Genomic DNA, 57,671 nt, shown 5'->3' with positions numbered 1-57,671 from the left:
GGCCTTCGCCGGCGTCGCCGAGCACGTCGACCGGGTTGTTGCGGCTCCACGCGGCGGGGAGGAAGCCGCTCAGCTCGCCAAGGATCTCCGGCGAGAGCGGCGCCAGCTCGCCGCCGTTCGCGACGAGCGCGTCCGCCGCCAGCACGCCCGGGCCGCCGGCGTTGGTGACGATGCACAGCCGGTTGCCGCGGGGCCGGGGCTGCTTGGCCAGCGTCTCGGCCATGGAGAACAGGTCCGCGATGTCGTTCACGCGCAGCACGCCCACGCGCCGGAACGCCGCGTCGAGCACCTCGTCCGAGCCGGTGAGCGAGCCGGTGTGCGAGGCGGCCGCCTTCGCCGCCGCCTCGCTGCGGCCTGGCTTGATCACGATGATCGGCTTGGTGAGCGCCACCTCGCGGGCGGCCGACAGGAACGCTCGCGCGTCGCGCGGGTCGCCGATCGACTCCATGTAGATGAGGATGCTGCTCGTCTTGGGGTCGTTGCCGAGGTGGTCGATCAGGTCGCCCCAGCCGACGTCGAGCATCGAGCCGACGCTGACGAACGCGCTGAAGCCGACCTGCTCCTTGAGGCTCCAGTCGAGCACCGCCGTGCAGAGCGCGCCGGACTGGCTGATGAACGCGACCTTGCCCGGCCGCGCCTGCCCCTTCGCGAACGTCGCGTTGAGCCCGCCGATCGGGTTCATGACGCCCAGGCAGTTCGGGCCGATGATGCGCATCTTCCCGCGGGCGCGCTCCATGATCTGCCGCTCGAGCTGGGCGCCCGGGGGGCCCATCTCCTTGAATCCCGCCGAGATGATGATCGCGCCGGGGACGCCGGCGTCCACGCACTCGCCGATGAGGCCCGGCACGCTCGCGGCGGGCGTGACGAGGACCGCGAGATCCACCTTCGCCGGCACGGCCGCGATGCTCGGATAGGCCTTGATGCCGAGGACGCTCTGCCGCTTCGGGTTCACCGGAAAGACGGTGCCGCCGAACGGGTTGCTGATCAGGTTCCAGAGGAGCGTGCGGCCGACGGCGCCGCTGTTCTCGGTCGCGCCGATGACCGCCACGTTCCGCGGCCTGAAGATGGGGTCGAGGCTCTGAGGCTCCTGACGAAGGACGTCGTGGGCACGGTCGGTCATGGGTACGGAGTCAGCCATGAAGCTCCTCGAGGGGGATGGGGCGGACGCACCGGGGGCCATTGCGCGGGAACGACGATGGCCTTCGTGCCACGCGAACGGGCCGGGAGCATGGGGCGTCTCTGGAATCAGAGCACAAGCACGTTTCGTGCCCTGAGCGCAGATTGCCAGGCCGCGCAGCGCCTTGATACCCTGCGCCGGCGCCATGATCCGCTCTCGACTTTTTCTCTTCGGGCTCCTCGGTCTGTGTTCGATCGCCTGCGAGGGCGCCGGGACGGCGGACGACACAAGCACCGAGGCGTCCAGCGGCGCCTCGACCGCCGGCGCATCGACGGCCGGCGCTTCGACGGCCGGCGCTTCGACCAGCGGCGGATCGACCGGCGGCGGGTCGACCAGCAGCGCGGCGTCGGGCGGCGGCGGGTCGACCAGCAGCGCCGCATCGGGCGGCGCGGGAGCGGGCGGCGCCGGTGCGGCCGGCGGCGGTGAGGGCACGGGCGCGAGCCAAGGCGACGGCGGCGCGGATCCGGTCGACCTCCCTGCCGGCGTGAGCGCGCTGTTCCCCGCGCCGGGCGCCCGGGGGTTATGCCCGGATCCGCCGCTCCGCATCACGTTCCCCGGCGCGCCGACGCTGGGCAGCGCGGGCGCCGTTCGCGTGTTCAACGCCGCCCGGCCTGGCGCGGCGGTCGCGACGGTCGACATGGCCTCGATGACCGTGAGCGCCACGATCGGCGGCCGGACGTTCAACGTACCTCGCCCGGTGTACGTGGACGGCAACGATGCTGTCGTGTCCTTGCCGTCGCGCGCGCTCGACTACGGCCAGTCCTATTACGTCACGGTCGACCGCGGCGCCATCGTCCCCCCGGGGGGCGGCTCGTTCGCGATCGCGGACGCGACGGCGTGGCGCTTCGACACGGCGGGCGCAGGCCCATCGAGCGTCTCGTCGCTCGATGTGGCGCTCGACGGCTCCGGCGACTTCTGCTCCGTGCAAGGCGCGCTCGACGCGGTCCCGGCGAACAACAGGGACAGCGTGCTCATCACCGTTCAGCGCGGGACCCACCACGGGGTCGTCTACTTCGAGGGCAAACACAAGATCACGCTGCGCGGGGCCGATCGCAAAGGCACGGTCCTCTCGGGTACGAACAACAACAACCTGAACCCGAGCACCAGGGGGCGCGCGCTCGTCGGCGCCGACAAGGTGAGCGACCTGGTCATCGAGAACCTCACCATCCACAACCTCACGCCGCAGGGCGGCTCCCAGGCGGAGGCGCTGCGGCTCCAGGACTGCGACAGGTGCGTCGTGCGCGACGCCGACATCCTGAGCCTCCAGGACACGCTGCTCTGGTCCGGGCGCCTCTACGCGGACAACTGCACGATCGCGGGGAACGTGGACTTCGTGTGGGGCACGGGCGCGGCGTATTTCAACCGGTGCGAGATCAAGACGGTCGGTCGATCCGGCTACATCGTGCAGGCGCGCAACGGCGACTCTGGCTACGGCTATGTCTTCGTCGACTCGCGCATCACCAGCGACGCCGGCATCACGGGGAACACGCTGGCGAGGATCGACGTGAGCCAGTATCCGGCGAGCCACGTCGCGTACGTCAACTGCACGCTCGGCAGCCACATCTCGCGGGCGGGGTGGACGATCACGGGCGGGTCTCCTCCGCGCTCCCTCCGCTTCTGGGAGTACCAGAGCCGGGACGCGGATGGACGCCTCATCGACACCAGCGGGCGTGCCGCCGGATCGGCGCAGATCTCCGCCGAGCAAGCGGCGATGATGCGCGATCCGGCGATCGTGCTCGGCGGCTGGGCCCCTCCACGCTGAGGCGGCCGCGAGGCGCCTCGAACCCTGAGCTCTGCACGGGATGACCCGTGACGCTGGAAGGACCGAAACGATGAAGATGACCTTTCGCTGGTACGGCGAGAACGACCCTGTGAAGCTCGAGTACATCCGTCAGATCCCGGGCATCTACGGCATCGTCTCGGCTATTTACGATGTGCCGGTGGGCGAGGTGTGGCCGGTCGAGCGGCTGCAGGCGCTCAGGGCGCGCATCGAGGGCGCCGGGCTCCGGTTCGAGGTGGTGGAGAGCGTGCCGGTGCACGAGGACATCAAGCTCGGCAAGCCGGCCCGCGAGCGGCTGATCGACAATTTCTGCCAGAACATCCGCAACTGCGCGGCCGCCGGCGTGAAGGTGATCTGCTACAACTTCATGCCGGTCTTCGACTGGACCCGCACCGAGATGGCAAGGGAGCTACCCGACGGCTCGCTGACCCTGGCCTTCGACGCCGCGGCGGTGGCCGAGATCGACCCGGAACAAGGCATCTCGCTGCCCGGCTGGGACTCGAGCTACAAGCCGGAGCAGCTCCGCGCCGTCCTCGACGAGTACAGGAACGTCGGCGAAGACGCGCTGTGGGAGCACCTCACGCACTTCCTCCGGCGCATCATCCCGGTCGCCGAGGAGGTCGGCGTCCGCATGGCCATGCACCCGGACGACCCGCCCCGGCCGATCTTCGGCCTGCCGCGCATCGTCAAGAACCGCGACGACCTGATGCGCCTCGTGAAGACAGTCGACTCTCCGGCCAACGGCATCACGCTGTGCTCCGGCTCGCTGGGCGCCGATCTGTGCAACAACATCGTGTCGCTGGTGCGCGAGTTCGGCGGCATGGGCCGCATTCCCTTCGGGCACCTGCGCAACGTGGCGGTCCAGGAGGACGGCACCTTCTTCGAATCCGCCCACCTGTCCTGTGAAGGGTCGCTGGACATGGCCGCCATCGTGAAGGCGTACCATGACGTCGGCTTCGACGGCTACGTGCGCCCGGATCACGGCCGCATGATCTGGGGTGAGACGGGCAAGCCGGGATATGGCCTGTACGACCGCGCGCTGGGCCTCGTGTACCTCAATGGGCTGTGGGAGGCCACGTGCAAGCTTTCGCCCGGACCCGCTGCCAAGGCGCCGACTCCTGGATGAGCGGGCGAGCGGGTAGGGGAGCAGGACGCCTGCTATATCAGCGGAACGCGCCTGACAGATCCCCTCATTCTATTGGCATTTTTAACTGGGAAGATTCACGGGAAGATCGTGGGATTTTACTCCCCGTCTCCCCGCCTCCCTGTGAATCTTCCCGAAAAATTCGAGGGGATGCTTCAGGAACGCGCCCTCACGCGGGCACCGGCGCTCCGTATCCGCCGCCCCCCGGCGTCTCGATCACGAACACATCGCCGCTCCCCATCTGGACCGATCCGATGTGCCCGAGCACCTCGACCGAGCCGTCCGCGCGCACGACCAGGTTGCGCCCGGGCGCGCCCGCCTGCCCGCCCGCCAGGCCGAACGCGGTCGTCGAGCGCCCGTTCGACAGGATCGACGCCGTCATCGGCTCCAGGAAGCGCACGGCGCGCGTGCCGCCGTTCCCGCCCGGAAAGCGCCCGGCCCCGCCGGAGCCCTCGCGGATCTCGTAGCGATCCAGCCGCACCGGGAAGCGGTGCTCCAGCACCTCCGGATCCGTCAGGCGCGAGTTCGTCATGTGCGTCTGCACGACGCTCGTGCCTGCGAAGCCGCGCTCGGCGCGCGTGCCACCCGCGCCGCCCGCGCCGCTCCCCCCGAGCTCGATGCCCGCCCCCGAGCCGCCCGAGATCGTCTCGTAGTACTGGAGCCGCTCGTTGCCGAACGTGAAGTTGTTCATCGTCGGCTGGCTGCTCGCGAGCACGCCGAGCGCCCCGTACAGCGCGTTCGTGACGCAGGTCGACACCTCGACGTTGCCCGCCACCACCGCGGCCGGCGGGCGCGGGCTCAGCATCGAGCCCTCGGGGATGACGACCTCGATCGGCTTCAGGCAGCCCGCGTTGAGCGGGATGTCGTCGTCCACGAGCGTGCGGAAGACGTAGAGCACCGCGGCCATCGTCACAGCGCGGGGCGCGTTGAAGTTGTTCTCCATCTGCCCGGACGTGCCGGTGAAGTCCACGACCGCGGCGCGGCGCTCGCGGTCGATCCGGATGGCCACCTCGATCGTCGCGCCGTTGTCGAGCGGCAGCGAGAAGCGCCCGTCGTGGAGGAGCGCCGGGTCGAGCCGCGCGATCGCGAGGCGCACGCTCTCCTCGGCGTTGTCCTGCACGTGCTTCATGTAGGCCTGCACCGTCGGGAGGCCGAACTGCGCCACCATCGCGGCGAGCTCCTGCGCGCCCTTCTCGTTCGCCGCGATCTGCGCGCGCAGGTCGGCCAGGTTCTGCTGCACGTTGCGCGCCGGGTACGGCCCCAGGCCGAGCAACGCAAGGATCTCCGCCTCGCGGAGCCGCCCGGCCTCGACCAGCTTCACGTTGTCGAGGAGGACGCCCTCCTCCTCGATCGTCCTGGAGAACGGCGGCATCGAGCCCGGCGTGATGCCGCCGATGTCCGCGTGATGGCCGCGCGACGCTACGTAGAACAGCACGCGAGCGCCCGCCTCGTCCCACACCGGCGTGACCACCGTCACGTCCGGCAGGTGGGTGCCGCCGCGGTACGGATCGTTGAGCGCGTAGACGTCCCCCGGCTTCATCCCCGGGTTCCGCGCGATCACGGTCTTGATCGACTCACCCATCGAGCCGAGGTGCACCGGCATGTGCGGCGCGTTCGCGATCAGGCTGCCCTCCGCGTCGAACAGCGCGCACGAGAAGTCGAGCCGCTCCTTGATGTTGACCGAGTGGGCGGTGTTCTGGAGCCGCAGGCCCATCTGCTCGGCGATGTTCATGAACAGGTTGTTGAACACCTCGAGCATCACCGGGTCGACCTCGGTGCCCACCGCGCGCCGCTCCGGGCGCGGCGCCACCCGGGTGAGCACCATGTGGCCGAGCGCGGTGATCTCGGCACGCCAGCCCGGCTCGACCACGGTCGTCGCGTTGGCCTCGGCCACGATGGCCGGCCCGTCGATCACCGCGCCGCGCCCGAGCCGCTCGCGCCGGTACAGCGCCGCGTCGTGGAACGCCCCCTCGGCGTACATCCGCGCCCGGGCGTCCGCCTCGGGGCGGTGCGGGCGCGCCTCCGCGGGCCGCTCCTCGGCGGCCTCGCCCGGCCCGATCGCCTCCACGGAGACGCTCTCCAGGACGAGCGCCTTGTCCGGCATCAGGAAGGCGAACCGCCTGCGGTAGGCCGCGTCGAAGGCGGCGCGGATCGCCTCCGCGCTGCCGTCGGGCACGACGAGGGCGGTGTCGGTGCCCTCGTAGCGCACGTGGACGCGCCGGACGAGCCGCACCCGCTCCGGCGAGAACCCTTGCGCCGCGAGCTCGGCCTCCGCGTCGCTGCCGATGCGCGCGAGCGCCTCGCGCGCCGCGGAGAGCCCTGCCTCGTCGAGCCGCCGCTCCACGGCCGCCTCGCGGATCGCGCTCTGGTCCGAGAGGCCCATGCCGTAGGCCGACAGGACCCCCGCGAGCGGGTGGACGAAGACGCGGCGCATGCCGAGCGCGTCGGCCACGGCGCACGCGTGCTGGCCGCCGGCGCCGCCGAAGCATTGCAGGGTGTACTGGGTGACGTCGTGCCCGCGCGCCACCGAGATCTTCTTCACCGCGTTGGCCATGTTCGCGACGGCGATCTGCAGGAAGCCCTCGGCCAGCTGCTCGGGCGTGATCGGGCGCGACGTGTCGCGCTGCACGTCGGCCGCCATGGCCCGGAAGCGCTGCTCGACGACCTCGCGGTCGAGGGGCGCGTCGGCGCCCGGGCCGAACACGTGCGGGAAGAACTCCGGCTGGATCTTCCCGAGCATCACGTTCGCGTCGGTGACGGCCAGCCGCCCGCCGCGGCGGTAGCACGCCGGTCCCGGGTTCGCGCCGGCCGACTCCGGCCCCACGCGCAGCCGCGCGCCGTCGAAGCCGAGGAGCGAGCCGCCCCCCGCGGCCACGGTGTGGATGCTCATCATCGGCGCGCGCATCCGGACGCCGGCCACCTGCGTCTCGAAGGCGCGCTCGAGCTCGCCGGCGTAGTGCGACACGTCGGTCGAGGTGCCGCCCATGTCGAAGCCGATCACCTTCTCGTGCCCGCCCGCGAGCGCGGTGCGCACCATGCCGACGATGCCGCCTGCCGGGCCGCTCAGGATCGCGTCCTTGCCCTGGAAGCGGCCGGCCAGCGTCAGCCCGCCGCTCGACTGCATGAAGTAGAGCGGCACGCCGGGCATCTGGCTGGCCACCTGCTCGACGTAGCGGCGCAGGATGGGCGACAGGTACGCGTCGACCACCGTGGTGTCGCCGCGCGAGACGAGCTTCATCAGCGGGCTCACCTCGTGTGACGCGGAGACCTGGGTGAACCCGACCTCGCGCGCGATCTCGGCCGCCCGCCGCTCGTGCGCGGTGAACCTGTAGCCGTGCATGAAGACGATCGCGCAGGCGCGGATCCCGGCCTCGAACGCCTCCGAGAGCGGGCCGCGCAGCGCCTCGCCGTCGAGCGGCTCGGCCACCTCGCCGCGCGCGCCGACGCGCTCGCGCGCTTCGACCACGCGCTCGTAGAGCAGATCGTGCAGCGCGATATGGCGATCGAACAGGCGAGGGCGGTTCTGGTACCCGATGCGCAGCGCGTCGCGGAAGCCGCGCGTGGTGACCAGCACGGTGCGGTCCCCCTTGCGCTCGAGCAGCGCGTTCGTGGCGACCGTGGTGCCCATCTTCACGCACTCGACCTCGGCGGCAGAGATGACCTGACCGGGCGCGAGGCCGAGCAGGCGGCGGATCCCCTCGACCGCCGCGTCGGCGTACTGCTCGGGGTTCTCCGACAGGAGCTTGGCGGTGGTGAGCGAGCCGTCGGGCCGCCGGGCCACGACGTCCGTGAACGTGCCTCCGCGATCGATCCAGAACTGCCACTTGTGCGAGGTCGAGGTCATGGAACCCACTCCTTGCCGGCCGCCTCCTCCGCCGCGCTCCGGGTGGTGGCCCGATGGAACATGAAGGCGGGAAGGCTGGAAGAAAAGCTCAATGATTTTACAGTCTTCTCGCCTTCATGGGATTCACTCCGGTGCAAATCAGGCCACCACCCATGGCCCCGTGCGCCCGTCCGGAACCGGCGTTCAGCGCTGTACAACCGTTCGTGCGGCGTGATAAGCGCTCGACCAGCCCTCGAACGAGACAATCTGCTCGAATGTCCAGCAAGCAACCTCCTCCGCACGTCACCGCCGCCCACGCGGCGGGGCTCGCCGCGCTGCTCGGCGCGACGGACGCTGCCGCGGAGAACGAGCGCGCGGGGAGGGCGGAGCGGCACTTCGAGCGGGCACGGCGAGGGCGCTCGGCGCAGCCCGGGCCGCGCGCCAAGCCTGCCGCTGGCCCGCTCCCGTCGCCGCCGGGCGGGAGGTCGAACGCGGGCGGCGCGCGGGAGTACGTGAACGCCGCGCCGACGCGCTCGCCGGTGCTGAACGCGTTCCTGAGCGAGCTCGGCACGGAAGGCCAAGCGCTCGTGCCGGCGAACGTCCACGTCTTCGACGAGCACACCCTCGCGCCGAGGCTCGTCGAGCTCGCGCGCCAGCGGGTGGTCTCCATGCTGCTCGCCGTGGGCAGGACCGAGGTGGCCCTGACCCTGGTGCAGATGCCGTCGATCACCAACGAGCGCGCGGCGCGGCTCTTCATGCGGCAGGCGGTCCACGTCGGCGGCGATCTCGGGGCGATCACGGGCGACTACGCGCGGCACTACCGGCGCTCGGGGGCCCCGGAGCGCGACGACCAGCGCGCGGGCTGCATCATGGCCGCGTTCGCGGGACGCCTGAGCGCCATGGCGGAGAAGCTCCTCGGCCCGCACGTGCGCGGCGAGCTGCGCACCGCCCTGGAGGCGCTGACGTCGCAGGGCAGCCCTCCCGCGCGGCGGGCGCGCGCGAGCGATCTCCGCGCGCCGCAGGCCGCCGGGCGAGGCGCCCCCGCGGCGGCGGCGCGCGACGCCGCGAGCTCGGCGGCACGGCCGAGGCGCAAGTAGGCGGCGCGCGGCGCCGCGAGCGCGGCGATCCGGTCGAGGTGCGAGGACGCGGCGCGCGGTCCGGGTCGGATCCTGTTGCGGTGGGCTCGTTCGTTTGCTTCGTTGGGCGCGAGGCGCCCCGGCTGCTCGACCCTGAGCCTCTCGGGTGCGCGTTCCCAGCGAGAGGCCGAGGCTCATGAATTCGCTCGCAGAAGGCAGCGTCGTCGCCGGAAGATACCGCCTCGAGCGCATGCTCGCGCGGGGCGGGATGGGGTCGATCTGGGTGGCCCGGCACCTCCAGCTCGACGCCACGGTCGCGGTCAAGCTCATGGCGCCCGAGTACGCTGCCTCGTCCACCGCGCGGGCGCGCTTCGAGCGCGAGGCGAGGGCCGCGGCGCAGCTCAAGCTACCGAACGTCGTGCACGTGCACGATTACGGGCTCGAGGGCGATACGCCTTTCCTCGTGATGGAGCTCCTCGACGGCGAGGATCTCGAGACGCGGCTCGCGCGGGAGGGGCGCCTCTCCACGGCGGCCACGCTCGGCATCGTCACGCAGGTGTGCAAGGCCCTGCGCCGCGCTCACGAGATGGGGATCGTCCACCGCGACCTCAAGCCCGCGAACCTCTTTCTCTCGCGGCAGGACGAGGACGAGCTCGTGAAGGTCCTCGACTTCGGGATCGCCAAGGCCCAGGGCACGCTGCTGGCCGGCAACGAGACGAAGACAGGCACGCTCGTCGGCTCGCCCTACTACATGAGCCCCGAGCAGGTGCGCCGCAGCAAGACCCTCGACTGGCGCAGCGATCTCTGGTCCGTCGGCGTGATCGCGTATCGATGCCTCACCGGCCGTCTCCCGTTCCCGGGTGAGGAGATCGGCGAGGTGTTCGTGGCGATCTGCACGGAGGACGTCCCCCTCGCATCCAGCGTCGTGCCGGAGCTCGGGCCCGCAGTGGATGGGTTCTTCTCGCGGGCGCTCGCGCGCGACCCGGCGCATCGGTTCCAGGGCGCGAGCGAGCTCGCCGAGGCGTTCGGCGCGGCGGCCTCCGCGGCGGGGTCGGAGCCCCGACCTCTCCAGCCGTCGGTTCCCGCGGAGGGGGCGTCGCCGCTGCTCGTCGTCCGCGGCGGCACGATGGCCGCGAGCCCAGATGCGATAGGGGGGCATCCAGATGCGATAGGGGCGCGTCCAGATGCGGCGAGCCCTGGAATGATGGGACCGAGCCCCGGCACGATGGGCGCCGTCTCCAGCGCGTCCTTGCCCACGCTGCGAAACGAAGCAGGGCCCCCCTTCCACGGCTCTCCGAGCCGTGGCGCCTCGGAGGGCGCTGCGCCGGCGCTCCAGGGGTCCATCAGTACGTTGACGTCGGCCGGAAATACCCTCGCCCCGACGAACGCCGACGGTCGCCGCGCCAGGATCTCGCTGGCCTTGGGCGCTGGCGCGCTCACCCTGGGGCTCGTCACCTATGCGGTCCTTCGCGCCGCCGCGCCGGACGGCGAACCGACGTCGCGGCCCGAAGCGGCGGCCTCGCCTGCCGCCGCGTCCGCGCTGTCCGCAGCCGCGCCGTCTACCGCGTCACCGGAGCCTTCGCCGTCGCCCTCTCACAGCGCCCCCGCCGCCCCGAGCGCGCCTTCAGCTCCCGCCGCCGCGACGAGCGCATCCGCGGCCCCGCCGCCTTCGCCTTCCGTCAGAAAAGGGCCGCCGCAGCCCGTCAGGCCCAGGACCGCTCCTGACGATCCCACCGATCATATGTGACCGACTTCTCGAAGCTGGCGTCATCTACTGCGAAGGTGCCCCCTGGTTCAGCAACTCCAGATGCCTGGCCACGAACTCCTCCTCCAGCCGGTTCAGATCGGCTTCGCGCTGCGCGACGAACGCCTCGAGGTTGTCCGAATCGAGAGAGGCGCACGCGGCGTCGCTCACCACGTGGCTTCGCAGCCAGTCACGCCGGCGCTCCCGCTCCGCGGGCGCCAGCGCTGTCGGGAGGGTAAGCAATCTCGACCGGAACGCAGCTGCGTCTTCGGGGGGGACCAGGAAGCGATTGCCGGCACAGGCGAAGCGGCTTGCCGAGAGGCGCTGGCGGGGTGCGCCCTGGAGCAGGCTATCGCCCAGGCGCTCGGCGCTCGTCCGCCCGGGCCATGGCACCTTCTCTCCGCCGGATTGCTGTGGGCTCACCTCTGCCAGGCGCACGGCCAGCGCTTTCCCTCGCGCAGAGCGGAAATCGAAGCGCGCTGGCAGCGGCCGGCGGCTGAAAGGTTTCCAACCTGGCCAGACGAGGATGCCGGTGCGCGCCGTCTCCTGAAGCGCCTCATGCACGCGCTGCAGCCGACCGCCGCTGATACCGGCGAAGAGCTCCGCGTACGTTGTGAGCCACAGCCAGGCCGCAAGCAGCTGGTCGATATCCCGGTGCCAGTGGTGCAGAGGGTTCAAGGACGCCGCGAGGAGGACGATCTGACGGCCATAGGGGACCAGGGCTGGTGAAGATAGCCCTTGTGTATGCAAGAACTCCGCGGCCATCTCGAGCGATCGAACCGCCACTTTCAACGTATCTGGCTGCGACCGAAGCTTGCTCGCGATCGCCCTCGCCATGTTCTTCTCGTACAAGTCGACGCCCAGCGTCAGCGCGCAGGTGTCGAGGAGGATATCGTCCTCGATCTCGCCCCAGCCGATCGGTGCGAGGATCTCTTCTTTCAGCGTGTGCACCCGCTCCAGGAGATCGAAATCTGGCGACCAGCTCAGCGCGTGCGCGACGTGGAGCCTGCCGACCGGCACACCCTGCGTATTGATGCGCTCGAACGCCTGCGCCGCGACAGCCAGATCCTCGGTTACCAGTGGAATCACAGGGATTTTGCACCGGTCGAACGCGTTGAACACTGCTTCGGCATTCTCGATCCAGCGCTCCTCGGGGAGCTCGCGTTCCCACCTCATCAGATCCATACGCTGGAGCAGGATACCCATGGGCAGCCATCTCTTCGCGGGCGTGCCTTCCTGCGGTTCCGTACAGAAGTCCATCGTGTCCAGATCGAGGTAGAATCCCGCTTCTGCATCTTCATCGTCGGCAGGCGCATCCTCCTGATGAAGCGCGCTGTAGAGCGTCGACAGGCGCTGGAACCCGTCGAGCACATACTGCCGCGTCGAACCAGGACCGAGCTTGGGCCGTTCGATCCGATGGCGCCCGATGTGCTCGTAGGAAGGGAGCTCTTGGGTCCGGGTGCGCCAGACCATGATCGAGCCTATCGGGAGGCCGTCGCGGATGCTGCGAAGCAGCTCGATCTGCCGGTCGACGTGCCACAGGAAAGGCCGCTGGAACCGCGGCACAAGCAGGAAACCTTGCCGGATGTCCTCCAGGAGTTGGGTCAGCGAGGTGACGTACGGATCGGCGACGTAAGAAGGGTTACCCATGACGCTACCTCATCCATGCGAGCAGCTCGGTGATCGCGCCGTTCACCTCGGCGAAGGTCCCATCGGCGATGAGGTCCGCAGTCCGGACGCGCCCATCTCCGAAGACGTCGCGCAGCCTGGGACCGAAGCCTAGATCGAGCCGACGTCGCAGCTCAACGTCGAGCGCCTCCACGCCGTAGAGATCCTCGGCTATGCCGTCGGCGCTGCGCGCGTCTTTCCGGAGACCGTGCTTCATGTTGAAGAACGACCGATGGTCTTGCGTTGGCATGGCGTAGAAGGCCTCGACCCGCTCCTGCATGTCCTTCGCCTCGCCCCACTCCTCGAGCGCATTCCGCGTCACGTAATTCTCGATTGCGCGGCGCTTCAGCATATGATGCGGAACGCGCCGGCCGCAGGCCGCGCTGAGCCTTCGGGCCTGATAACTGGGCTGACCCGCGCGGCGTGCGTCGCTATCGAACAGCACCCACAACGTGAGCCGCTTGATGGGATCGCGCTTCCACTCCTGTACGGAGCCCTCCATCTCCGTAATGCCGCCGCCATGCTCTATGGCCAGCCACTCCTGCTTCTGCCGTTCCTCCAGCTCGGCGCGCTGTGCATCGTTCGCCATCGTCAGGAGGAACCGGAAATCGTTCCCGCGGTTCTCCACGAGCACCCGAAACGGGCGACGAAGCAGGCGCGTCGCCTCGGCCAGCGTCACCGTCGGTGGAGCGCCGTCCCAGTCCGTTCCGCTGCAGACTACCCGGATCTCACGCCGCGCGGGCTCGCGCGCCTCCGCCTCGGCGCTCTCCTCGAGCGCCAAACGACACTCTTCCTGCGCGTCACGTCCAAGCCCAGCGAGCCATGTGGTGTAACCTGTCCCCGCCTCGTCGACAATGATCCGGTGCCTCCGCTCAAGTGCGAGTTGGAAGAGCAGCAGCATGTCCATGACGAAGCTCGGACCGGTAAACACGGCATCGTCGATGACCACCTTCACGAAGCACCGGCCCGCTTGCGACGTTCGGCCAGGATCTGCCGCGCGAGCAACGTGTCCTCGGAGAAGACGCCAGGCGGCCACTTGTCGCCGATGAAACGCGCGTCCGCGTCGAGCTCGATGGACTCCACGGACGACCCCGCCTCGTGTTGCCACACCCAGTGTACGATCACGTGCTTCGGGTCGATCTCTCCACGGAGCACGGAGAGCTGCACGCGAGAGAGGAAATTCTCGGAGTGGGTCTCCACGATGAACCGCGCATTGCTCGACGCGACAACTTGCGTCAAGAACCACGCTACCTCCTCGTGGGCTCGCGGATGGAGGTGCAACTCCGGGTGTTCGACCACGACGGTCGGGCTTCCGTCGAGCCGACCGTGCTTCGCGAGGGCGCCGAGGACGGCGACCGGCAGCACCTGCGCCATCCCCTCTCCCGTGTCGATGAGGTTCACCCTGAAATCCGGCCCTTCCAGCGACGAGAGGGTCAAGGTGAAGCCGGGCACCGCCCCGATCGCGACCTCCTCGACGTTGAGATCGTGGCTCGTGGCCTTCCGGTAAAAGGCCCGCACCTCATCGACCACAGCTCGATCTCGGGAATTTGCATACGCGAGTTGCTCTGCCGCTCCCGAGCCGTCCTCGCGGATCCTTGGAGGTTTGCCGCGGAACTCGCTCCGGCGCGGCGGTACCGTTCGTACTGCGGAGAGCCAGTGGATGCTGCCGGTCAGACTTAGGAGCCGCTCGCGCACGCCACGCAGGGCAGCGGCGGCCTGCTCCGGAAGCAGCTGCGCACCCTCGGCGAGCGCTGGCACGAGCCCTTGGAACGCGAACGGAACTTCCAGCTCGCCCCACGCGGCGCCAGTCACCTCGTACAGGGATTTGACCTCATCCTTAAGGAGGAGCTGCAGCAATCGTGCTCCGTTGCGGCTGTACGCTTCGAGGCGCTCGACCCACTCGATCGCCTGGAATCCACCACCCAAGATGCGCACCTCGAGCCGCGCCACCTCGCTCGCGTCATCGTCCCAGGACAGGCCGAAGCCTACGGTTGCAGAGCGGCCGTACGCGCTCTTGAGCTCGACGAACGTTGCTCCCCGAACGGCCTCGCTCCGCGTATCGAGCGGACCGGCGGCGTCGCGCCGGGTGGAGTCGGCGAGGAGCGGCAGCGCGCGGACGAGGGAGCTCTTGCCGCGGCTGTTGTAGCCGAAGACAAGGGTCAACGGCCGGATGTCCAGGGTGGTAGGACGAGCGAAGGCGCGGAAATTATCGACGCTCACGGCGGAGAGTGCCATCGCGCGACCCTACCACGGCCTAGCGCCTTGGTCGTCGCGACGGGGCATCCCATGCGCAGACGACGCATCAAGCGCCGGGTCGGCGGCCGTTCTGAGCGCGCTTGTGACTTTCAGGCGAGCCGTCGTCCATCTGCGCCTCGTTCGCCCGTATCTCCCTGCCCCGGTCGCGCAGCGCGGGGCTCATGCGCTCACGCACGAGGTCGAGGAACACCTTGACCTTCGGCGACAGGTGTCGCGTGCCGGGATAGACGGCGTGGAGCGGCACGTCGGCCGGGCTCCACCCGTCGAGCACGCGCGAGAGGCGCCCCTCGCGGGGCAGCATCCCGATGCCCACGCCCGCGAGCACGATCCGGTGGAGCACCTCGAGGTCGTTCGCCGTCGCCCGCGGCGTCGCGCGCACCTCCGCGCGCCGCGCGCCACGGTGGAGCACCCACCGCGCGCCGGGCGGCCCCACCGCGCGCGCCCCAGTGGACACCAGGACGTCGTGCCCCGCGAGATCCGACGGCGCGCGCGGGGCGCCGCGGCTCGCGATGTATGCGGGGGCCGCCACGAGGTAGCGCGGCAGGGCCCCGAGGCGGCGTGCGACCAGCGAGGTGTCGCTGGGCGCGCCGAGCCGCAGCGCGGCGTCGAACCCCTCCGCGACGAGGTCGACGATACGATCCGTGCAGACCACCTCTACGCTCGCCTCGGGGTGACCGCGCAGGTGCTCCGCGACCACGCCGCCGATCCACCCGAAGTGCAGCGGCGCCGTGATCCGCAGGAGCCCGCGCGGCCCGTCCTGCATCTGCGTCACGGCCCGGTCCGCGTCGTCGACGTCGGCGGCGAGCTCATCGAGCGCATCCGCGCGGGCAATGGCGCCGTGCAGACCGACACCGTCGAACGCGTGACGGGGCGGAGACCGATCCCCTTCGAGGCCTGGACGCGCGAGCACGCGCGGGCCTGGACCGGAGGCTGACGCCGGCGAGGACAGGCGATGTCGGCGCCGCGCGTCAATGCGCCGCGCGAGCCGAGCTCACCCGCCCGGGTGGGTGTTCTTGTAGAGCCGCAGGCTGTTTCGGATCGCCATCGTCACCGTCATGGGGCCGACGCGGGGCACGAACACGCTCGCCTTGCTCTGGATATCGTCGCTGAAGTTCTTGAAGGTGGAGAAGTTGATGCAGAGGGCGCCCGCGCGGATCTCGGCGCCCTGCACGACCGGGAAGCTCCGCGAAGGCACGCCGGTGACCACGATGTCGGCCTGCCGCAGCGCGGTCGCCCGGTCAACGGTCGTCTCGCGCACCTCGTGCATGTCGCCCGAGGAGCTGGGCACGAAGAGCAACGGACCATCGATGTCGAACGAGGTCACGTGGGCTCCGTCGTGCGCCATCATGCTCGCGAGCGGCCTCCCGACGACCTCGCTCCGGTTGAAGATGCACACGCGCCGGCCCTCGAGCGGCCGCTCCCCCTCGCCGAAGAAGCCGGCCGCCTCGACCAGCTTGAGGATGGCCAGCGGCGTGCACGGCAGGATCGCCTTCCTTGTCTTCGCCTCGTCCAGGAAGCGCTGGTTCTGGTACAGGCAACGTGCCCAGAACGTGTGGAGCCCCTCGATGTCCTTCGCGGGATCGACGCTGTCCCGCAAGTACACGTCCTGCTCCGTGCCGAAGATCGGGTAATACACCATCATCCCATGCACGCGCGCGTCCTCGTTCGCCGCGCGGATGGCATCCTCGGCGTCGAGCCGCGTCGCGTGGCGGATCTCGAAGCGGACCCCCACGTCCTCGCACGCCTTGCGCGTGTACTCCGCGTACGTGTACGACGGCCCGTGATCCGCCGCGAGCACACCGACCAGGACCAGCGGCTCGGGCAGCGCCGCGAGCTCCGCCCGGATCTCGCTGCGGAACGTCTCCGCCACCGCGGTCGGATCGAGGACGCTGGCCGTGCGCGTGCCCGGGCTCGGCGGAATGTGGTGAGGGTCCATCCTGGGGGCGGAGACGAGCACGCGCGAGCATCGGTGTCAAGTTTCCGGCGGGGCAACACGCTCGACTCTGCCTGCTCCTACTCCCGCTCTGGTTCCTTCTGATTCCTTCTGTTCCCTTCTGGTTCCTTCTGGTTCCTTCTGGTTCCTTCTGCTTCCCGCTTCCCGCCGGCGCGATGCGCGATCGGTGACTCGGGCGCTTCGTGGCATGGAGTTCCCGGCAGGGCGGTATCGCGCCGCGCTGGACGCGCGATGTGCCCCATCCTAACCATGGTTCCTACGGGGCCTGAGGAGGAGAGCGGGCAGGGGGCGGAGACTCCAGCCCTCCGGAGAGCGGCCGTGCCTGGCTCACGAGCTCATCGCGAGGAGGACCGCCGCTCCGGGCCCGCCTCCACCACGGGCGCCGCCACGCGGTTGCTCTCGGCCTCGGCGGGGCTGCCGGCGCCGGGCACGCGGAGGAGCATACCGCCCTTGCCGCGCAGCTCATCGACGAAATTCGCTCCGAACACCTCCTCGGGCGTGTCGCCGTCGCGTCCGCCCATGCCCGAGAGCCCCTCGAGGCTCGCGAGGTTTCCGTCCCGGCGTCTGGGCGCCGGACGAGAGCGCAAGATATCGTCCCGGGTCACCTTCAGCGCCACCACGTCCTCGCGCATCACGTCGATCCAGGATGCGGGGAAGTCGGCCTCGGCGCCCGCGGGGCCGCGCACGCGGATCCGCGAGATGTCGTTTCCGGGATCGTTCGCGCCGATGCCCACGAGCTGCGCCTCGGCCTCGTCGGCGGTCATCACCCGCGTGTCGGGGCCGAGCTCGACCGTATCGTCCGTGACCCCGAGCGCCTCCTCCAGCTCCTGCCTCCGCTCGGGCGGCTGCGGCACGAGCGAGGTGTCGACGCGCCCCGGCGGCTGCGCCGTCGTCCGCCCTTCGTAGTACCGAGGCAGCGCCAGGAGCTCGTCCCGGCCGGGCCGTAAGCGGAGCTGCCCGTCCGCCGTGCCCTGCACGAGATCCATCGAGATCAGCAGCTCCTCGCTCGCCAGCGGAGAACGGAGCACCACGTGGGTCAGCACGCCCCGCTCCCGGTCGACCAGGACGCGGTCGAGCACGCCCGCATCGAGGCCGCCGTCGGCCATCACGGGCATCTCGAAGTCGATCTGCATGATCCCCTCCTCGGCGGCGAAACGCCTTGCGCTCGGGCGAGAACCTGAGACGGTCGGATCCCGATGTCCAGGGGAGCACGGCGCGGACCCTCGTGACCGGTCGACCCCATCCCATGGGCCGGGCACGCCGCGCGGCCTCGCCATCGCGGGGGGGTCGGCGGTCCTCGGCTCATCGAGCCATCGAGCCATCGAGCCATCGAGTCACAGAGGCGTCGCGATTCCCCATGTGAACGGATACCCGCACGCGGTGGAGGCGCGGATGGGCCAGAACCTTGGCACAAGGTGGCGCATATTCCGCGCGCGGTCCGCGCCTATTCCCGCGGATTTGCTGCTCGATGGCGGTGGTTCATCTTGGTACGGCGGATGCAACCTACGCGCCGGCCGCTGGGGATGTGCCAGCGCCGCTCGGGAGGATTTGGACTTATGCGTGTACGCTTCGATGCTCTCCGCCGACGCTGGAGCTCTCCCCACCTGCTCGCCGCGCTGGCGCTGGCGAGCGCGTTCGCGGCGGGGTGCTCCTCCGATGAGGCCCCGCCAACGACGCTTGGTCGCCCGGATCAACCGCGGAACGGCACGCTCGAGGTCGACGAAGCGAGGCTGCTGGGCGTGATCGACGGGAGCGATCTGCGCCTCCAGATCCCGGTGCGCAACCTGACCGCCGGCGCGACGAGCGGCCACCTGCGCGTCACGCTCGTCGATCTCGACGCGGACAGGGAACAAGGCACGACCGAGGTCGACCTGGAGATCGCGGGCGGGACGGCGACGACCGCGGAGGCGCGCCTTCCGGCGCCGGCCGTGAGCGCGCAGCCGCGCCTCGCGCGGTACCTCGTCCGCGTCGACGACGGGTCGGAGGAGGGGCTGCTCGTCACGCGGAGCCTCCTGCGCGTCATCCCGCCCTACGACGTGCAGCTCGAGGGGCCTGCGCGCGTGGTGCGCGGGCGCACCGCGAGCTACCGCGTGCGCGCGACCGACGCTTTCTCCCATCAGCCGGTGCCCAACGTGGACGTCGAGCTGGCGGTGGGCGAGGGGGCGCGACCGCTCCGCGGGACGACCGACGCGCTCGGCGCCGCGGTGTTCGAGGTGGAGCCCGGCGCGCTCGGCGCGCACCCCGTCTCCGCGCAGGCGCTCGGCTTCGGCGTCAACGCGGCCCTCACCGCGAACATCACCGTCGAGGGCCCCGGCCCGAAGCTGCTCCTCACCACCGACAAGCCGCTCTACAAGCCCGGCCAGACGATCCACCTGCGCGCGCTCGCGCTCGAGCGGGGGAACAACGCGCCGCTCGTCCGCGAGGCGATCACGTTCGAGGTGGAGGACGGCAAGGGCAACAAGATCTTCAAGAAGCCCATCGAGACCGACGCCTACGGCGTCGCCGCGACGACGTTCCGGATCGGCTCCATCGTGAACACCGGCGAGTTCAAGGTGCGCCTCGTGAGCGGCGAGACCACGACGGAGAAGGTCGTGACCGTGGGGCAGTACGCGCTGCCCAAGTTCGAGGTCGCCGTGAGGACCGACAGGCCGTGGTACACCGCCGGCGACACGCTGACCGGCACCATCGACGCGCGCTATTTCTTCGGCAAGAACGTCGCCGGCGGCAGCGTGACCATCGAGGCGGCGTCGCTGGACGTCGGTCAGACGACATTCCAGCGCATCGTCGGCGAGCTCGACGCCGAGGGCCATTACGGGTTCAGCCTGACGCTTCCGCCGAGCCTCGCGGGCCTGCCGCTGGAGCAGGGCGACGCGGCCGTGACGCTCACCGTCACCGTCGCGGACACGGCGGGGCAGGAGGTCACGAAGGCGATCCCGGTCAAGGTCGCCGCCGACGCGGCCTCGATCGTGCTCGTGCCCGAGGCGCGCGAGCTCGTCCCGGGGATCCCCAACACCCTTCTTCTCTTCGTCACCGACCCGCTCGGGGCGCCGCTCCCCGACACGGAGGCGGTCATCACAGCGCCGGACCGCACGCAGCTCACCGCGCGCACCGACGCCTTCGGCCAGGCCGTGGTGAGCTTCACCCCGCCGGTCGCCACGGCGGACGGCGCGTTCGAGGTGCGGGCGACGGTGGGGGAGCGGGCGGTCACGCGGAAGTTCTCGTTCGGCACGCAGACGGGCGGCGAGCACCTGCTCGTGCGCACCGATCGGGCCGTCTACGAGACCGGCGAGACGGTCGAGGTCACCATCGAGTCCAGCGAGGAGGCCGGCAGCGTCTACGTCGACTGGCTGAACGACGGTCAGGCCGTCGACATGCGCTCTCTCGAGCTCGAGGGCGGGCGCGCCCATTTCAGCATGCCCGTCGACGCCGGCCTGCTCGGCAGCAACCGGGTCGAGGCCTACCTGGTCGACGACGATGGCAATCTGGTCCGCTCCGGCCGCACCGTGTTCGCGCGGGGCGACTCCGCGCTGAGCGTCGAGGTCGAGGCCGACAAGCCCCTGTATGCGCCGGGGGAGACGGCGACGCTGCGGCTGTCGGTCAAGGACGACGCGGGGAACCCGAAGGTCGCCGCGCTCGGCGTCCAGGTGGTCGATCAGGCCGTCTTCGCGCTGGTCGACGCCCAGCCCGGGCTGCTCCGCACCTACTTCGAGCTGGAGGACGAGTTCGCGAAGCCGAGCTACGAGATCCACGGCCCCGCGGCGAACCTCCAGGACCTGCTGTTCAACGCGACCGCGAGCGAGGACCCCGAGCAGGCCGAGGCCGCGCAGGTGAAGACCCAGGCCTCGCTCGCCGCGCTCGCGGGCACGTCGCTCACCGGCCTCCAGGCGCGCACGTGGCCCGCCGTGCTGGCGAAGGTGCCGGAGGAGCTCGCTCAGTTCAACGAGCGCCAGAAGGGCGTGCTGAAGCCCTGGCTCGCGGACGCGACCGCGGCCGCCGCGCAGGAGCTGAAGGCGCTCGGCTGCGACAGCACCCAGTTCAGCTGCAACGGGCAGGGCGTGTACGTCGAGCTGCTCGGGAGCCGGGTCGCCGAGCGCCTGCGCGGCTTCGACGTGTGGGGCAACGCGTACCGGGTGGCCTCCAGCTGGAGCGGGCTCACGCTGCAATCGTCGGGGCCCGACGAGGTGGCGCAGAGCCAGGACGACGCGACGTTCGCGTTCACGTTCGGCGATCTCGGGATCCCGGTGCCCCCGCAAGAGTGGAATGAAGGGGGCATCCCCGACGCGGACGGCGGCTGGGCCAATGGCGCCGCGAGCGGAACCGGGGCCGGGACCGGCGCGGGCGGCGGCTCGGCCGGGGATCCCACCGCGGAGCCTGGCGGCGACAACGGGGGCGGGCCGCGCGTCCGGCGCGAGTTCCCGGAGACCCTCTACGTCAACCCGAGCGTGATCACGAGCCCCGACGGCACGGCCACCCTGAGCATCCCGCTCGCGGACAGCATCACCGAGTGGCGGCTCTCGGCGCTGGCGAACTCCACGGACGGCAAGCTCGGCGGCATCCAGAGCGGCTTCAAGGTGTTCCAGGACTTCTTCGTCGACGTGAGCTTCCCGGCGACGCTCACGCGCGGCGATGAGGTCGAGTTCCCGATCGCCGTCTACAACTACCTGGAGACGGAGCAGACGGTCGATCTCAGCCTCGAGCCGGGGAGCTGGTACACCCCGCTCGGCGCGACGTCGACGACGGTGTCCCTCGCGGCGGGCGAGGTGCGCGGCGTCCGGTTCCCGGTGAAGGTGAACACGGTGGGCGTCAACTCGCTCACCGTCACCGCGCGGGGCAGCGCGGGCGCCGACGCGGTGGCCCGCACCGTGCGCGTGGTCCCGGACGGGAAGCCCTTCGCGGAGAGCGAGTCTGGCATGCTCGCGTCGGGCAGCGCCGAACACGCGCTGTCGTTCCCCGCGGACGCTGTCCCCGGCTCGAACCAGCTCTATCTCGAGATCTACCCCGCGTTCCTGTCGCAGGTCGTGAGCGGCATGGACAGCATGCTCCAGGTCCCGAATGGCTGCTTCGAGCAGACCACCTCGACGACCTGGCCCAACGTGCTCGTCACGCAGTACATGAAGCAGACAGGCCAGATCACCCCGGAGATCCAGATGAAGGCCGAGTCGCTGATCTCGGCCGGGTACCAGCGATTGCTCACGTTCGAGCACTCGGGCGGCGGCTTCTCGTGGTTCGGCGAGCAGGACGGGCATCCGTACCTGTCGGTCACCGCGTTCGGCGTCATGGAGTTCGCCGACATGATCAAGGTCCACACCGTGGACGAGGCGATGCTCGCCCGGACCGTCAACTGGCTCGCCGGGCAGCAGAAGGCGGACGGCACGTGGGAAGGCGACCAGACCGAGTTCTTCAGCTTCCACACGGGCACGCTCCGCAACAGCGCCTTCGTGCTCTGGGCGCTCGCGAGCGCGGGGTACACGGGGCCCGAGATCGGGACGGGGCTCGCCTACCTGGGCCGCTCGCTGAAGCCGGCGACCGACGACCTGTACACGCTGGCGATCGCGGCCAACGCGCTCGCCGTGGCCGACCCCTCCGGCGCGCTGACCGACAGCGTGCTCGACGCGCTGGACCAGCGCAAGACCGCGGAAGGAGACGCATTTTACTGGGATGACGGCGGCACGCAGACCTCGTTCTACGAGTCCGGGAACGACGCCAGGGTCACGACCACCGCGCTCGCGGCCCACGCGCTGCTCTCCGCGGGCGCCCACCGGCCGAGCGCCGACGGCGGCGTGAAGTTCCTGACCCAGTCGAAGGACCCGAACGGCAACTTCGGCTCCACCCAGGCGACGATCTGGAGCCTGCGCACCCTGCTCCTCGCCGCGAGCAAGGGGACGGAGGGCGCCACGGGGACGGTGACCGTCGCGGTCGACGGCGCGGCGGCGGGCACGGTCCCCCTGCGCGCGGACCAGGCCGACGTCATGACGACGGTCGATCTCACGCACCTCGCGACCGCGGGCGCGCACGACGTCACGCTCTCGTTCTCGGGGGAGGGGAAGCTCAGCTACAACCTGGTGAGCCGCCACAACCTGCCGTGGAGCGCGGTCCCGAACGACGCGGGAGGCCCGCTCGCGGTCAGCGTGACGTACGACAAGACTCAGCTGTACGTGGACGACATCGTGACGGCGTCGCTGAGCGTCCAGAACAAGACGGACTCGGTGCAGAGCATGGTCCTCGTGACCGTGGGGCTGCCGCCCGGCTTCCAGCTCCTGACCGAGGATCTCCAGGAGTACATCTTGGCGGGCCAGCTCTCGAAGTTCGAGATCACGGGCAAGCAGCTGATCCTCTATGTGAAGGAGATCCCTGCGGGCCGCGCGGCCACCTTCGCTTACCGGCTGCAAGCGACCATGCCTGTCAGGGCGGAGGACGGCGGCGCCGAGGCGCACCCGTACTACCAGCCGGAACAGCAGAGCTTCTCCGGAGCGCAGACCTTCGAGGTGGCGGGGGAGTGAAGGGCCGAGCGGGCGAGGGCGCTGACCGCGGATGCGCGGCCAGCGCCCCTGCGCCGGCGGGGCGCTTGCGCGTGGATCAGGGGCAGGCGACGCGCCAGGCGTCGAGGTCGAGCTTCTTGATCAAGGTCGAGAGCCCGAGCGGCTTCGTGGCGGCGCAGACGGCGTTCGCCTTCGAGGCGTCGACGTACTCCGCGTGGAACACCGCCTTGCCGGCGCGGATGAACGGGGTGAGCATGTCGCACTCGTCGTATTCGTGGCACTCCTCGTTCAGGGCCCAGTCGAAGCTCCCCACCAGGTCTTTCACCTGATCGAGATCGTTCTTCAGCCCGATGGACAGCCCGCGCGCGTGCGCCTCGGCGGCGAGGAAGCGGTTGTAATCGAGCTGCGTCGCCGCCGTCAGCGGGAAGCCGGGGCTGTTGGTGTAGCCGTCGACGTTGTCGGGCTCCACGCCGTCGCAGCGCCTCTGCACCGCCAGATCCAGCCGAGCCTTCATGACGTCGCGCACGCCGGCGTTGCGGGTGTCGAGCCACCGCTCGCCCGGCCAGCCGTCGAGCGGGTTGCCGAGCGCCGCGGCGGGGAACTTCGACGCGTCGTCGCGCCAGTCCTCGCTGCTCCCTGCGCTGAAGTAGCAGATCACCTTCTTCCCGGCCGCGCGCAGCGTGTCGATCTTCGCCTGCGGGGCGTCGAAGAGATCGATATCGTACATGGCGACATCGAGGCTGGTGTCGATGGTGCCCGTGAGCTGCCATTGCCACGTCGTCCCCGGCGCGGGGACCCAGACGCCAGTGCCGGTGGAGCCGCCGGTACCGGTGGAGCCGCCGGTGCCGGAGCCGCTGGTGCCGCCGGTGCCGCCGGTGCCGGTGGAGCCGCCGGCGCCGCCGGTGCCGCCAGCGCCGCCGGTGCCGCCGGTGCCGCCAGCGCCGCCGGTGCCTCCGGTGCCGCCGGTGCCGCCAGCGCCGCCGGTGCCGCCGGTGCCGCCGGTGCCGCCGGTGCCGCCAGCGCCGCCGGTGCCGCCGGCGCCATTGGAGCCGTCGCTGGTCGTGCCCGTGAGGACGAGCTTGTCGAGCATCGAGCTGTCGGCGGAGCTGCTCGTCGCGTACCGGATCTTGAGGGTACCGCCCGCCACGAACCGCCCGAGCGATCCCGGCAGGCTCAGGCTCGCGCTCGTCCAGGACCAGTTGCGCGCGAACGTGTTGTCGCCGACAGGGACCCAGGCGCGGGCGGCCGCGTCCCACGCCTCGAAGGTCCAGCGCATGGCCGATCTCGCGGGGCCGCGGTAATTCACGCCCAGCGCGAGGGACGCGAGCCGCGCCGCCGAGGTGCCCGAGGGGAGCGCGTACTCGCACGTCGCGCTGGTGCCGGGCGCGAACTCCACGTACTTCTTCCACACGTCCTGCTCGCCCGTGAGATCCGCCGTCGCGAGCGCGGCGGCCGTCTGTCCGGCGCCGATGCTGCCCCGGCTCACCGTCAGCCTGGAGCAGGTCATCGTGAGGGCGCCGGTGACCGCGTCGCCGCTCGCCGCCGAGGCGATCTCCGCGTCGGAGCCCGGATCCGCGCCGCACCCGACGGCGGCGAGCGTCGCGGCCAGGCTCACGAGGGCATGGCGCAGGGCGCCGCAGATCGCGAGAGAGGACGCCGGTCGAATGGGATAAGTCATGCTCGTCTCCTGTCGTGTTGGTCGTTCGTGAAGCCAGGCGCACGTCGGCGCGACGCGCCTCCAGGCGCTCCGGTCCCCGCGATGGCTCCCGGCGATCGCGGCTCCCGCAGCGTCTCCGCGCGCCAGAGAGGCGCTGGTCCGTGCGCGCCGCAGAGGCACTGCAAGGCGGGGACCAGCGCGCGATCCGCGTCTTCCGCGCGGCGGCGCGCGCTGCCGTTGCCGTGGGTTGCGCAAGCGTCGTACACTTGCGCAACCCTCGAACGGCATGGCGGAGCGAGACCCTCGTCGACAGGCAGCTTCTCCGCCGAGCGCGGAGCCGTCGCCTACCGCGGCCGAGGTCGCGACCGAGCTCGACGCCGCGGAGAGCCCGCCCAGCGAGCGGACGCCTCAGGGGCAGGCCTCCCTGATCGTCCGCGCCGGTGATGGCGCGGCGCGGGTGATCGATCTCACCGATGGTGATGTGGTCGCGGTCGGCCGCGCGCCGGAGTCCACGGTCTGCGTCGACGACGCCCGCGTCTCGCGCAACCATGCGCGCGTCGCGCGGCGGGGCCAGACCGTCGCGCTCGTCGACCTCGGGAGCCGCAATGGCACGTCGGTGAACGGCGCCGTCGTGCGCGGGGCGGAGCGGGCCCTCGCCGGCGGCGACGTGATCCGCATCGGCCCGGCCGAGATCGTCGTCGCGATCGCGGCGCCGGCGCCCGTCGAGGCGGCGCCGCCGGGGGCCGCGCCGGAGGCGCTGGAGGGCCCGCCCTCCGGCGCCGGCGCCGGGTTCGTCGTCGCGGACGAGGCCATGGTGAAGGTCTTCCAGGTGGTGCAGCGCCTCGCGCGCGCGCAGACGACGGTGCTCGTGCTCGGCGAGACGGGTTCGGGGAAAGAGGTGGTCTCCGAGCAGCTCCACCGCGCCAGCCCGCGCGCCGGGGGCCCGTTCGTGAGGCTCAGCTGCGCGGCGCTGCCCGAGGCGCTGCTCGAGAGCGAGCTCTTCGGGCACGAGAAGGCCGCCTTCACCGGGGCGGATCGCCGCAAGATCGGCTACTTCGAGGCGGCGCAGGGCGGGACGCTGCTGCTCGACGAGATCGGCGAGCTGCCCCTCGCCATGCAGGCCAAGCTGCTGCGCGTGCTCGAGAGCCGGCGCGTGGCCCGGATCGGCGGCACGCAGGAGATCGAGCTCGACGTGCGCGTCGTGTGCGCGACGCACAGGGACCTCCAGGCCGAGGTGGCGGCCGGGAGGTTCCGGCAGGATCTCTACTATCGCATCAGCACGTTCGTCCTCCGCGTCCCGCCGCTGCGCGAGCGGCGCGCCGAGATCGCGCTGCTCGCGCACCGCTTCGCGCAGCAGGTCGCCGGGCGCATGGGGGAGCGGGCGCCGCGCTTCGCGCCCGCGGCGATGCAGGCGCTCGAGGCGCACGCGTGGCCCGGCAACCTGCGCGAGCTGCGCAACGCGGTGGAGCACGCCGTCGTGCTGGCCGAGGGCGGCGTCATCGAGGTCGAGCACCTTCCGGCCTCCGTGGCGGAGGGCGCCGAGGGCGCCGCGCCCCCCGCGAGCGCGGGCGCGGGCGCACCCCCGGCGAGCACGGGGGCGCCCCCGCCGTCCGCCGACGGGACGATGCCGGCGCGCCTCGCCGAGCTGGAGAAGCGGAGCATCGAAGACGCCCTCGCCGCCGAGGGGAACAACCAGACGCGCGCGGCGAAGCGACTCGGCATCTCGCGGCGCGCGCTGCTCTACAAGCTGGACAAGTACGACATCAGGCGATGAGCCGCGGGGAGCGCGCATGGGCGCCGCGCCCGGGAGCCGGCGCGCTTCGGCGAGGGGGGCTGCTGGTGGAGTCGCCGGTCGCGAGCCGGCGCGCGAACTCGGCCAGGTCTCGCTCGAACGCCTCGGCGTGCTCCTTCCGGACACGCCGGGTGATGGCGACGTGGATCGTCCGGCTCATGCGCGGGCTGCCTGGTTCCGCGTGTCAGAAATCCCGCCAGGGATTTCTGCGACAGCGAGAAGGGGCCGGAAGATAGCTCGGCATTTCCAACACTTTCCGTCTGTCTTTCCGCCGAGCGGGGCTCGGCCGTGGCCCAACGCGGCGGTCGCGGCGGTCGCGGTGGAGCGCGCCGATCTCCCGCTGTTCTGCGCGGCGGTCTGCGGCGTCGGTCTGCAAGGCGCGTTCGTGCAGCAGTATCGCTTCGCGATCCTCGAGGGGCAGCCGAGCAGCAAGGGCGCCGGGCCTGCTGACCATGATCCAGCTCGCCAGCGCCGCTGGCATCGTCCCCGGCATCTCGCTCTTCGGCCTGCTGGAGGGGCGGACGTCCAGGTACATGCCCGCTGCCCTGCTGATGCTCGCGGCGCTCCAGCTCATGGCGGCGCTCTCGTTCGCGGCGTACGGGCCGCAGGAGGCGCGCGCCGCCGAGGCCTCCGCCGCGCCGGACGCGCGCGCCCGCGCGCTGTACTGGCCCATGGTGGCCATGGGCGCGGGCGCCTTCCTGGTGATGAGCCTCCTCATGGTGCCGACGCCGCTCCAGATGTGCGGCGTCGAGCAGCGCTCGGTCCAGCAGGCGAGCTGGGTGATCCAGGTGCACCTCCTGAGCATGTACCTGCCCTCGCTCTCGGTCGGCGCCCTCCTGAAGCGGATGTCGATCGCGCAGCTGCAGGGCGTGGGGCTGCTGTTCCTGCTCGTGGGGTTTCTGGTCAGCTGGGTTCCGGGGTTCGAGGGGGCACCTGGTCGGCTGGCGCTGGTCGGGGTCGTGTGGTGTTACGTGTTCGTGACCGCGACGACCCTTGTCGCGCGCAGCCGCCCGGGCTCCGAGCGCTTTCGCGCGCAGGGCGTCGCGCGTCGCCTCCGGGGTGCTGTATGCTCGGCCGAGATCAGGCTCGGATCGGTACGGGAGCAGCGGAGCGCATGGAGTCCTCGGAGAGAAAGCCGGCAAGTCCAGAAGATTCGGTTCGCCAGATGCTCGTCGAGTTCGCGCGCGCCTTCGAGCGAGGCGACGTGGACGCGTTATGCGACATGTTCGTACGTGACGATGCCCTGATCTTCTACGGCACACACGACAAGCTGCACTTCACGCGCTGGGCCGAGATCGAGGCCTCGTTCCGGCGGCAGAGCGAGATCCTGAAGGACCTCGTGTGCAGGATCACCGGCGATGTCCAGGTGCGTCTGCTGGCCGGGGGAGCGGCCGCCTGCGCCGGGACGGCCGGCTTCGGTATCCACGCCACCATGGGCGGCGTGCGCTTCGACCTGCCCGCGCTCCGACTGACCTGCACGGTGGAGCGCCACGGGGATCACTGGCGGTTCGTGCAGCTCCACCTCTCCGTGTCGGACAGGCCGTTCCTCGACAGCGTGGGCCACGTGCTCGAGAGCGCCTGAGAGCGCCTGAACGCCGCGCCGCCACACCACGCCGGTGCGGCGGCGCGGCCCGCGCCTCACGTGGGGACGTCGCTCGACTCCGCCAGATCCCGGAGCGCCCTCTCGCTCCGGCGCAGCGCCTCCTCGGTCCGCTGGACCTTCAGCGCCTCCTGCTCCAGCTCGCCGCGGAGCACGGTGTTCTGCAGCGACAGCGCGGCCAGGAACTCGAGGAGCGGCAGCCGGCGCAGGATGAACGCGCCGTGGACCAGCCGGTTCTCCAGGTAGAGGAGGCCGCCCACCTCGCCGGGGTTCTTCATGAGCGGCATGCACAGCACCGACTTCGGCCGCTCGCGCACGAGGTACTCGTCCCCGGCGAAGGCGCCGCTCGCCCCGACGTCGCTGAGCACCACCCGCTCCCGCGTCCGCTCGACATAGTTGACGATCGACGCCGGGACGCGGGTCGCGAGCGGCGCCGTGCTCCGCTCGTACACGCGGATGCTGATGCCGTCGCGGTCCACCACGGCCTCGGCGGCGAGCCGCAGGCCGTCCCCGGTGAGCAGGAGACAGCACCGCTCCGCCCCCTCGTGCTCGACGACGAGCCGCATGAGCGACTCCATCATCTCCTTCGGCGTCATGTCGCTCGAGAGCGACCGCGAGACCTTCACCGCGGTCTGCGCGTCGATGGCCTCCGCCGCCATCGTCATGACGCCGCTGCTCGTCGCGCGGCGCTGCTCCTGGTTCAGGACGAGCGCATGCCGCTGCTCGAGCTGCCTCACCTTCTCGCTCGCGCCCCAGCGCGAGTACGACGCCACCGCCTCCCGCAGGTAGAGCCCCGGCAGGCCGCTGTAGCCGCGATCCAGGTAGAACCGGGCGGCGAGCTCGCTCGCGAGCGCCTCCTGGTGGATGAACCGGGACTCGCGGAAGGCCACGATCGCCTTATCGTAGAGCGCCGCGGCCTCGTCGTGCCTGCCGTCGACGCGCGCGCGCTCCGCCGCTACGAGCGCGTGTTTGCCGGCGAAGTTGTCGGGGCAACTCTCGGCCCAGACGCGCAGCTGCTCCTCGTGGCCGGCGAGCGACCGCCGGAGCCCGGCCTGCTCCTCGGCCGGGGCCCCGGAGAAGCGGGCCGCCCGGGCGAGGGCGCCGAAGTAGTGGTACTCGGCCGAGAACAACATCCCGTTGCCCCCCGAGATGTTGCGCTCCGCCTTCTCCGCGGCCAGGGCCGCCTCGTCGGGGTTGGAGGCCAGGAGGTGCTGCGCGGTCTTCATCACGTAATGGACGAGCCGCACGCTCGGGAAGCTCTCCTTCTCGAGGCGGTCCTCGAACGCCTGCTCGTCGAAGTCGTCCGCGCTCATCGTGCCGAGGTGGCGCGTGGCGCCCCTCATCGCCTGGACCAGGCGCAGCATGCTCGTCACGGCGTCCGCGGCGAACGTGATCTTCGCCTTCGTCGCGTAGTCGAGCGCGCTCACCGCGCCCTTGTACGCCTCCTCGATCGGGTCGCCCCGCACGATCACGTTCAGGGTGAGCTGGATGTTGCTGAAGCTCCCCCACGTCAGGTTCCCGACCTCGTTCGCGGCCTGGATGCTCACGCGCTGGCAGGCGATCCCGGTGTCGATGTGGCGCGTCCAGACCGAGATCAGACAGCCATAGAGGTTGGCCACCTCGGGCTTGTAGACGAGCGCGTTCATCTTCTCGGTCAGCTCGTAGCCCACCCTGCCGATCCGGTCGCCGTCCTGGTACGCGCCGAGCTTCTGGCAGAGCGCCTTGCCGAGGCACGTGTACCCGATGCCGGTCGGCTCCGCGTTGCCGTGGAGCAGGCTGAGCCGGACCATCTGGCAGACCAGGAGGTCGTTGAGGTTCGGATCGGTGTAGAAGGTCGAGGCGTACATCACGGCCATCACGCCCATCGCCGCGAGCATCGGCGGCGCCGTCATCCTCGGCTGGCCGAGGATCTCGTCGGCCGTGCGATCGCGGAGCGCGTCGCGCAGCGCCGTGATCTCCGCGACAACCTCCTCGTCGGCCGGCTGCCTCCCGAGCTTGATGCCGAGCAGCGCGAGGCACTCCAGCCCGACGCCGATGCACGCGTCGTGCTCGGACCGGGCCATGTGGTTCTGCATCAGGACGCGGTAGGCCGCCGCCTTGTCGAGCTGCGTGCGCGCGCGCTCGAGGAGCACCGAGCAGAGGTCGATGGACCGATCGAACTCCCCGTTCACGCACGCGCTCTCGGCGAGATCGAGGTGCAGCGCGAAGGCGAGCAGATCGTCGGCTCCCGCCCAGTCGTCCTCCCCGATCAGCGCGCAGCCCGCGGCGAAGTAGGCCACCGCGGAGCCGTAGGCCCCGGAGGCCCTCGCCTTCCTGCCGGCGCGGAGGTTCAGCTCGGCCGTCCTGCGCCGCTCGCCCGGATCGGTGATGAAGGAGGCGCCGATGTTCAGCTGGTTCGTGATCTCGAACAGCCGGTCCTCCAGCGCCTCCTCCGGCGTCTGGACGAGCAGCAGGCGCCCGATGCGCAGATGCGTCGAGGCGTGGTTGCCCTCGCGGATGAGCAGGTACGCGGCCTGCTGCACGCGGTCGTGGAGGAACTTGTACGTGCTGCCTCGGCGCGCCACGAGCCCCTCGCGGATGGCCGGGGAGATGGCGGCGTGCGTCGTCTCGGTCGACTCGCCGTACATGGCCGAGAGGACCTCGGCGTCGAAGCGGGCGCCGAGGCACGCGGCGAGGGAGAGGACCCGCTGCGTCTCGCCGTCCAGCCGCCTGAGGCGGCCCAGCACCAGGTCGACGACGTTGTCGGTCAGGTTCTGCGCGGCGATGGCCTCGATGTTCCAGCACCAGACGGCGCTCATGGGATCGACCCAGACCAGCTTCTGGCGATAGAGCTCCGTCAGGAACTGGCCCACGAAGAACGGGTTGCCGCCCGTCCTCTGGACGAGGAGCCTGGTGAGCTGAGCCCCCAGCTCGTCCTCGCAGCGGAAGGTGTCCATGACGAGCTCGAGGACGTTCTCGTGCGGGAGCGGGTCGAGGCTGAGCGTCGAGACGCGCGCGCCCGTGGCGTGGATCTGCCGGAGCACCTCCATGAGCGGGTGCGACGGGGTCACCTCGTTGTCGCGGTACGCCCCGATCACGAGCAGGTGCCGCTTCTCGGGCGCCGCGACGACGTCGCGGATGAGCCTCAGGCTGGCGGGATCTGCCCACTGCAGGTCGTCCACGAACAGCACGAGCGGGTGCCGCTTGCGCGCGACCACGCCGAGGAACGCATGGAACACGCGGACGAAGCGGCTGCGCGCCTCGTTCGGCGCGAGCGGCGGCACCGGCGGCTGCTCGCCGAGGATCAGCGAGAGCTGCGGGATGATGTCGATGATGACCCGCCCCTCCTCGCCGAGCGCGTCGCTCAACCGGTGCTTCCACCCCGCGAGCGACTGCGGGCTCTCCGTCAGGATCTGCCGGACGAGCTCCCCGAACGCCTGGGCGATCGTGCGGTAGGGGATGTCGCGCTGGAGCTGATCGAACTTCCCGGAGATGAACGCCCCGCGCTCGCGGACGATGGGCGCCTGCACCTCCTTCACGAGCGAGGTCTTCCCGACGCCCGAGTACCCGGCGACGAGCACGAGCTCGGCCGTGCCCGTGGCGACCACACGCTCGAACGCCTCGAGCAGGATCGCGCGCTCGCGCCTCCTGCCGTAGATCTTCGTCGGGAGCTGCAGCCGGTCCGGGATGTCGGCCGTCCCGAGCGGGAACGAGTCGATCATCCCGAGCTCCTCCAGCTCGGTCTGGCACATGAGGAGATCCGACCAGAGCCCGCGGGCGGTCTGATAACGCTCCTCCGGAGACTTCGCGAGGAGCTTCATCACGATCTCGGAGACGATCCGGGGCACGTCATGCACCAGCTCCGCGAGCGGCACAGGGGCCCTCGCGATGTGGGCGTGCGCCCACGCGGGCGCGTCCTCGGCGTCGAGCGGCAGCTTGCCGGAGAGCAGCTCGTACAGCGTGACGCCGAGCGAGTAGAAATCGGCGCGCTCGTCGATCGGCCAGTCGACGCGGCCCGTCCGCTCCGGCGCGATGTAGGGCAGCGACTCCGGGTTGATCTTCGTCTCGTCGGAGAGGCCGAGATCGCCGCGCACCACGGCCAGCCCACCGTCGAGCGACACCTCCCCGCTCTCCGGGTGCACGGAGAGGTTCGCGGGGCGGATGTCCAGGTGAAGGGTGCCTGACTTATGAAGTTTCGACAGCGCAGATGCGATCTGCACCGCGTGCGTGAGGAACCGGCGAAGATCCATGAGAGCCCTGGTGATCGTCGATAGGACGATCCTGAGTGTACGGTACTCGAAGCAGGATCCCTGTCAACGTTTCCTCCGGCCTCGCCGGCGAGGCGCCGGCCGCCGGAGCGCTTCGACGCGGTCGACGCGGTCGGCGCGGACGTCGATCACGACGCGTCAGGGATCCTCGTCGTGTGGTGCACGAGGGCTTTCCATTCACCGCCCTTGAGCTCCCAGACCGCGGTGAAGGCGATTGTGTTATCGAGCTTGACACCGCCCTTGAGCTCGGCGCGCGAGCGGTAGACGCCGCTCACGATAGCGACGTCCCCACCGACGATACGCACGTCGCACTGCCGGAGCTCCTGCGTGTACGTCAACATGCTGTCGACGAGCTTCAGGTACTCGTCCTTGCCGCGCTGCACTCCGTTGTAATCGACGTACCGCCAGCCTTCGGCCAGGTGGCGATCGAGGAAGCCGTAGTCCTTGACGGCCCCCACCGCCTTCGTCCACGCCTTGAGGAGCGCGACGTGCTCCTCTCTCGCCTGCTCCGCGGTGATCTTCGACATTCTCCACCTCCGCCGCGCGCCCTGGCCGCACTCGAGCCCGCGCGACCGCGCGGGGGCGTCGCCGTCGCCGCTCCACACCCATGGTAAAGAGCCCGCCGGCCGGGCGTCAACATCAGCCCTGATGTCCCGCCGCCTCGAGGGCCGCGCGCAGATGATCGGCCATGACTTGCACGTTCGGCGGCAAATTCATGGTGATGTGATTGCCAGGGACCTCGTGGACAGTGAGCTGGCCCTGGATCAAATCGAGCCATCCCCGCGCCGGGTTGTTCACGGTCATGGCGTCGCGCTCGCTCGCCTCGAAGAAGAGCACGTCACCCGGGTAGGGGCGGGGGACATAGCGCAGCATCGCCTGCAGGTTGGCGGTGACGATCTTGCGGAACGTGGCGAGCTCCTGGAGCGCCAGCTTCGGGAACATCCGGGAGACACCCTTCTTGCGCTGGAGCACGTGGAGCAGCTGCTCGTCCGGGGAGAGGTGCCGGATCTCCTCCGCGGGGACGGGGAGACTCGCATCGCCGCTGATCAGGTAGGCGAGGCGCTCGGGGGTGTCGAGATCCTCGGGGAACACCGCCGAGGGCGCGGGCGTGTCGATCATCATGAGAAGCGCGACGCGCTCGCCCCCGGAGATGAGCTGGTGCGCCATCTCGAAGGCGACGACCCCGCCGAAGGACGACCCGCCGAGCACGTAGGGGCCCTCCGGCTGGATGTGCCGCCGTACCGCCTCGAGGTAGCGCGCGGCCATCTCCTCGACGCGGGTCAAGGGCGGCGCCTTGCCTTCGATGCCCTGCGCCTGCAGCCCGTACACGGGCTGCGCCGGGTCCAGGCAGGTGGCGAGATCGTGGTAGAAGTAAACGTGCCCTCCGACCGGGTGCATCAGGAAGAGCGGCCGCCCGGTGCCGGGCTTGATCCGCACGAGCGACGCGGGCAAGAGGCGCGCGGGAGAGCGCCTCGACAGCGAGGTGGATGAGGGCGAGTCGGACTGCGCGATGAGCTCGGCCAGGGCCGCCACGGTCGGCGCGTTGAGCAGGCTGTGGCCGGGGAGATCCATGTTCACGACGCTGCGCAGCCGGGAGATGAGCTGGACGGCGAGCAGCGAGTCGCCGCCGAGCGCGAAGAAGTCGTCGTGGACGCCGATCCGCTCGATGCCGAACAGCTTCTCCCACGTCTCGGCGACGGCGCGCTCCAGCGGATCGCGCGGCGCCACGTAGGCCGTGCCGAGGTCGGGCCGCGGGTGGACCGATCTCGGGATGCCCTCGGACTCGACGTCCCGCGAGGGCGGCGCGATCGAGCTGGCCGAGGGGCGCTGCTTAGCCTGCGCTTCCCGCTTCAGGACCAGGACGTGGGGCGTGGGGCTCGTGAGGACGCGCATCCAGGCGTCGAGCGCCTCGTCGCGCGAGATCCCCTCCTCCGCGGCGGCCGCGCCGCCCTCGCTCGAGTCGGCCGCGGGCTCGGGATCCTTGCCGCGCGAGGCGTCCTGCCGCTGCCACGGGTCCCACTCGATCGCGATCGTGAGCGGGCCGTCACCGGCGGCCCGCCGCTGCGCGAAGGCGCCGAGGAAGGCGGTCGCGGCGCACTGGCCCGCGAGGCCCGCCCCGCGGGCGCCCGCGGTCCGCGCGGCGCACAGCGCGACGAAATCGGGCCGGAGGCCCCGGAGCGACTCGTCGAGGACGAGCGCGCCGTCGAGCTTCGGGGCGAGGAGCGCCTCGCCCTCCTCGCGCGTCATGCGCTGGAGGGGCACGGCGCGGCGGGCGCCCGCCGCGTGGATCACGCCGTCGATCCGCCCGAAGCGCTGGAGCCCCTCGGCCACCGCGCGCTGCATGTCGTCGAGCCGCGTGACGTCGGCCGTCACGAGCAGCACCTCGGCGCCCAGCCGCTCCATCTCGAGCACCGCGCCGATCTTGCGGCGTAGCGCGTCGAAGGCGCCCGCGCCGGCGAGGCCGTCCCAGGCCTCCCGGGGCGGGAGCGCCGTCCGGCCCGCGAGCACGAGCTTCGCGCGCGCGACCTTCGCGAGGTGCTCCGCGAGGGCGGAGCCGACGGCCCCGAGCCCGCCGGCGATCAGGTAGACGCCGCCCTCCCGGAGGCGCGGCGGCAGGCCCTCGGCGCGGTCCATGCGCGCGGGCTCGAAGATCCGGACCCAGCGCTCCCCGTTCCGGTAGGCGATGACGGGCTCGGTCTGCTCCAGCGTGACCTCGGCGAGGAGCTGGTCGATGAGCCTCGCCTCCTGCAGCGTCCGCGGCTCCGGCAGGTCGATGTCGACGCTGATGCACGAGACGTTCGGGTACGCCCTGGGGATGGCCTCGCACGGGCCGAGCAGCGTGGCCTTCTCGGGGCAGAGCACGGCCGCGTCGGTCACCTTCTGCATGTGGCTCGTCACGACGCCGAGCCGCACCTCGTCGCGAATCCCCGCGTCGCCGATCCCCTGGGCCAGCGCGACGAGGCTGGCGAACCCGAGCCGCTGGGCCTCCGCGAGGCGGCCGGCGTCGAGCGGCGCGCGCGCGGGCTTGGTCACGCCCCACAGGAACATGATGCGCGAGGGGGACACGCCCGCCGCGCGCAGCGCGCCGAAGAGGGACGCGTGGTCCGCGCGGCTCGCGGGGGCGACGGTGAACTCGCCCTCGCCCGTCTCGGCGAAGCCCTCGCCCGGCCGCACGGTGATGACCTTGTAGCCGTCCCGGCGGAGCCGCATCTCCATCCGGGCGCCCAGCCCGTAGCTGTCGGCGAAGACGACGCAGCACTGCGCCCTGGCCGGCCGGGCCGACGCCTTCATCGACCCCGACAGCACCGAGCGCTTCCAGGCCAGGAGGTGGATCAGGCCGGCCGGCTCCGGCGCGCTGCGCGCCGGCCGGCGCGCGGCGCTCGAGGGCGGGTCGATCCAGTACCGCTTCCGCTCGAACGGGTAGGTCGGCAGGGGCACGCGCCGGCGGGGCTCGTGGGTGTAGAAGCCCGACCAGTCGACGCGGACGCCGGAGAGCCAGAGCTGGCCCAGCGTCTCCAGCAGGAACCCGATGTCGGACTGGCGGTGGTGGACGTGCCGGATCGACGAGAGCATCACCCGGCGGGCGCCCCGCGCGGGGTGCTGCTTGGCCAGGGTCGCGAGCACCCGGCCCGGGCCGACCTCGAGCAGGGCGCGCGTCGGATCGGCGAGCACCTCGCCGAGCCCCGCCATGAAGCGCACCGGCTCGCGCACGTGCCTCGCCCAGTACCCGGGGTCCTGCGCGTCGGCCGCGGACAGCCAGGTGCCGGTGACGTTCGACGCGATCGGGATCTTCGGGGCGCTCGGGCGCGCGCGGGCCACGATCGCGGTGAACGACGCGAGCATCGGCTCCATCATCCGGGAGTGGAACGCGTGCGACGTCTGGAGGCGCGTGCACTCCAGCTCGCGCTCGGCGAAGAGCCGGTCGGAGAGCGCCTCGACGGCGTCCTCGGGCCCGGCCACGACGCAGGCGGCCGGCCCGTTGACGGCCGCGAGCGAGAGCGCGCCGCCCCCCTCGTCGAGCAGCGGCTGCACCTCGGCCTCGGGCAGCGGGACCGCGAGCATCGCGCCCGGCGGCATCTCCTGCATCAGCTTGCCCCGCCGGGCGACGATCTTCAGCGCGTCCTCCAGCGAGAAGACGCCCGCGAGGCAGGCCGCGACGTACTCGCCGAGGCTGTGGCCGATCATCGCCGCGGGCCGGATGCCCCACTCCATCCAGAGCGTGGCGAGCGCGTACTCGATCACGAAGAGCGCGGGCTGGGCGAAGCGCGTCTGCTTGAGCAGCTCCGCGGCCGCCGCCTCCCGCCCCGGGGGCGGGTAGATCACCTCGCGGAGATCGAACCCGAGCTCGGGCTGGAGCATGGCCGCGCAGAGATCGACGCCGGCGCAGAACGTGGGCTCCCGCTCGTACAGCTCCCGCGCCATGCCGGCGTACTGCGTGCCCTGCCCCGGGAACATGAGGACGACCGGGCGATCGATGGCCTCCTCGACGTGCGCGAGGACCCGCCGCTCCCCGAGCGTCGACAGCAGGCTCACCGCCTCGTCTGCGTCGTTGCAGACGAGCATGCGCCGGTGCGGGAACGTCTTGCGGCCGACCTGGAGCGTGAACGCGACGTCCGGCAGGCTGACGTCCGGGTGCGCCTTGAGGTACCCGACGAGGTTCTCGGTGATCGTGTCGAGCGCGGTCCTCGTGCGGGCGGAGAGCAGGAGGAGCTGCCAGGACCGCCCGCCGGGCGCCGCCGCCGCGTGGGGCGCCTCCTCGAGGATGGCGTGGGCGTTGGTGCCGCCGATGCCGAACGAGCTCACGCCGGCGCGGCGGGGCCCGTCGCCGGGCTCCCAGTCCGCGAGCGCCGCGTTGACGTAGAACGGGCTGTTCGCGAAGTCGATCTCCGGGTTCGGCGTCTTGAAGTGCAGGCTGGCCGGGATCTGCCGGTGGCGGAGCGCCTGCACGACCTTGATCACGCCGGTGATGCCGGCGGCGACGTCGAGGTGCCCGACGTTCGGCTTGACCGAGCCGAGCGCGCACCAGCCCTTGCGCTGGCCGCGGGACCGGGCGCGGAACGCCCGGGTGAGCGCCGCGACCTCGATGGGATCCCCGAGGCGCGTGCCGGTGCCGTGGGCCTCCACGTAGCTGATCGTCTCGGGATCGGTGTTCGCCATCGCCAGGGCCTGCGCGATGACCTGCGCCTGCCCCTCCACGCCCGGCGCGGTGAACCCGATCTTGCCCGAGCCGTCGTTGTTGACGGCCGAGCCCCGGATCACCGCCTCGATGTGATCGCCGCTGTCGAGGGCGTCCTCGAGCCGGCGCAGCACGATGACGCCCGCGCCGTTGCCGACCACCGTCCCCTGCGCCTCGGCGTCGAACGCGCGGCAGCGCCCGTCGGGCGAGAGGATCATGCCGTGCCGGTACAGGTAACCCGACCGCGTGGGGACGTTGATGGCCACGCCGCCGGCCAGCGCCATGTCGCACTGGTAGGTGAGCAGCGCCTGGCAGGCCATGTGGACGGCCACGAGCGAGGTGGAACAGGCGGTCTGGACCGCGACGCTCGGCCCGCGGAGGTTCAGCTTGTACGAGGTCCGCGTGGGCAGGAAGTCCTTGTCGTTGGCGACGTAGACTTGATAGTCCATCGCCTTCCTGAGCTCGTGGTTCGGGTAAAGGTTGCTCAGGAAATACGTGTCGTGGCCGCTCGCGCCCGCGTAGACGCCGATGGTCCCCTTGAACGCCTCGGGGTTGTACCCGGCGTGCTCGAGCGCCTCCCACGCGCACTCCAGGAAGAAGCGGTGCTGCGGATCCAGGATCTCGGCCTCTCGCGGGGTCATCCCGAAGAAGGCCGCGTCGAACCACTCCACCTCGTCGAGCACGGCCCGCGCGCGGACGTAGCTCGGGTCCGAGGCCACCTCCGGGGGCACGCCCGCCGCGGCGAGATCCTGATCCGAGAGCGCCGCGATCGACTCGACCCCATCGCGCAGGTTCTGCCAGAAGGCGTCGACGCTCCTCGCGCCCGGGAAGCGGCCGGCCATCCCGATGATCGCGATTTGGTCCTCCGGGACGGGTTGATCAAGCGGATCCATTCTGTCTGCTCTTGGCTGCCTGCTTCTTTCGTTTCAGGATCTCTCGCTGCTTCAGCGCCCGGGCGTCGGCCTCCGAGAGGTCGCTCCCGCCGCCGCTGCCGCTCGCGAGGAACGCGGCGAGATCGGTGACCGTCGGGCGCGCGAACAGATCGACGATGGAGAGATCGCTGCCGAACGACTCCCGGACGCGCTCGTGGAGGCGCATCAGGAGCAGCGAGTGGCCGCCCAGATCGAAGAAGTTGTCCTGCACGCTCACGCGCTCGATGCCGAGGACGTCCTGCCATATCGCGGTGAGCCGCTCCTCGAGCGAGCTCCGCGGCGCCACCATGGGCGCGCTCTCGGGGCGGAGCTCGACGGGGGCCGGCAGGGCGCGGCGGTCCACCTTGCCGTTGCCCGTGAGGGGCAGCGCGTCGAGCAGCACGATGGCCGAGGGGTGCATGTAGTCGGGCAGCCGCCGCTGCGCGTGATCGCGGATCGCACGCTCGAGCCCGCCGGTCGGATCCGCCATGAACGGGCGCGCGCGGGCCCCGGCTTGCGCGGGCGGCGCCGCGGCCCTGCCGCCGTGCGGGACGACGTACGCCACGAGGCGCCGGTCGCCCGAGCGCGCCGGCTGCGCCACCACGACCACCTCGCGCACGGCCGGGTGCTCGCCGAGGACCACCTCGATCTCGCCGAGCTCGATCCGGTAACCGCGGACCTTGACCTGCTGATCCATGCGGCCGAGGAACTCGAGCTGCCCGTCCGGCATCAGGCGGACGCGATCGCCGGTCCGGTACAGCCGCCCTCCCGGCTCGCCGCCGATGGGATCGTGGATGAACCGCTCCGCGGTGAGCTCCGGCAGATCGAGGTAGCCGCGCGCGAGGCCCTCTCCGCCGATGCAGAGCTCCCCGGGGACGCCGGCCGGGACCTCGTTGAGATCCCGGTCGAGCACGTGCACCCTCGTGCCGGGGATCGGGCTTCCGATGGGCACCGTGTGGCCGACCGGGCGCTCCACCGCGGCGCAGCAGGCGAACGTCGCGGCCTCCGTGGGCCCGTAGCCGTTGATCATCCGGCACCCCGGGAGCTCGGCGAGGACCCGGTTGACGTGCTGCGGGGACAGGACGTCCCCCCCGGCCACGATCTGGCGCAGGCCGCGCAGCGCCGTGATCCGCTCGTCCACGAGGAGGTGGAAGACGCCGGCGGTGAGCCACACCGTGGTCACCCCGTGCTGCCGGATCACGCGATCCAGGTCGTCGAGCGACGCGGGCGCGGGGGGCATGACGACCAGCCGGCCGCCGTTGAGGAGCGCGCCCCAGATCTCGAACTGCGACGTGTCGAAGGAGATCGACGCGAGCTGCAGGAAGACCTCGTCCGGCGCGAAGCGCGCGTACGTCGTGCCCTTGACGAGCCGGGCCACGCCCCGGTGCGGCACGGCCACGCCCTTGGGCCGGCCGGTGGAGCCCGACGTGTACATGACATAGGCGAGTTGGTCCGGCGTCGCCAGCTCCGTCGGGTTGTCGTCGCGCGCCCGGCCGATCTCCTCGGGATCCGCGTCCAGGCAGAGGACGCGCGCGCGGCACCCCGGCAGCACCGCGCCGACGCGCACCTGGGTGAGCATCACGCGGACCCGGGCCTGCTCCAGCATGAACGCGAGGCGCTCGGTGGGGTAGGTCGGATCCAGGGGCACGAAGGCAAGGCCCGCCTTCAGCACGCCGAGGAGCGCGACGATCATCTCGATCGACCGGTACATGCACACGGCCACGCGGTCTTCGGGCGCGAGGGCGCCCTCGTCGGTGCGCGCGAGGGCCCCCTCGTCGGGGCCGGGCGCGGCCCCGGGCCCCGGCGCCCCCGGCGCGCGGAGGCCGAGCAGGGTGTGCGCGAGCTGGTTGGCCCGCCGGTTCAGCTCCCGGTAGGTGAGCGACGTGACGTTGCCCGCGCCGTCGTCGAAGACGACCGCGACGGCCTCGGGAGAGCGCTCGACCTGGGCCTCGAAGAGGCGGTGAATGCACGCGTCCGACCCGGGGCCGGCCGGGGCGGTGCCCCACGCGCGGAGCGCGCTCCGCTCCTCGGGCGTGAGCAGCGGCAGCGCCGAGAGGCGCAGATCGACGTCGCGCGACGCGCCCTCGAGCAGGGCCTCGTAGTGGCCCGCCATCCGCTCGATGGTGCGGGCGTCGAACAGCGCGGTGCTGTACTCGATGCGCCCGATGATGCCGTCCTCGCGCTCGTCGAGCTCCAGCATCAGGTCGAACTTGGACGCGCCCGTGTCCACGTCGAGCTGGCTCAGGGTCCAGCCCGGATCGAGCGCCGGCACGGGCGGCTCCAGCACGAAGGCGACCTGGAACAGCGGGTTCTGGCCGGGGACCCGCTTCGGCTGGAGCGCCTGCACGACGCTGGCGAACGGCACGTCCTGGTGCGAGAGCGCGGCCTGGCTCACCGCCCGCACGCGCCCGAGCAGCTGCCGGAACGTCGGGTCGCCGCGCAGGTCGGTGCGCAGCACGAGCGTGTTCAGGAAGAAGCCGAGGAGGTCCTCGGTCTCCGGCGGGTGGCGGCACGACGCGGACGTGCCCACGACGACCTCGTCCTGCCGCGCGTACCGGTAGAGCATCGCCTTGAAGGCCGAGAGCAGGACCACGAAGAGCGTGACGCCCTGCTCCCTGGCCAGCGCCTTCAGCCGGAGCGTGAGCTCCCGCGACAGGGCGACGCAGTGGCGGGCCCCCGCGAGGCTCGGGGCGGCCGGGCGCGGCCTGTCGGTCGGCAGCTCCAGGGTGGGCAGGTCGGCGAGCTGTCGCCTCCAGTAATCGAGCTGCGGCTGGAGGGCGCCGCTCAGCTGCTGCTCCCGCTGCCAGACCGCGTAATCGGCGTAGTGGATCGCGCGCTCGGGCAGCGGCGACGGCCTGCCCGCGGCGAACGCCTGGTAGAGCGCGTGGAGCTCCCTCGGGAGCGCGTCGAAGATGGAGACTCCATCCATCAGGATGTGGTGCACCACCACGAACAGCACGTGGTCGGCCTCGTCGAGCCGGACCAGCGTGGCCCGGAGCAGCGGGCCGCGGGCGAGATCGAACGGGCGCCGGGCCTCGTCTGTGGCGAGCGCGACGGCGCGCCCCCACCGCGCCTCGGCCGGCAGCGCGGTCAGCTCGACGACCGGCAGATCGAGCGGCGCCGGGGGCAGGATCTGCTGCACGGGCTCGCCGCCGACGACCGCGACGACGCTCCTCAGGATCTCGTGGCGCCTGAGGAGCTCGTCGAGGGCGCGCCCCAGGACCGGGACGTCGAGGGGCCCGCGGAGGCGCAGGGAGAACGGCTCGTTGTAGAACGGCGCGCCCGGGTGGAGCGAGGCGTGGAGCCAGATCTGCCGCTGCCCGTGCGAGAGGGGGATGGGCCGGTCGCGCGGCGCAGGCCGGATGGCCGCGGCGGCCGGGCGCTGCTTCGGCCGGGGGAGCGACTCCACGAGCTCGGCCAGCGCGGCGACCGTGGGGGCGTCGCACAGGCTCTGCAGGGAGAGCTCGACGCCGAGCGCGCGGCGCAGCCGCGACAGCACCCGCGCGGCGAGCAGCGAGTGCGCCCCGAGGTCGAAGACGTCGTCGTGGACGCGGAGGTGCTCGATCCCGAGCGCCTCGGCCCACGCCGCGGCGATCGCCGCCTCGATCTGGTTGCGCGGCGCGAGGGGCTCGCCGTCGCCGCGATCGGGCCGGGCGGCGTCCGGCGGCGGCAGGGCCGCGCGGTCCACCTTCCCGCTGGGGCCGAGCGGCAGCGCGTCGAGCAGCACGAACGTCGACGGGATCATGACCTCGGGGAGGCTCTCGCGGAGGAAGCTGCGCAGCGCGGGCACGACGGCCCGGGGGGCGGCCGGGGGCGCGTCCGGCGCGTCCGGGCGCGCGACGACGTAGGCGACGAGGCGGCCCTCGCTGGCGACGGCCACCGCCGCGCGGACGGCGGGGTGGCGCCCAAGCGCGGCCTCGACCTCGCCGAGCTCGACGCGGTGGCCGCGGATCTTCACCTGCTGGTCGACGCGCCCGAGGAAGGCGAGATCGCCGCCGGGCAGGCGGCGCACCACGTCCCCCGTGCGGTAGAGCCGGGCCTCCGGGGTGGAGCTGAACGGATCGGGGACGAACCGCGCCGCCGTGAGCTCGGGCCGTCCCAGGTAGCTCCGGGCCAGCCCGGGTCCACCGAGGTAGAGCTCGCCGGCCTCGCCGTCCGGGACCGGGCGCATGGCATGGTCGAGCACGTAGCAGCGCGCGTTCCTGATCGGCCGGCCGATGGCGAGGGGCTCGCCGGGGTCCCGAACCGGGTCGAGCCCGTCGGCCATCGTGGCGCACACGGTGAACTCGGTGGGACCGTAGGCGTTGATGAACCTGCGCCCCTGCGCCCAGCGCGCGGCGAGGTCGGCCGGGCAGGTCTCGCCGGCGACGATGAGGGTCCGGAGCGCGGGCAGCGAGCGCTCCGCGCCCTCGGGGAAGGCGGCGAGCGCGGAGGGGGGGAAGGTCGCGATCGACACCTCCTCCGCGCGCATCCGATCGAGCAGCGCGGGCCCGGGGATCATCTCGGCCTGCGCCCCCATCACCAGGGTGCCTCCCCGGGCGAGCGTCATCGCGATCTCCCAGACCGACGCATCGAAGCTGAGGGACGCGAACTGGAGCACGCGGCAGCCCGGCGCCACGTCGAATCGCTCGGCCAGCGCGCGGGTGAGGTTGGTGAGGCCGCGGTGCGTCAGCAGCGTGCCCTTGGGCCTGCCGGTCGAGCCCGACGTGTAGATGACGTAGGCGAGGTCGTCGGGGCCCGTGGTGTCCGGCGGGTCCTCGCCGCTGAAGCCCGCGGTCAGATCGCGATCGCCGTCCAGGAGGACCACGCGCGCCCCGTGGCGCGGCAGCGACGGGAGCAGCCGCGCCTGGGTGAGCAGGACGGGCGCCCCGGCGTCCTCGAGCATGAAGGCGACCCGCTCCCGCGGGTACGCGGGGTCGACAGGGACATAGGCGCCGCCGGCCTTGAGCGCCGCGAGCAGCCCGATGAGCGCCTCCAGGGAGCGCTCGGCGCAGAGCGCGACGAGGACGTCGCGGCCGACGCCCAGGCTCCTCAAGTGGTGCGCGAGCTGGTTCGCGCGGCGATTCAGCTCCTGATAGGTGAGCCGGTCAGGGCCGAAGGATGCGGCCACGACGCCGGGCGTGCGCCCGGCCTGGAGCTCGAACGAGCGGTGAATGCTGGCGTCCTCGGAGCTGAAGTCGTGATAGGTCATGTCGTGTGTGGTGGTAGGAGTCTCTCCAGGGGCAGAACATCAGCCGCCGTGTGCGAGCCCGAGCAGCGACGCGAGGGCGTCACGCATCTCGTTCAGAACCGTCCCAGGAGCACCGGAGTGAGCTCCAGGGCGGCAGCCGGTGACACGGGCGCGCCCCCGACGTTTCAGGGGCGCGGTCGGCACGGATACCATGCTGCATCACGCTGGTACTCACGCTTCGATGGGCGAGTCCATCGACGCCGTGGCAGGGTGACGGTCCACAATTCAAGGCTATTCGCAGCGCAGCCGATTACACACAACCGCGGAATGAAGGTCAAGCGGGACGTACGGCTTTTTTCGGCGTGGAGGGGCATGTGGTCGCGGCGCTGCGTCATGAGGCGATCGCTCCCGGCCGGCAGTCCTGGCCCGCGTGGCCCGCGACGACCGCGCCGGGCTCGCACACCGCGACGGAGCCCGCCGCGAACGAGGCGTCGGGAGCACTCGTAATCAGGTGGTGATCGACGATGTCCCGATTGCCGATCGTACGGGTTTCATGAATCGAACATCGCCGATCTTCAGAGGTCGCCGAGAGGGGCTGTCGAGCGTCCGCCCCGGCCCCGACCGCACCGAGACATCCCTCGCGCGGAGCCCTGCCGCGGGGCGGGCCCGCGGCGCGTCCATCGCCGGCGCCGCCTCACCGCGCCTCCGCGGCGGACGCGCCGCGACCCGGACCGGCGCCGCGCTCACCCGATACCCACGCGCTCCTCGTTGAAGCCCTCCGTCCGCGTCATCGCCGACTGGAAGAGGCTCGCCAGCACTTTGACCGGCCACGACAGGCTGTCCATCGACCGGCACCACTCGAGCGCCAGGAAGCCCGCGGCCCCGACCGCGAGCAGCAGCGCGGTCGTGATCAGCACGACCCGGCTGTGCAGCGACAGCCGCGGCGGGCGCTCGCCCCGGAGCCGCAGCCTGGCCCGGCGCAGGAGCTCGTCGTGCACCGGGAAGCCGAGGCCGCCGAGGATCACGAGCGTCATCACGACGATGCAGGCCGCGGGCGTCGCGGTGGACTATGGAATACATCATGGACGCCGCTGCGGAGGAGCGGCTTCAGCAGTACATTGACGGCATTGGCACGGTCCTCGGTCATCCCGAGCGCCGGGAGGCGTTTGCGAGCTACACGCTGGGGCTTCTCAGCGATCTGGAACGCAAGAGCGTTGAGCCGATCGCCGCGTTGGGAGTGTGCCAACGATCCAAGTCGCCGGCGCGAAGCGCAGATCCCTGACGGCATTCAGTTCAAGAGCAAGGTGGATCTGGCACTCGACGCGATCGAGCGCGCTGCGGCCGACAACGTGCCGGGTCAGCTCGTGCTTGCGGACGCCGTCTACGGTCGCTCGGCAAAGTTTCGCGACACCGTGCGCCTGCTCGGCTTCGACTACCCCGTCGGTGTGGACTCGACGACGATGGTCGTCGCCCTCGGTCCCGGCGGGCGCTGGAACAAGACGCCCATGACAGCCGACGAGCTCGCGCGCAAGCTTGGCAAAAAGGCGTTTCGTCGGATCACATGGCGCGAAGGTACGGGCAAGAAGCTCGCGTCGCGGTTCGCCTTGCGCCGCGTTCGGCTCGCCAATGACGATTGACGATGGCATCCCGGTCGAGGAGCACGAACCGCTGTGGCTGCTCATCGAGTGGCCGTTCGGCGAAAGCGATCCCTCGAAGTTCGCGGTCACGACGCTGGGGACCAAGATGTCCAAGAAGCAGATCGTACGCCAGTACAAGGAGCGCTACCGAACTGAGCAGGCCTACGAAGAGATGAAGGGCGAGCTGGGGCTCGATCACTTCGAAGGGCGGCGATTCCGAGGCTGGCACCACCATGTTTCCGTCGTCCTGTGCTGTTACGCCTTCATCGTGGCCGAGCGTGATCGGTCTTTTTTCCCTCGGCAGACGCCGAAGGTCACGCCCACCCGCTCCGCTTCGCGGCCTGAGCGTCACTTCGCCGACTCGCTCGCGACCGTTCGCCGCGCGATCGCTCGCGCCTTGATCGCGTGGCTGCCTCTGTTACCGAGCAGGCTGTTTGACGGCCGGAAGATCCGGCTCTGTGATGGCCATCATCGAGCTGGATCTCCGCTCACCGCGATTGCAGCGAGGCGATGCGGCACGCCGCAGGGCGGTGTGGCTTCGCCACTACTGGCGAATATCTATATGCACCGCTTCATCAAGGCGTTTCGGATGCATGGTTTGGCAACGAAGTATCGAGCCGAGCTCGTTACCTACGCAGATGATTTTGTGGTGCTTTGCGGCGGCAACGCACGGAAAGTCCTCGATATCGTCCGGCAATGGATGACGAGGATTGGCCTGACGATCAACGAAGCCAAGACAAGCGTCCGCGATGCTCGGCGCGAACACTTCGACTTCCTCGGATACACCTTCGGCCCGCTGCACTCGCCGCGGACCAGGGGTAAGTACAACGGGGCACGACCTTCGAACAAGGCCGTGGCTCGTCTGCGGGAAGCCGTGCGCGCGCGGCTACGGCCCGGGAATCAAGCGGTCATAGCAGACGTCGTCAAAGCCTTGAACCGCGTGCTGCGCGGGTGGGCAAACTACTTCTGCTATGGCTCGCGCACCAGGGCTCGCCACGCCATGGACCTTCACGTCGAAGAACGCATGCGTGCGTTTCTTCGACGTCGGCACAAGGTGGCGGGACGCGGTTGCCGGCAGTTCCCCAAAGAGAAGATCTTCGGAGAGCTTGGAGTCTTGTCGATGGAACACCTCCCATGACTCGTAGAAGCGAATGCCTTGCCGTGAAACCCGTCCGAGAGCCGGATGATCGAGATGGTCACGTCCGGTTCGATGAGCGGGCACCGGAAACGGGGCGATGGCGCGGATTGAGGCACCGGCGCAGCACGCGAAAGCGACCGGAAACAGCAACTCCCCGCGACCTCATGCTACCGCGTCGGTGCTCGACTCTATCAGGCTCCCCCTGGAAATCTGTGGTGAGAGGGCGGAGAATGGACCTGACCCGTGCCGAAGCCTTCCCATCTCCGATCGGTCGATCCTACCCCCGCCCCAGCGGCGCAGGGCGCTGCTCCCCGCCCGAGTGGCGTCGTTCGTAGCTTCAGCCGGCCTCACGTCAGCGATGACAACGCGTTCTCCCAGGCGCAGTTCAAGACGCTCAAGTACCAACCCGACTATCCGGATCGCTTCGCCTCGCTGGCTCATGCACGCGCGTGGTGCCAGGAGTTCTTCAGCTGGTATAACGACCTTCATCAGCATTCTGGCCTTGGGCTCTTCACTCCTGCTGATGTGTTCTACTGCCGCGTTGAAGATATCGCGGCCCGTCGACAGGTCGCCCTCGATGCGGCCTACGCCGCGCATCCAGGACGCTTCCCGAACGGTCCGCCCGTCGTACGCAGGCCGCCCGCTTCGGTAGCCATCAACCCGCTATCCGTCGACGACGCCGCATGCGAGGACGCGGCGCCGCCGCGCACGGACACGACCAGCGCCGCTTCCGAGCCCGTCGCTGCGCCCACCGCCATGGCGCAGCCGCAGCGACCGCAACCGCCCGGGTCCCATAGGCGGAGCGCGTCCCTCAACGCGATCCGCTCATAGGCTCCACCTGGCCGAGGTTCTGCACGGTCGCGCCGCGCACGAGCTCGAGCGTCGCCGGGCTCAGCTCTTTCACGCCGACGAGCGACGGCCGGCCGCAGATGCTCACGTCCTCGTGCTTCTCGCCGACGAGGATCCGCCGCCCCTTGCCGGAGGCCGCGGGCTCGTCGAGCACGACGCTGGCCCGCTCCTCGCCGTGCTCCCCTTTGCGGATCCCGGTCCAGCCGCTCCAGAGGAGCACGGGCTCGCCTCCTTTACCGGCGAGCGGCGCCGCGTGTCGGTGATCATCCCGTCCCGCGTCCGATCGGTGAAGAGCGCGGCCGGCTGCGCCGCGGCGCCGCGCGCCCATGTCGAGAGGACCAGCAGACCCAGGCCGAGCGCGCGGAGCCTCTTCATCGGCGGTGCTTATCGCCCACGGCCCCTGGGGGCGCAATGGGGGCGGCGGGCGGACGGGGGGGCTCGCGGGTCAGGTCTTCGGGGCTGTTGGGACGTCGCGATCTCCTCGCAGAAGGTGAGGTCGCGCCGAACGGCGCCTACGACGTCGACGTGCGCGCGACGAAGGGCCCGCGCTCGATGGACGTCAAGGGCATCGTCCGCCCCGGGCGCTGCGACTGAGCGCCCGCGCTCTTCAGCCGTGGGGGCGATTCACAAACGCGATGCATTGCCCCTGGTTCTTGAAGCCAAAATTCTCCCAGCCGCCGTGCTTGCATTGGTCCCTGGATACAGGCCCAGCGATGAAGGACGCGATATGCGTCCGCCAGATGTCAATGTCACCGTCGGGCCCGATGTACTCATTGGCCGACCAGAAGGTCCTGCCATCGGACGGGTCGAGCACCGTCGTGCTGTAATCACCTATCCGGAAATTGTAGAAGAAAAAGCCGCCGCCCGGAGCCACGACCGTGGCGGCGAGCTGGCCGACGGGCTTGATGATGGTGCCGACCCACATCGAGAGGTACTCGCTGCTCGACGACTCCATCCAGGTCAAGCCCAGGCCTCCCTTGCTGTCCTCATCCACGGACGGCATCTGGACCGCCACTCCCTCGCCGGGATCGATCACACCCTCCTGGAGGAGCGTGGGCTCGCCGCACGACACGTCGATCTGATAGTACAGGCCCTTGGGGTAGACGAAACCATCCGCCGCGGTGCTCGAGGCCATCGCCGTCACCAGGTGCCCGTTGCGGTACTGGACTTGAGTGGTCGTCGTGTTCGGAAAGGTAGTGACGCTGCCGCCTGGCTGATCGGCCCTCTCGGCGTTGCGGTACTGCGCGACTGGCAGCGACGTGTACGTGAAGCTCGGCGCGTTGGTGAGGTAGTTGGTCATCTTGGTGACACGGATGGTGCTGCCACCAAAATCCGTGCCGTCGGTCGAGACGAACCACTCCACGCCGCCCGCCTCATCGCCGTGCATCTGGGCCGGCGGCATCGCCCGGAACTGGAAGATCGGATGCGAGACGTAATAGATCAGGGTACCCGACAAGGCTGCCGCCTTGTCAATCGAGGCGATCGCGGCCGCTGCGCCGCCGCTGCCGAAGTCGTTATAAGAGATGAAGATGGCATCCTTGTTGAAGCCTAGCTTGGCGTAGTCGGGGAAACCGCCGACGCCTGTGAGGTGGTACGTCGGCTTGAATCCGTGGAGCGGGTTGCCGTCGTTCGACACCGCCAGGAACAGCCCCTCGCCAGTGCTGTCGAAGGCCGAAACGTACCAGCGGTCGGCGGTGTCGTCGTACACCACGTAGGGGTCGCCGCCAGAGAACGCCCCGAAGAACGTCGAGAGGGGCTCGTCGAGCAGAATGCTCCCCGTGGTCTTGTTGAAGACGCGGATCTGGACGTTGACCGTCTCGACGACGAAATTGTTGCCCACGGCCGCGTTGGTGTCGGGCGGCAAACAGCCGCAGCTCGAGCCGAGGAAGCCAATACCATCGTAACTCTGGCCGACGATCTGCGCCAACGCCGTGGGTTCGCTCATCGCGTCACCAACGGCGCTGAAGAGCGGTCCCTGGGCGTTCTGCACGCACGCGCCCAGCGACCCGCCGACAGGGGTGGGGGTCAGGTCCACGGGGACCGGGAGCGGCGCGCCGACGGGGAGCGCCATGGCAGAGCCAGCGGCCATGACGGAGGCCAGACCGGCCGACGACAGGATCGACTTCTTCATACTTTCTCCACCTGATTGATGCACTCGCAGGGGCACGCCTCAAAGGCCGGACGACCCTGGCAACACGGCAATCGCGGCAGAGGGCACGCCTCTCGTCGGGCCGCTTGACGGAGCCTTGTGCCTACGCCGTTCGTCGGCGCGCTGGTTCGCGCCCTCGACCGGCGCGAAGCCCTGCCAATCTAGCTTATCGGTCTTGTGGCGACAAGCGCGCTCATGCCTCATGCTCGTCTCGAGCGTGGACGGCGAGCTTTGCGCGTACCTCCGCTCTGGTCACGATGGGGGAGGACAAGACGAGCAATGGCGATCCCGTGAGCCCAGGACGCCGGATGCCTCATGCCCGCGCCGCCACCCTGGGCGCATAGGTAAAAGAAGCCGGAGCGCAGCGCGAGCGCGTAGATAAAAGAAGCCGGAGCGCAGCGCGAGCGCGCAGGTAAAAGAAGCCGGAGCGCAGCGCGAAGAGGTGTAGCACGGCAACCCGAAAGGGTGGGACCGCGAGCGTCGTGATGGCTCGGTCCTGGGTCGAAAGAGCGTGGTCCGGGCGGCGCCGAGCGCGCTACGGGGCGCATCGGCGTGCCGTGGGCACACGTGTCCGTCCGGGCGTTGGTCTGGCCCGGGAGGCGCGTCGCGAGACGCTATGGGGCGTCACCGGGCGCCTTGCGGCGCACAACGGTGCTTTTCCAGTACGGTGGCCGCCGCGTGGACGCTGGGAGAGCGTGCTGGAACATCGGTCGGCTCGCCGAGCGCGGAGAGAAAGCGGGCGATGTTCCTTGGCTCGGTCACCAGGGCGACGAGCTTCATCCGCCCCTTGCAAGTTGGGCACTCTAGGACATCGATCGCAAATGTGCGGCGCAAGAGCTCGGCTCACGGTCGATAGCCGCCACGCTTGCGTTTCGGAGCGGCGTCATCGTCCCCCCCGTGTCAGAGAAGATGTCGCCGAGGGATCATCGCAGCGAAATCTCGTAAGCTCTCCAGCAGGTGGATATCGCTTTCCCTTGCGTCCCTTACGCTCTTGCGGTGTCCTCTCCATGGGTCACGTCGTTGGTGGCGGGGGATCGCATCGGAGGACGAGCATGGAGAGCTTCTCGCGGTTGACGATGGGGGTGTCTGGGCTCGGGCTGGTCATGGCCCTGACGGGAGCCGCCGGCTGTCTCGGCGCGGCCGACGGGGAGGACGCAGCGCTGGCCGAGCCGAGCGCGACGGGGGCGCAAGCGCTGACCGGGTGGCAGTGCGCGGCGTGCGTCAGCGGTGAAACCACGCACTCCGTGTCGCTGAGCCAGGGCAGCGCGCTCGGCTGCGCGAATGGCGAGGCCTACCGCTGCGAGCTCATCCCCTGGGCCACGCGGGCGTCCTTCGCGCATTGCGGCGCCTCCGTCGCCTGTCCGCCCGGCTGGTACGTGAGCAGCTCGCAGAGCGGGCCGAGCTACTGCGCCGGGATCTACGATCGGATCTCGTGTGGCGCGGTGCCGTACCCGAGTGGGGCTTACGCGACGTGCGATCCGATCTGCTACCCTGGCTTCACCGAGACGGTGGTGAATGCCGGCGTGCCGAGCTGTGATTACCAGGACAAGCGCACCTGCGTGAAGTGAGCGGCGGCGCCCGAAGCCTGCTGCCTGCCAACAGCGCTTTGTCGGAGGCCTTCCGGGGCGCTTCGGTATGCAACCACCGCGCGCGAGCGATCTCGGGAGAGCCCGCGGCCGCCGGCGTCGTCGCCGCGCTACCCGCTGCAGCAGCGGAACCCGATGGTATGATCGGTGTCGGCGCGCTCGCGCTCGTCGCGCGCGTCGCACCGGAGCTCTTCGAGCGTTCCCTCGCTGTCGAACGCCCCGCCCCGGGTCCTGCAGAGGTCGCCGGAGCCGACGTCGTCGGAGCACGCGTCTTCCCACTCGCGGACGTTTCCGCTCATGTGCTGCAGGCCGAGATAGCCGCCCTCGCACGCCAGGCTGGTGTCGTCGCCGACCGGCACCGTCTCGGTGCTGTCGCCGTTGCACTGGAGAGCGTCGAACTCGCCGGTGGAGTGAGCGAGCGCGCCGTGCTTGCTGCACGCGTCGAACCACTCGCCCTGCGCCATGTCACCGCGGAACGGCAGCGGGCCGCCGTGGCGCTCGCCGCAGAGGCGCTTGCCGTGGCTCTTGCAGAAGGCGCGCGCGTCGCACCAGTCGACGCAGGTGGCGGGGTGCTCGTCCTCCTTGCGGCGCGCCGTGCACACGAGGGGCGCGTCGGGCCCGGTGTCGTCGAAATCGAAGGTGCTGTTGAACGAGCAGAACGGCTCCTGCGCCGCGACGTCCGGCTGCGTGGCGAGGAAGGCGCGGTAGGCGGCGTTCGACACCTCGGTCTGATCGATGCAGAACGAGCTCTCGATCGTCACCATGCCGGCGGGGCACTGGCAGACGCCCTCGGTGCACGCGGCCGTCGTGCAGTCGGCGCTGGCGTCGCAGGGCTGGCCGTACAGGCACGAGGCGTTGCCGGCCCCGGGCTCGCAGGTGAGGCCGTGCAGCGGGCGCGCGAGCGAGCACGCCGAGAGGAGGGCCGCCGCCAGGGCGGCGGCGCCGCCGCGGGCGCGGGCCGACGGGCGCATCAGAAGGCCCCCGCGACGCCCGCGGCGTTGCCGGCGATGAACGGCCAGAGCGCCGTCGCGCCGGCCTTCGGGGGCTGCGCCGCGGCCGGCCGGGTCATGTAGAGCCACGCCGCGGCGCCCAGCGCGACGACGCCCACGCCGAGGCCGACGTCGGCGATTGCGTGCTGGACCCGGATGGCGCGCACCTCGCCCTCCGCGCAGCGCGGGGCGCACGTGGCGCGCAGGTCGGCCTCGGCGCTCAGCGAGAGGGCGCCGGCGACGGCGAACACCGCGAGCCCAGCGACGCCGACGGCGCCGGAGGCCCACACGAGCCCCGGGACCGAGGGCTCCGCGGGCGGCGCGGCGCGCGGGGCGAGCGGGGCGAGCGGGTGAGGCGAGGCTGGCGCGCCGGCCGAAGGTGCGCCGAGGGTCACGGTGAGCAGGCGGTTCTTCTCGCCCTCGCGGATCAGCACGCGCTCCTCGACGGCGGGGCCCGTCGCGGGCTCGAAGCGGAAGGTGTGCGGACCCGGGTCGACCGGCAGCGCCTTGCCGTCGAGCGCCGCGGCGAGGGGGCGCCCGTCCACGAGCACGCGCACGTCGAGGCGCTCTCGCCCGTGCGCGTCCCTCGCGGCGACGACCACGGAGGGCAGGCTCTGCTCGACCTCGGCGAGCCACGGCCCGCAGTCGGCCACGGCGGCCGCCGGACAACTCGGCTGCGAGCAGACGACCAGCGCGGCGCGCGCCTCGATCAGCCGGCCGTCGTGGCGGAGGCCCTGCGCGCGCTCGTAGGCGTCGGCGCACGCCTGCTTGTGCGGCGCGGCATCTGCGCGCGCGCCGGTGAGCGAGAGCGCCGCGGCGGCGGCGAGGGAGAGCGCGAGCCGGGCGCGGGCGGGACACGGAGGGTTCATCGGTTCACAGGCACTCAGGCTTGAGCCGGCGTATGCCGGCCTTGTCCACGGTATACGGCGGGGAGCAGCGCTGGGCGTCGGCGCGGGTCGTGCGTGCCGCGGGGGCCGGCGCGCGCGCGCCGGCTGCAGGGCGCGCCGGGCGCTGTGCGGGCGCTGGCGCGACGGCGTTCGCCGGGCCGGCCGCGGCGGCGCTCGCCGGATCAGCCGCGGCGGCGCTCGCCGGGCCGGCCGTGGCGGCGCTCGCCGGGCCGGCCGTGGCGGCGCTCGCCGGGCCGGCCGCGACGGTGCTCGTCGGGCTCGCCACGTTGGCGCTCGCCGTGTCAGCCGCGGCGGTGCTCGATGGGCTCGCCGCGACGGCGCTCGCCGCGCTTGCCGCCGAGGCGCCGGCCGGCTGCGCCGCGGGCGCGTGGACCGCGCGCGCGGCGTCCTCCGGGCCGGGAGGGGCGCGGCGCCACGACTGCGCCGCGAGCGCGGCCGCGCCGCCGAGGAGCAGCGCGCCGAGCAGCGCGAGCAGCGGGCGCGCGCGCTTCCTCGCCGTGGGGGGCGGACCATCGCGCCGCGCGCCGTCGGTCGCAGGCAGTCCCAGCGAGATCCCGCTGGACGTCACCGATCCGGGCGGGGACTCAGCCGCCGGCGTCCCCTGATCGAGGGCCCTCGACGGGATCGAGGGCGCGGTCTCTGCCAGCCCCCGCGCCGGGCCGCCCGGCGGCGCGGGCTCGCCTTTGTCTTCTGCCCCGTCGCTGGGCGCGCCCGACGGACCCCGCGCGGCCGCGCCCGAGCTGGCCGTCGCCGGGCCGCTCGGGATCCCCGCCGACGCGCTCTCGATGGCGGCGACGCGCGCCGCCCGCCGCGCGAGCGCGTCGCCGGCGAGCGCCTCCACCCACTCGCCCACGACGCGCGGCGACGCGAGCGGGACGGCGTCCTCGATGGCGACCGCGAGCTCGCGGGCGGTCGGGTAGCGGCCCTCCGGGTTCCGCTCGAGGGCACGGAGGACGATGGCGTCGAGCGCAGGCGGCACGTGCGCCGCGAGCGAGCTCGGGGGCAGGATCGGCTCTTCAAGCACGGCCCGGATGAGGTCGCCCTCGTCGCCGCCGTCGAAGAGCCGGCGGCCTGCGAGCGCCTCCCAGAGGACCGCGCCCGCCGCGAACACGTCGGTCCGCCGGGTCACGTCGGCGCAGAGGAGCTGCTCGGGCGCCATGTACGCGAGCTTGCCCTTGATCTGCCCGCCGCGGGTGGTGCTGAGCCGCCCGCGCGCCTTGGCGATGCCGAAGTCGAGCAGCCGCGCCGTCCCGTCGACGCCGACGAGCACGTTCTCGGGCGAGACGTCCCGGTGCACGATGCCGAGCGGCTCGCCCGACTCGCTGCGCGCCTCGTGGGCCGCGTGCAGGCCGTGGAGCGCGCCGCACGCGATGCTCGCGACGATGGGCACCGGCGCCGGCGCGCCGCCCGCGCGCGCCGCCCGGAGCAGCCGCGCCAGCGACTCGCCCCGCACGTACTCCATGACCAGGAACGCCTCGTCCTCGGCGAGGAGGAGGTCGACCATGGCGACGACGTTGGGGTGCTGGATGCGCGCGACGATGCGGGCCTCGTCGCGCAGGCTCTCGGCGATCTCGGGCGCTTCGGCGAGCGCGGGGTGCAGCCGCTTGATGGCCACGGTGCGCGAGAAGCCCGCGTCGCCGACGAGCCGGCCGAGGTGCACGGAGGCCATCCCGCCGGATGCGATCGCGCCGTACAGCAGATACCGCCCGATGGGCCTGGGCTGCGACGGCTCCGGCGACATGCCGGTGGGATGATACACGAGCGCGCCCGGCGCCGCCTGGGAGGCGCCGGCGCGGGCAGTGGGCCTCAGCTCGGGAGGGGCGTGCTCGGCTCGACGAAGCAGAGGCGGTAGCCGTCGGGGTCGGTGACGACGACCTCCCGTGTGTGCCACGGCTGGTCGCGCGGCCCGTCGACGGCGGCGCCGGCCGCCGCGGCGCGCGCGGCGATGGTCTCGATGCCGCGGTCGCCGGCGGCGCTGAAGCAGACGATGACGCCGAGGCCGTGCTGCCCGGCGAGCGAGACCCCCGGCGGCGTCGCGACGAGGAAGAGATCGGCATAACGTGCCCAGCGCAGGTGGACGAACACCGGATCCTGGTGGACGCGGCTGAAGCCGAGGAGCTCGTAGAACGAGGCGGAGCGCTCCGCGTCGGTGACGAGGAGCTTGACGTAGGAGGGCATCACGTAGGGATCGTCGCCGGGCATGGTCGCTGGGCGCGAAGGTGCGCTGCGCCGGACCGGAAGGCAAGGCGCGAGCGCCGGGCGGCGCAGCGGCCGCCCGCGAGCCCGGCGGTCCGCCGGCTGCGCGCGAGGATCGAGAGCGCGGAACGGGCTCTGGGGCGGATAGGTGATGCCGCGCTCCGGGCAGATCTTGTGCTGGCTTCTCGACGCACAAGGATAGTGCGCAATTCACCAATCGCCCGTGACGATAAGCGGATCGGGCGGCTGCTGCTGGTGCCGCCCCTCAGTTTTGACGATCCGTTTCGCCCGGCTCGTGCGTCTGAGCGGGCTCGGGCGACGTCCGCGTGACCGGCGCGCCGCCCGAGCGCCTGGCCCACGCCTCGGGCAGCGCCGATATCGTGTTCGAGTGAGGCGATCTCGGTTCTGTCTCCGAGGTCGACCACGTACTTCTTCCGCGCACGCCGTTCGCCGAGGACGAGCCCCCGCTCACGCGCGAGGAGATCCGCGGGCCTCGGCCGACAAGACGCTCTCTCTCGAGGCGGTGCGCTCGCGCAAGCTCCGCGACGCCGCGTACACGCTCGTCGTGAACGCCGAGCGGAGGCTGCGCGCCGCCGAGGAGTACTGGTACGCGGGCACCGACAAGATGTCTTTGGCTCCACCGCTCGCGATCCTCGGCGCAGATCTCGAGGAGCTGCTCGACATCGTACTTCGCAGCGCGATCGTCGCCCTTGGCGGGTGGCGCACCCGATCAGCTTGAAAGCCCAAGGGCTTTCTTATGAAGGCACAGATCAGGGCGAGAGCTTCAGAAGGAAGACATCTCGCATCTGGGCGGAGATCGGGCCGTTTCCGAGATCGACCGTGCCCTCGAATCCGCCGAGAACGAAGACGTTGCCCCCGGGGTCTGTGTCGATATCCCATCCGAACTGCGCTCCGGCGCCGCTGAAGCATCGGCTCCAGACCGCGTCCCCGTGGGGGTCGAGCTTGGCGACGAAAGCCTCTTCCACCGCGCCGTCGCCGCTGCCGATAGGCCCGTTGCCGAAGTCGATCGTGCCGTCGAAGCAGCCCGTCAGCACGGTGTTGCCCTGATCGTCCACCGCGATCTGGTGATGGACCACGCTCATGCCGTCGCCGAATTGCCTGCTCCAGATGTGCTGTCCGTCGGGATCGAGCTTCGCGACAGCGATACCAGAGCTCGTGGCGAGGGCGCCTCCGCCGAAGTCCACCGTGCCGCTGAGCGCCGCGAGGACGTGCAGATCCCCATTTTCATCGGTATCGATGTCGAGGCCGGTCTGATTGAGCGCACCGCCGAAGCGCTTGCTCCAGCGCGGGGTGCCGTCGGGGTCGAGCTTTGCCACGAAGATGTCTCGGTCCCCCGCGCTGACGAGGGGGCCACCGCCGAAATCAATGGTTCCGCCGAAATCGCCCATGACGAGCACATTGCCCTGCCTGTCCAATGCGACGCCCCTGCAGGCCTGGTAGTCGTGATCTCCGAAGAGCTTCCCCCAGAGCACCTCGCCGGCGGGATTGAGCTTCAGCACGAAGGCATCGACGCCGCCGGCGCCCACGAACGGCTCGTCGCCGATGGGAATGGATCCCCTCGCGCCGCCGGTGACGACCGCGTTCCCGGCTCGGTCGACCGCGATGTGGGGCGCGAGCTGAACGGCATCGTTACCGAAGCGCTTCGCCCAGAGGAGGCGGCCATCGGGGTCAACCTTTGCGACCAGGATATCCTGGCCCTCCGTCGCGCCTGCCATGGGACCCGCGCCGAGGTCGAAGGTGCCACGGGCCAGGCCTGCGGCGAGCAGATTGCCCTGCGCGTCGGCGGCGAGGGTCGAGTACTTTGCGATGCCGCTCGCCGTGTTCGGCAAGGCGACGTTCCAGAGGCAGGTACCCGACGCGTCGAGCTTGGCGACGAAGGCGCCGATATCCAGGGCGTCGAGGGGCCCTGACGCTGCGCTCAAGGGGCCGCAGCCGAGATCGGTCGACTCGTAGATCTCGGCCGACAAGAAGACGTTCCCTTTTGAATCTGCCGCCACGGCGCGGGGACTCTCCGCTCCGGAACCCGCGATCGTCTTGCTCCAGGGTAGATCGTCCGGCGTGACTGTTCCTCCGGTGCCCGTGGTCGTTCCCGCGCCTCCGGTGCCCGTGGTCGTTCCCGCGCCTCCGGTGCCTGTGGTCGTCTCCGCGCCTCCGGTGCCTGTGGCCGTCTCCGCGCCTCCGGTGCTGGTCGCGCCGCCGTCGCCGCCTGTGCCTCCGCTGCGCTGATCCGGAATGACGACCGAGGAGCATGCCGCGAGGCATGCTGCGGGGAGCAGCGCAGCACCGCGTCCGCGCGATCCGCCGTTCTGAAAAAACACCCATCGAGTGCTGTTCATCCAATGCCTCCGTTGTGAATCCGTGTCGATCGCCCGAACGCTCGACGGCAACATCAGCATGACCGTAGCGCACGCGCCACCGCCGCGACGTAGGCCCTGCGCCTCAGGCCGACCGCGGTCAACAGCGTCCTGGCGCGCATTGCCTTCGCCCGGAGGTGGTCGATCGCAGATAAAGAACGTCCCGTCAGCGGCGCGGGCGGCGCAGCGG

38 protein-coding genes and 1 pseudogene (1 of these 39 cut by a window edge) are annotated in these 57,671 nt (G+C 71.1%); 16 read left to right on the top strand and 23 right to left on the bottom strand.

Annotated features, from left to right (window positions below; translation table 11 throughout):
• Positions 1–1,138, bottom strand: partial view of a bifunctional acetate--CoA ligase family protein/GNAT family N-acetyltransferase gene (locus WMF39_RS22560; RefSeq protein ID WP_437747520.1) — the 5' portion only. It extends 1,607 nt beyond the left edge of the window; the window shows 1,138 of its 2,745 coding nt (coding positions 1–1,138); its start codon is at positions 1,136–1,138; its stop codon lies beyond the left edge, outside the window.
• Between the two features lie 184 nt (positions 1,139–1,322).
• Between WMF39_RS22560 and WMF39_RS22555 the strand changes: the two genes are divergently transcribed.
• Together WMF39_RS22555 and uxuA are read left to right on the top strand one after the other, a co-directional pair.
• The gene (locus WMF39_RS22555; RefSeq protein WP_437747519.1) at positions 1,323–2,939 is read left to right on the top strand and encodes a pectinesterase family protein; all 1,617 of its coding nucleotides are present in this window, start codon (positions 1,323–1,325) and stop codon (positions 2,937–2,939) included.
• 70 nt (positions 2,940–3,009) lie between these two features.
• Positions 3,010–4,083, top strand: a complete 1,074-nt coding sequence (uxuA, locus tag WMF39_RS22550) for a mannonate dehydratase (protein WP_437747518.1) — start codon at positions 3,010–3,012, stop codon at positions 4,081–4,083.
• 187 nt (positions 4,084–4,270) lie between these two features.
• Here the strand turns inward: uxuA and WMF39_RS22545 are convergent, their stop codons facing one another.
• Positions 4,271–7,945, bottom strand: a complete 3,675-nt coding sequence (locus tag WMF39_RS22545; RefSeq protein WP_437747517.1) for a hydantoinase B/oxoprolinase family protein — start codon at positions 7,943–7,945, stop codon at positions 4,271–4,273.
• 254 nt (positions 7,946–8,199) lie between these two features.
• On the opposite strand from WMF39_RS22545, the gene WMF39_RS22540 reads away from it, so the two are divergent.
• Entirely contained in the window at positions 8,200–9,021 is an 822-nt protein-coding gene (locus tag WMF39_RS22540; protein WP_437747516.1) for a hypothetical protein, read from the top strand.
• Positions 9,022–9,196: 175 nt separating this feature from the next.
• On the top strand, positions 9,197–10,747 hold the full coding sequence (locus tag WMF39_RS22535) for a serine/threonine-protein kinase (RefSeq protein ID WP_437747515.1): 1,551 nt from the start codon (positions 9,197–9,199) through the stop codon (positions 10,745–10,747).
• A gap of 24 nt (positions 10,748–10,771) precedes the next feature.
• On the opposite strand, the gene WMF39_RS22530 is transcribed toward WMF39_RS22535, so the two are convergent.
• From WMF39_RS22530 to WMF39_RS22505, 6 genes are all read right to left on the bottom strand, one after another.
• Positions 10,772–12,394: a DUF262 domain-containing protein gene (locus tag WMF39_RS22530; protein ID WP_437747514.1), complete on the bottom strand. Its 1,623-nt coding sequence runs from the start codon at positions 12,392–12,394 to the stop codon at positions 10,772–10,774.
• 4 nt (positions 12,395–12,398) lie between these two features.
• Positions 12,399–13,367: a hypothetical protein gene (locus WMF39_RS22525; protein ID WP_437747513.1), complete on the bottom strand. Its 969-nt coding sequence runs from the start codon at positions 13,365–13,367 to the stop codon at positions 12,399–12,401.
• Positions 13,364–14,647: an AAA family ATPase gene (locus tag WMF39_RS22520; protein ID WP_437747512.1), complete on the bottom strand. Its 1,284-nt coding sequence runs from the start codon at positions 14,645–14,647 to the stop codon at positions 13,364–13,366. Before WMF39_RS22520 ends, WMF39_RS22525 begins: the two co-directional genes overlap by 4 nt.
• Before the next feature lie 67 nt (positions 14,648–14,714).
• Positions 14,715–15,578 (bottom strand): substrate binding domain-containing protein, encoded by an 864-nt coding sequence (locus WMF39_RS22515; RefSeq protein ID WP_437747511.1) that lies wholly within the window; start codon positions 15,576–15,578, stop codon positions 14,715–14,717.
• Positions 15,579–15,659: 81 nt separating this feature from the next.
• Entirely contained in the window at positions 15,660–16,604 is a 945-nt protein-coding gene (locus tag WMF39_RS22510) for a bifunctional methylenetetrahydrofolate dehydrogenase/methenyltetrahydrofolate cyclohydrolase (protein ID WP_437747510.1), read from the bottom strand.
• Positions 16,605–16,957: 353 nt separating this feature from the next.
• Positions 16,958–17,755, bottom strand: a complete 798-nt coding sequence (locus tag WMF39_RS22505; RefSeq protein ID WP_437747509.1) for a hypothetical protein — start codon at positions 17,753–17,755, stop codon at positions 16,958–16,960.
• 423 nt (positions 17,756–18,178) lie between these two features.
• On the opposite strand from WMF39_RS22505, the gene WMF39_RS22500 reads away from it, so the two are divergent.
• Positions 18,179–23,122 (top strand): MG2 domain-containing protein, encoded by a 4,944-nt coding sequence (locus WMF39_RS22500; protein WP_437747508.1) that lies wholly within the window; start codon positions 18,179–18,181, stop codon positions 23,120–23,122.
• A 76-nt stretch (positions 23,123–23,198) separates the two neighbouring features.
• On the opposite strand, the gene WMF39_RS22495 is transcribed toward WMF39_RS22500, so the two are convergent.
• Positions 23,199–24,779: an endo alpha-1,4 polygalactosaminidase gene (locus WMF39_RS22495; protein ID WP_437747507.1), complete on the bottom strand. Its 1,581-nt coding sequence runs from the start codon at positions 24,777–24,779 to the stop codon at positions 23,199–23,201.
• A 265-nt stretch (positions 24,780–25,044) separates the two neighbouring features.
• Between WMF39_RS22495 and WMF39_RS22490 the strand changes: the two genes are divergently transcribed.
• The gene (locus tag WMF39_RS22490; protein WP_437747506.1) at positions 25,045–26,532 is read left to right on the top strand and encodes a sigma 54-interacting transcriptional regulator; all 1,488 of its coding nucleotides are present in this window, start codon (positions 25,045–25,047) and stop codon (positions 26,530–26,532) included.
• On the opposite strand, the gene WMF39_RS22485 is transcribed toward WMF39_RS22490, so the two are convergent.
• Entirely contained in the window at positions 26,522–26,710 is a 189-nt protein-coding gene (locus tag WMF39_RS22485) for a hypothetical protein (RefSeq protein ID WP_437747505.1), read from the bottom strand. The genes WMF39_RS22490 and WMF39_RS22485 overlap by 11 nt on opposite strands.
• A gap of 292 nt (positions 26,711–27,002) precedes the next feature.
• Between WMF39_RS22485 and WMF39_RS22480 the strand changes: the two genes are divergently transcribed.
• Both WMF39_RS22480 and WMF39_RS22475 read left to right on the top strand, forming a co-directional pair.
• Positions 27,003–27,797 (top strand): hypothetical protein, encoded by a 795-nt coding sequence (locus WMF39_RS22480; protein WP_020737859.1) that lies wholly within the window; start codon positions 27,003–27,005, stop codon positions 27,795–27,797.
• Positions 27,716–28,132: a nuclear transport factor 2 family protein gene (locus tag WMF39_RS22475; RefSeq protein ID WP_061614382.1), complete on the top strand. Its 417-nt coding sequence runs from the start codon at positions 27,716–27,718 to the stop codon at positions 28,130–28,132. The genes WMF39_RS22480 and WMF39_RS22475 overlap by 82 nt, the downstream gene beginning before the upstream one ends.
• A 56-nt stretch (positions 28,133–28,188) precedes the next feature.
• Here the strand turns inward: WMF39_RS22475 and WMF39_RS22470 are convergent, their stop codons facing one another.
• The 5 genes from WMF39_RS22470 to WMF39_RS22450 form a co-directional block, all read right to left on the bottom strand.
• Positions 28,189–32,379: an ATP-binding protein gene (locus WMF39_RS22470; RefSeq protein ID WP_437747504.1), complete on the bottom strand. Its 4,191-nt coding sequence runs from the start codon at positions 32,377–32,379 to the stop codon at positions 28,189–28,191.
• A gap of 146 nt (positions 32,380–32,525) precedes the next feature.
• On the bottom strand, positions 32,526–32,924 hold the full coding sequence (locus tag WMF39_RS22465) for a YybH family protein (protein ID WP_148313982.1): 399 nt from the start codon (positions 32,922–32,924) through the stop codon (positions 32,526–32,528).
• Between the two features lie 112 nt (positions 32,925–33,036).
• A complete protein-coding gene (locus tag WMF39_RS22460; protein ID WP_437747503.1) occupies positions 33,037–38,466 on the bottom strand; it encodes a type I polyketide synthase in 5,430 nt (1,809 codons plus the stop codon).
• Positions 38,453–43,675 carry an amino acid adenylation domain-containing protein gene (locus tag WMF39_RS22455; protein WP_437747502.1) on the bottom strand — a complete coding sequence of 1,741 codons (5,223 nt, stop codon included), beginning with the start codon at positions 43,673–43,675 and terminating at the stop codon, positions 38,453–38,455. Before WMF39_RS22455 ends, WMF39_RS22460 begins: the two co-directional genes overlap by 14 nt.
• Before the next feature lie 722 nt (positions 43,676–44,397).
• A complete protein-coding gene (locus WMF39_RS22450) occupies positions 44,398–44,688 on the bottom strand; it encodes a hypothetical protein (protein WP_437747501.1) in 291 nt (96 codons plus the stop codon).
• 47 nt (positions 44,689–44,735) lie between these two features.
• Between WMF39_RS22450 and WMF39_RS22445 the strand changes: the two genes are divergently transcribed.
• The 4 genes and pseudogenes from WMF39_RS22445 to WMF39_RS22430 all read left to right on the top strand — a co-directional run.
• Positions 44,736–44,936, top strand: coding sequence for a hypothetical protein (locus WMF39_RS22445; protein WP_437747500.1), 201 nt, complete (start codon positions 44,736–44,738; stop codon positions 44,934–44,936).
• Complete coding sequence (locus WMF39_RS22440; protein WP_437616374.1) at positions 44,869–45,291, top strand: transposase; 423 nt, start codon at positions 44,869–44,871, stop codon at positions 45,289–45,291. Before WMF39_RS22445 ends, WMF39_RS22440 begins: the two co-directional genes overlap by 68 nt.
• On the top strand, positions 45,281–46,429 hold the full coding sequence (locus WMF39_RS22435) for a reverse transcriptase domain-containing protein (RefSeq protein ID WP_437747499.1): 1,149 nt from the start codon (positions 45,281–45,283) through the stop codon (positions 46,427–46,429). Before WMF39_RS22440 ends, WMF39_RS22435 begins: the two co-directional genes overlap by 11 nt.
• Before the next feature lie 321 nt (positions 46,430–46,750).
• Positions 46,751–47,089: pseudogene (locus WMF39_RS22430) on the top strand (integrase core domain-containing protein); the annotation flags it as partial.
• Between the two features lie 151 nt (positions 47,090–47,240).
• On the opposite strand, the gene WMF39_RS22425 reads toward WMF39_RS22430, so the two are convergent.
• Complete coding sequence (locus WMF39_RS22425; protein ID WP_437747498.1) at positions 47,241–47,498, bottom strand: hypothetical protein; 258 nt, start codon at positions 47,496–47,498, stop codon at positions 47,241–47,243.
• Between the two features lie 242 nt (positions 47,499–47,740).
• Here WMF39_RS22425 and WMF39_RS22420 point away from each other — a divergent pair, with 242 nt between their 5' ends.
• Positions 47,741–47,872, top strand: a complete 132-nt coding sequence (locus WMF39_RS22420; protein WP_437747497.1) for a hypothetical protein — start codon at positions 47,741–47,743, stop codon at positions 47,870–47,872.
• Between the two features lie 13 nt (positions 47,873–47,885).
• Here WMF39_RS22420 and WMF39_RS22415 read toward each other — a convergent pair whose 3' ends face one another.
• Both WMF39_RS22415 and WMF39_RS22410 read right to left on the bottom strand, forming a co-directional pair.
• Positions 47,886–49,409, bottom strand: a complete 1,524-nt coding sequence (locus WMF39_RS22415; protein WP_437747496.1) for a hypothetical protein — start codon at positions 49,407–49,409, stop codon at positions 47,886–47,888.
• A gap of 642 nt (positions 49,410–50,051) precedes the next feature.
• Positions 50,052–50,207 (bottom strand): hypothetical protein, encoded by a 156-nt coding sequence (locus tag WMF39_RS22410; protein ID WP_437747495.1) that lies wholly within the window; start codon positions 50,205–50,207, stop codon positions 50,052–50,054.
• A 272-nt stretch (positions 50,208–50,479) separates the two neighbouring features.
• Between WMF39_RS22410 and WMF39_RS22405 the strand changes: the two genes are divergently transcribed.
• Positions 50,480–50,995, top strand: coding sequence for a hypothetical protein (locus tag WMF39_RS22405; protein ID WP_437747494.1), 516 nt, complete (start codon positions 50,480–50,482; stop codon positions 50,993–50,995).
• A gap of 128 nt (positions 50,996–51,123) precedes the next feature.
• Here the strand turns inward: WMF39_RS22405 and WMF39_RS22400 are convergent, their stop codons facing one another.
• The 4 genes from WMF39_RS22400 to WMF39_RS22385 form a co-directional block, all read right to left on the bottom strand.
• On the bottom strand, positions 51,124–51,984 hold the full coding sequence (locus WMF39_RS22400; RefSeq protein WP_437747493.1) for a formylglycine-generating enzyme family protein: 861 nt from the start codon (positions 51,982–51,984) through the stop codon (positions 51,124–51,126).
• Positions 51,984–52,871: a hypothetical protein gene (locus WMF39_RS22395; protein ID WP_437747492.1), complete on the bottom strand. Its 888-nt coding sequence runs from the start codon at positions 52,869–52,871 to the stop codon at positions 51,984–51,986. Before WMF39_RS22395 ends, WMF39_RS22400 begins: the two co-directional genes overlap by 1 nt.
• A 4-nt stretch (positions 52,872–52,875) precedes the next feature.
• A complete protein-coding gene (locus WMF39_RS22390; protein WP_437747491.1) occupies positions 52,876–54,651 on the bottom strand; it encodes a protein kinase domain-containing protein in 1,776 nt (591 codons plus the stop codon).
• Positions 54,652–54,716: 65 nt separating this feature from the next.
• Positions 54,717–55,112, bottom strand: a complete 396-nt coding sequence (locus WMF39_RS22385; RefSeq protein ID WP_437747490.1) for a VOC family protein — start codon at positions 55,110–55,112, stop codon at positions 54,717–54,719.
• Between the two features lie 517 nt (positions 55,113–55,629).
• Between WMF39_RS22385 and WMF39_RS22380 the strand changes: the two genes are divergently transcribed.
• Positions 55,630–55,845 carry a hypothetical protein gene (locus WMF39_RS22380; RefSeq protein WP_437747489.1) on the top strand — a complete coding sequence of 72 codons (216 nt, stop codon included), beginning with the start codon at positions 55,630–55,632 and terminating at the stop codon, positions 55,843–55,845.
• A 31-nt stretch (positions 55,846–55,876) separates the two neighbouring features.
• Here the strand turns inward: WMF39_RS22380 and WMF39_RS22375 are convergent, their stop codons facing one another.
• The gene (locus tag WMF39_RS22375; protein WP_437747488.1) at positions 55,877–57,124 is read right to left on the bottom strand and encodes a hypothetical protein; all 1,248 of its coding nucleotides are present in this window, start codon (positions 57,122–57,124) and stop codon (positions 55,877–55,879) included.
• A gap of 61 nt (positions 57,125–57,185) precedes the next feature.
• Between WMF39_RS22375 and WMF39_RS22370 the strand changes: the two genes are divergently transcribed.
• Positions 57,186–57,353 (top strand): hypothetical protein, encoded by a 168-nt coding sequence (locus tag WMF39_RS22370; protein ID WP_437747487.1) that lies wholly within the window; start codon positions 57,186–57,188, stop codon positions 57,351–57,353.
• The last annotated feature ends 318 nt before the right edge of the window (positions 57,354–57,671 follow it).

The organism is Sorangium sp. So ce1504 (genome assembly GCF_051521635.1).
Lineage (GTDB): Bacteria > Myxococcota_A > Polyangia > Polyangiales > Polyangiaceae > Sorangium > Sorangium cellulosum_B.
Note: the sequence above shows the minus strand (reverse complement) of the source record. Positions and strands in the feature narration are given on the sequence as shown.

Bases quoted from the DNA above. Each gene is read 5' to 3' on its own strand.
- WMF39_RS22555 (WP_437747519.1), top strand. From the start codon at position 1,323: ATGATCCGCTCTCGACTTTTTCTCTTCGGGCTCCTCGGTCTGTGTTCG.
- uxuA (WP_437747518.1), top strand. From the start codon at position 3,010: ATGAAGATGACCTTTCGCTGGTACGGCGAGAACGACCCTGTGAAGCTC.
- WMF39_RS22545 (WP_437747517.1), bottom strand. From the start codon at position 7,945: ATGACCTCGACCTCGCACAAGTGGCAGTTCTGGATCGATCGCGGAGGC.
- WMF39_RS22540 (WP_437747516.1), top strand. From the start codon at position 8,200: ATGTCCAGCAAGCAACCTCCTCCGCACGTCACCGCCGCCCACGCGGCG.
- WMF39_RS22535 (WP_437747515.1), top strand. From the start codon at position 9,197: ATGAATTCGCTCGCAGAAGGCAGCGTCGTCGCCGGAAGATACCGCCTC.
- WMF39_RS22530 (WP_437747514.1), bottom strand. From the start codon at position 12,394: ATGGGTAACCCTTCTTACGTCGCCGATCCGTACGTCACCTCGCTGACC.
- WMF39_RS22520 (WP_437747512.1), bottom strand. From the start codon at position 14,647: ATGGCACTCTCCGCCGTGAGCGTCGATAATTTCCGCGCCTTCGCTCGT.
- WMF39_RS22510 (WP_437747510.1), bottom strand. From the start codon at position 16,604: ATGGACCCTCACCACATTCCGCCGAGCCCGGGCACGCGCACGGCCAGC.
- WMF39_RS22505 (WP_437747509.1), bottom strand. From the start codon at position 17,755: ATGCAGATCGACTTCGAGATGCCCGTGATGGCCGACGGCGGCCTCGAT.
- WMF39_RS22500 (WP_437747508.1), top strand. From the start codon at position 18,179: ATGCGTGTACGCTTCGATGCTCTCCGCCGACGCTGGAGCTCTCCCCAC.
- WMF39_RS22495 (WP_437747507.1), bottom strand. From the start codon at position 24,779: ATGACTTATCCCATTCGACCGGCGTCCTCTCTCGCGATCTGCGGCGCC.
- WMF39_RS22490 (WP_437747506.1), top strand. From the start codon at position 25,045: ATGGCGGAGCGAGACCCTCGTCGACAGGCAGCTTCTCCGCCGAGCGCG.
- WMF39_RS22485 (WP_437747505.1), bottom strand. From the start codon at position 26,710: ATGAGCCGGACGATCCACGTCGCCATCACCCGGCGTGTCCGGAAGGAG.
- WMF39_RS22480 (WP_020737859.1), top strand. From the start codon at position 27,003: ATGATCCAGCTCGCCAGCGCCGCTGGCATCGTCCCCGGCATCTCGCTC.
- WMF39_RS22475 (WP_061614382.1), top strand. From the start codon at position 27,716: ATGCTCGTCGAGTTCGCGCGCGCCTTCGAGCGAGGCGACGTGGACGCG.
- WMF39_RS22470 (WP_437747504.1), bottom strand. From the start codon at position 32,379: ATGGATCTTCGCCGGTTCCTCACGCACGCGGTGCAGATCGCATCTGCG.
- WMF39_RS22465 (WP_148313982.1), bottom strand. From the start codon at position 32,924: ATGTCGAAGATCACCGCGGAGCAGGCGAGAGAGGAGCACGTCGCGCTC.
- WMF39_RS22460 (WP_437747503.1), bottom strand. From the start codon at position 38,466: ATGGATCCGCTTGATCAACCCGTCCCGGAGGACCAAATCGCGATCATC.
- WMF39_RS22455 (WP_437747502.1), bottom strand. From the start codon at position 43,675: ATGACCTATCACGACTTCAGCTCCGAGGACGCCAGCATTCACCGCTCG.
- WMF39_RS22450 (WP_437747501.1), bottom strand. From the start codon at position 44,688: ATGACGCTCGTGATCCTCGGCGGCCTCGGCTTCCCGGTGCACGACGAG.
- WMF39_RS22445 (WP_437747500.1), top strand. From the start codon at position 44,736: ATGGACGCCGCTGCGGAGGAGCGGCTTCAGCAGTACATTGACGGCATT.
- WMF39_RS22435 (WP_437747499.1), top strand. From the start codon at position 45,281: ATGACGATTGACGATGGCATCCCGGTCGAGGAGCACGAACCGCTGTGG.
- WMF39_RS22415 (WP_437747496.1), bottom strand. From the start codon at position 49,409: ATGAAGAAGTCGATCCTGTCGTCGGCCGGTCTGGCCTCCGTCATGGCC.
- WMF39_RS22410 (WP_437747495.1), bottom strand. From the start codon at position 50,207: ATGAAGCTCGTCGCCCTGGTGACCGAGCCAAGGAACATCGCCCGCTTT.
- WMF39_RS22405 (WP_437747494.1), top strand. From the start codon at position 50,480: ATGGAGAGCTTCTCGCGGTTGACGATGGGGGTGTCTGGGCTCGGGCTG.
- WMF39_RS22400 (WP_437747493.1), bottom strand. From the start codon at position 51,984: ATGCGCCCGTCGGCCCGCGCCCGCGGCGGCGCCGCCGCCCTGGCGGCG.
- WMF39_RS22395 (WP_437747492.1), bottom strand. From the start codon at position 52,871: ATGAACCCTCCGTGTCCCGCCCGCGCCCGGCTCGCGCTCTCCCTCGCC.
- WMF39_RS22390 (WP_437747491.1), bottom strand. From the start codon at position 54,651: ATGTCGCCGGAGCCGTCGCAGCCCAGGCCCATCGGGCGGTATCTGCTG.
- WMF39_RS22385 (WP_437747490.1), bottom strand. From the start codon at position 55,112: ATGCCCGGCGACGATCCCTACGTGATGCCCTCCTACGTCAAGCTCCTC.